Source organism: Pseudomonas sp. PB101, assembly GCF_009764265.1.
GTDB lineage: Bacteria > Pseudomonadota > Gammaproteobacteria > Pseudomonadales > Pseudomonadaceae > Aquipseudomonas.
In genome coordinates this window covers 1-55,205 of record NZ_RWIR01000096.1, presented here as the reverse complement: position 1 = coordinate 55,205, position 55,205 = coordinate 1, and the positions used below count along the sequence as shown (strand labels likewise).

At 61.3% G+C, this 55,205-nt stretch carries 56 protein-coding genes (1 of these 56 running past the window's edge); 31 read left to right on the top strand and 25 right to left on the bottom strand.

Features of this window, described 5'->3' with window-relative positions; genetic code table 11:
- Both EI969_RS30100 and sutA read left to right on the top strand, forming a co-directional pair.
- On the top strand, positions 1-104 hold the 3' portion of the coding sequence (locus EI969_RS30100; RefSeq protein ID WP_150724915.1) for a secondary thiamine-phosphate synthase enzyme YjbQ. Its footprint begins 322 nt before the window's first position; the window shows 104 of its 426 coding nt (coding positions 323-426); the start codon falls outside the window, past its left edge; the stop codon is at positions 102-104.
- 101 nt (positions 105-205) lie between these two features.
- A complete protein-coding gene (sutA, locus tag EI969_RS30095) occupies positions 206-529 on the top strand; it encodes a transcriptional regulator SutA (RefSeq protein ID WP_008050867.1) in 324 nt (107 codons plus the stop codon).
- Between the two features lie 171 nt (positions 530-700).
- Here sutA and EI969_RS30090 read toward each other — a convergent pair whose 3' ends face one another.
- From EI969_RS30090 to EI969_RS30065, 6 genes are read right to left on the bottom strand one after another with little or no spacing between them, the layout of a single operon-like run.
- Positions 701-1,417, bottom strand: a complete 717-nt coding sequence (locus EI969_RS30090; RefSeq protein WP_160390884.1) for an HAD family hydrolase — start codon at positions 1,415-1,417, stop codon at positions 701-703.
- Positions 1,414-2,313: a tyrosine recombinase XerC gene (xerC, locus tag EI969_RS30085; protein WP_160390883.1), complete on the bottom strand. Its 900-nt coding sequence runs from the start codon at positions 2,311-2,313 to the stop codon at positions 1,414-1,416. Before xerC ends, EI969_RS30090 begins: the two co-directional genes overlap by 4 nt.
- A gap of 2 nt (positions 2,314-2,315) precedes the next feature.
- Positions 2,316-3,041, bottom strand: coding sequence for a DUF484 family protein (locus EI969_RS30080; protein WP_007980809.1), 726 nt, complete (start codon positions 3,039-3,041; stop codon positions 2,316-2,318).
- Positions 3,042-3,054: 13 nt separating this feature from the next.
- Positions 3,055-3,885, bottom strand: a complete 831-nt coding sequence (dapF, locus tag EI969_RS30075) for a diaminopimelate epimerase (RefSeq protein ID WP_160390882.1) — start codon at positions 3,883-3,885, stop codon at positions 3,055-3,057.
- A 4-nt stretch (positions 3,886-3,889) separates the two neighbouring features.
- On the bottom strand, positions 3,890-5,137 hold the full coding sequence (gene lysA / locus EI969_RS30070; RefSeq protein ID WP_160390881.1) for a diaminopimelate decarboxylase: 1,248 nt from the start codon (positions 5,135-5,137) through the stop codon (positions 3,890-3,892).
- A 12-nt stretch (positions 5,138-5,149) separates the two neighbouring features.
- Positions 5,150-5,326: a lipoprotein gene (locus EI969_RS30065; protein WP_007980804.1), complete on the bottom strand. Its 177-nt coding sequence runs from the start codon at positions 5,324-5,326 to the stop codon at positions 5,150-5,152.
- Positions 5,327-5,641: 315 nt separating this feature from the next.
- Between EI969_RS30065 and cyaY the strand changes: the two genes are divergently transcribed.
- The 3 genes from cyaY to rnk all read left to right on the top strand — a co-directional run bounded on the left by cyaY (position 5,642) and on the right by rnk (position 6,761).
- A complete protein-coding gene (cyaY, locus tag EI969_RS30060; protein ID WP_007980802.1) occupies positions 5,642-5,974 on the top strand; it encodes an iron donor protein CyaY in 333 nt (110 codons plus the stop codon).
- Positions 5,975-5,978: 4 nt separating this feature from the next.
- A complete protein-coding gene (locus EI969_RS30055; protein ID WP_160390880.1) occupies positions 5,979-6,197 on the top strand; it encodes a DUF1289 domain-containing protein in 219 nt (72 codons plus the stop codon).
- 153 nt (positions 6,198-6,350) lie between these two features.
- A complete protein-coding gene (gene rnk / locus EI969_RS30050) occupies positions 6,351-6,761 on the top strand; it encodes a nucleoside diphosphate kinase regulator (protein WP_007980800.1) in 411 nt (136 codons plus the stop codon).
- 7 nt (positions 6,762-6,768) lie between these two features.
- On the opposite strand, the gene EI969_RS30045 is transcribed toward rnk, so the two are convergent.
- The 3 genes from EI969_RS30045 to EI969_RS30035 all read right to left on the bottom strand — a co-directional run bounded on the left by EI969_RS30045 (position 6,769) and on the right by EI969_RS30035 (position 10,544).
- A complete protein-coding gene (locus EI969_RS30045; RefSeq protein WP_160390879.1) occupies positions 6,769-9,612 on the bottom strand; it encodes a class I adenylate cyclase in 2,844 nt (947 codons plus the stop codon).
- A 193-nt stretch (positions 9,613-9,805) separates the two neighbouring features.
- A complete protein-coding gene (locus EI969_RS30040; protein ID WP_057712785.1) occupies positions 9,806-10,051 on the bottom strand; it encodes a TIGR02647 family protein in 246 nt (81 codons plus the stop codon).
- A gap of 208 nt (positions 10,052-10,259) precedes the next feature.
- Positions 10,260-10,544: a hypothetical protein gene (locus tag EI969_RS30035; protein WP_046039010.1), complete on the bottom strand. Its 285-nt coding sequence runs from the start codon at positions 10,542-10,544 to the stop codon at positions 10,260-10,262.
- A gap of 124 nt (positions 10,545-10,668) precedes the next feature.
- On the opposite strand from EI969_RS30035, the gene EI969_RS30030 reads away from it, so the two are divergent.
- Positions 10,669-11,328: a glutathione S-transferase family protein gene (locus tag EI969_RS30030; RefSeq protein WP_160390878.1), complete on the top strand. Its 660-nt coding sequence runs from the start codon at positions 10,669-10,671 to the stop codon at positions 11,326-11,328.
- Between the two features lie 101 nt (positions 11,329-11,429).
- Here the strand turns inward: EI969_RS30030 and argH are convergent, their stop codons facing one another.
- The gene (argH, locus tag EI969_RS30025) at positions 11,430-12,824 is read right to left on the bottom strand and encodes an argininosuccinate lyase (RefSeq protein WP_007992239.1); all 1,395 of its coding nucleotides are present in this window, start codon (positions 12,822-12,824) and stop codon (positions 11,430-11,432) included.
- Positions 12,825-13,284: 460 nt separating this feature from the next.
- On the opposite strand from argH, the gene EI969_RS30020 reads away from it, so the two are divergent.
- From EI969_RS30020 to rsd, 7 genes are all read left to right on the top strand, one after another.
- Positions 13,285-14,031, top strand: a complete 747-nt coding sequence (locus tag EI969_RS30020) for a LytTR family DNA-binding domain-containing protein (RefSeq protein WP_150716249.1) — start codon at positions 13,285-13,287, stop codon at positions 14,029-14,031.
- Between the two features lie 138 nt (positions 14,032-14,169).
- Entirely contained in the window at positions 14,170-15,111 is a 942-nt protein-coding gene (gene hemC, locus EI969_RS30015) for a hydroxymethylbilane synthase (protein ID WP_160390877.1), read from the top strand.
- A complete protein-coding gene (locus tag EI969_RS30010) occupies positions 15,108-15,875 on the top strand; it encodes a uroporphyrinogen-III synthase (protein ID WP_160390876.1) in 768 nt (255 codons plus the stop codon). The genes hemC and EI969_RS30010 overlap by 4 nt, the downstream gene beginning before the upstream one ends.
- Before the next feature lie 16 nt (positions 15,876-15,891).
- Positions 15,892-17,058 carry a uroporphyrinogen-III C-methyltransferase gene (locus EI969_RS30005; protein ID WP_160390875.1) on the top strand — a complete coding sequence of 389 codons (1,167 nt, stop codon included), beginning with the start codon at positions 15,892-15,894 and terminating at the stop codon, positions 17,056-17,058.
- Positions 17,055-18,293, top strand: a complete 1,239-nt coding sequence (locus EI969_RS30000; RefSeq protein WP_160390874.1) for a heme biosynthesis protein HemY — start codon at positions 17,055-17,057, stop codon at positions 18,291-18,293. The genes EI969_RS30005 and EI969_RS30000 overlap by 4 nt, the downstream gene beginning before the upstream one ends.
- Positions 18,294-18,556: 263 nt before the next feature.
- Positions 18,557-19,108, top strand: coding sequence for a disulfide bond formation protein B (locus tag EI969_RS29995; RefSeq protein ID WP_160390873.1), 552 nt, complete (start codon positions 18,557-18,559; stop codon positions 19,106-19,108).
- Positions 19,109-19,285: 177 nt separating this feature from the next.
- Positions 19,286-19,744 carry a sigma D regulator gene (gene rsd / locus EI969_RS29990; RefSeq protein WP_160390872.1) on the top strand — a complete coding sequence of 153 codons (459 nt, stop codon included), beginning with the start codon at positions 19,286-19,288 and terminating at the stop codon, positions 19,742-19,744.
- 60 nt (positions 19,745-19,804) lie between these two features.
- On the opposite strand, the gene EI969_RS29985 is transcribed toward rsd, so the two are convergent.
- On the bottom strand, positions 19,805-20,470 hold the full coding sequence (locus tag EI969_RS29985) for an FKBP-type peptidyl-prolyl cis-trans isomerase (protein ID WP_160390871.1): 666 nt from the start codon (positions 20,468-20,470) through the stop codon (positions 19,805-19,807).
- 192 nt (positions 20,471-20,662) lie between these two features.
- On the opposite strand from EI969_RS29985, the gene EI969_RS29980 reads away from it, so the two are divergent.
- Complete coding sequence (locus tag EI969_RS29980; RefSeq protein WP_160390870.1) at positions 20,663-21,868, top strand: AlgP family protein; 1,206 nt, start codon at positions 20,663-20,665, stop codon at positions 21,866-21,868.
- Here the strand turns inward: EI969_RS29980 and EI969_RS29975 are convergent.
- Positions 21,865-22,329: a TIGR02444 family protein gene (locus EI969_RS29975; protein WP_160390869.1), complete on the bottom strand. Its 465-nt coding sequence runs from the start codon at positions 22,327-22,329 to the stop codon at positions 21,865-21,867. The genes EI969_RS29980 and EI969_RS29975 overlap by 4 nt on opposite strands.
- 50 nt (positions 22,330-22,379) lie before the next feature.
- Between EI969_RS29975 and EI969_RS29970 the strand changes: the two genes are divergently transcribed.
- From EI969_RS29970 to rhtB, 3 genes are all read left to right on the top strand, one after another.
- Entirely contained in the window at positions 22,380-24,290 is a 1,911-nt protein-coding gene (locus tag EI969_RS29970) for an ATP-binding cassette domain-containing protein (protein ID WP_160390868.1), read from the top strand.
- On the top strand, positions 24,290-24,871 hold the full coding sequence (locus EI969_RS29965) for a mechanosensitive ion channel family protein (protein ID WP_160390867.1): 582 nt from the start codon (positions 24,290-24,292) through the stop codon (positions 24,869-24,871). Before EI969_RS29970 ends, EI969_RS29965 begins: the two co-directional genes overlap by 1 nt.
- Before the next feature lie 97 nt (positions 24,872-24,968).
- On the top strand, positions 24,969-25,601 hold the full coding sequence (gene rhtB, locus EI969_RS29960) for a homoserine/homoserine lactone efflux protein (protein WP_150716261.1): 633 nt from the start codon (positions 24,969-24,971) through the stop codon (positions 25,599-25,601).
- A gap of 61 nt (positions 25,602-25,662) precedes the next feature.
- Here the strand turns inward: rhtB and EI969_RS29955 are convergent, their stop codons facing one another.
- From EI969_RS29955 to EI969_RS29940, 4 genes are read right to left on the bottom strand one after another with little or no spacing between them, the layout of a single operon-like run.
- Entirely contained in the window at positions 25,663-26,406 is a 744-nt protein-coding gene (locus EI969_RS29955; RefSeq protein ID WP_160390866.1) for a penicillin-binding protein activator LpoB, read from the bottom strand.
- Positions 26,407-26,409: 3 nt separating this feature from the next.
- Positions 26,410-26,997, bottom strand: coding sequence for a penicillin-binding protein activator LpoB (gene lpoB / locus EI969_RS29950; protein WP_150716263.1), 588 nt, complete (start codon positions 26,995-26,997; stop codon positions 26,410-26,412).
- Positions 26,998-27,033: 36 nt separating this feature from the next.
- Complete coding sequence (locus tag EI969_RS29945; protein ID WP_150716264.1) at positions 27,034-27,405, bottom strand: YcfL family protein; 372 nt, start codon at positions 27,403-27,405, stop codon at positions 27,034-27,036.
- 15 nt (positions 27,406-27,420) lie between these two features.
- Positions 27,421-28,818 carry a COG3014 family protein gene (locus tag EI969_RS29940; RefSeq protein ID WP_160390865.1) on the bottom strand — a complete coding sequence of 466 codons (1,398 nt, stop codon included), beginning with the start codon at positions 28,816-28,818 and terminating at the stop codon, positions 27,421-27,423.
- Positions 28,819-29,141: 323 nt separating this feature from the next.
- On the opposite strand from EI969_RS29940, the gene EI969_RS29935 reads away from it, so the two are divergent.
- Positions 29,142-31,040: a cytochrome c/FTR1 family iron permease gene (locus EI969_RS29935; RefSeq protein WP_160390864.1), complete on the top strand. Its 1,899-nt coding sequence runs from the start codon at positions 29,142-29,144 to the stop codon at positions 31,038-31,040.
- Positions 31,041-31,139: 99 nt separating this feature from the next.
- The gene (locus tag EI969_RS29930) at positions 31,140-31,595 is read left to right on the top strand and encodes a YaiI/YqxD family protein (RefSeq protein WP_160390863.1); all 456 of its coding nucleotides are present in this window, start codon (positions 31,140-31,142) and stop codon (positions 31,593-31,595) included.
- A gap of 119 nt (positions 31,596-31,714) precedes the next feature.
- Here the strand turns inward: EI969_RS29930 and elbB are convergent, their stop codons facing one another.
- Complete coding sequence (gene elbB, locus EI969_RS29925) at positions 31,715-32,383, bottom strand: isoprenoid biosynthesis glyoxalase ElbB (RefSeq protein ID WP_160390862.1); 669 nt, start codon at positions 32,381-32,383, stop codon at positions 31,715-31,717.
- Between the two features lie 115 nt (positions 32,384-32,498).
- Between elbB and EI969_RS29920 the strand changes: the two genes are divergently transcribed.
- Positions 32,499-33,734, top strand: a complete 1,236-nt coding sequence (locus EI969_RS29920) for a sterol desaturase family protein (protein WP_160390861.1) — start codon at positions 32,499-32,501, stop codon at positions 33,732-33,734.
- On the opposite strand, the gene EI969_RS29915 is transcribed toward EI969_RS29920, so the two are convergent.
- The gene (locus EI969_RS29915; protein ID WP_160390860.1) at positions 33,715-34,341 is read right to left on the bottom strand and encodes a DedA family protein; all 627 of its coding nucleotides are present in this window, start codon (positions 34,339-34,341) and stop codon (positions 33,715-33,717) included. The two genes, EI969_RS29920 and EI969_RS29915, sit on opposite strands and share 20 nt — an antisense overlap.
- Positions 34,342-34,548: 207 nt before the next feature.
- Between EI969_RS29915 and hemB the strand changes: the two genes are divergently transcribed.
- Together hemB and ppk1 are read left to right on the top strand one after the other, a co-directional pair.
- Positions 34,549-35,562: a porphobilinogen synthase gene (gene hemB, locus EI969_RS29910; protein WP_160390859.1), complete on the top strand. Its 1,014-nt coding sequence runs from the start codon at positions 34,549-34,551 to the stop codon at positions 35,560-35,562.
- A gap of 18 nt (positions 35,563-35,580) precedes the next feature.
- A complete protein-coding gene (gene ppk1 / locus EI969_RS29905) occupies positions 35,581-37,803 on the top strand; it encodes a polyphosphate kinase 1 (RefSeq protein ID WP_160390858.1) in 2,223 nt (740 codons plus the stop codon).
- Positions 37,804-37,970: 167 nt separating this feature from the next.
- On the opposite strand, the gene ppx is transcribed toward ppk1, so the two are convergent.
- The 5 genes from ppx to EI969_RS29880 form a co-directional block, all read right to left on the bottom strand.
- On the bottom strand, positions 37,971-39,473 hold the full coding sequence (gene ppx / locus EI969_RS29900; protein ID WP_160390857.1) for an exopolyphosphatase: 1,503 nt from the start codon (positions 39,471-39,473) through the stop codon (positions 37,971-37,973).
- 201 nt (positions 39,474-39,674) lie between these two features.
- Complete coding sequence (locus tag EI969_RS29895; RefSeq protein ID WP_160390856.1) at positions 39,675-40,412, bottom strand: amino acid ABC transporter ATP-binding protein; 738 nt, start codon at positions 40,410-40,412, stop codon at positions 39,675-39,677.
- Positions 40,399-41,049: an amino acid ABC transporter permease gene (locus EI969_RS29890; protein ID WP_160390855.1), complete on the bottom strand. Its 651-nt coding sequence runs from the start codon at positions 41,047-41,049 to the stop codon at positions 40,399-40,401. Before EI969_RS29890 ends, EI969_RS29895 begins: the two co-directional genes overlap by 14 nt.
- Positions 41,046-41,714 carry an amino acid ABC transporter permease gene (locus EI969_RS29885; RefSeq protein WP_160390854.1) on the bottom strand — a complete coding sequence of 223 codons (669 nt, stop codon included), beginning with the start codon at positions 41,712-41,714 and terminating at the stop codon, positions 41,046-41,048. The genes EI969_RS29890 and EI969_RS29885 overlap by 4 nt, the downstream gene beginning before the upstream one ends.
- A 22-nt stretch (positions 41,715-41,736) precedes the next feature.
- Positions 41,737-42,522 carry a transporter substrate-binding domain-containing protein gene (locus tag EI969_RS29880; RefSeq protein ID WP_160390853.1) on the bottom strand — a complete coding sequence of 262 codons (786 nt, stop codon included), beginning with the start codon at positions 42,520-42,522 and terminating at the stop codon, positions 41,737-41,739.
- 256 nt (positions 42,523-42,778) lie between these two features.
- Here EI969_RS29880 and EI969_RS29875 point away from each other — a divergent pair, with 256 nt between their 5' ends.
- The 7 genes from EI969_RS29875 to EI969_RS29845 all read left to right on the top strand — a co-directional run bounded on the left by EI969_RS29875 (position 42,779) and on the right by EI969_RS29845 (position 51,118).
- Positions 42,779-43,486: a FadR/GntR family transcriptional regulator gene (locus EI969_RS29875; RefSeq protein WP_160390852.1), complete on the top strand. Its 708-nt coding sequence runs from the start codon at positions 42,779-42,781 to the stop codon at positions 43,484-43,486.
- Positions 43,487-43,607: 121 nt separating this feature from the next.
- On the top strand, positions 43,608-43,937 hold the full coding sequence (gene trxA, locus EI969_RS29870) for a thioredoxin TrxA (protein ID WP_003206727.1): 330 nt from the start codon (positions 43,608-43,610) through the stop codon (positions 43,935-43,937).
- 247 nt (positions 43,938-44,184) lie between these two features.
- A complete protein-coding gene (gene rho, locus EI969_RS29865) occupies positions 44,185-45,444 on the top strand; it encodes a transcription termination factor Rho (protein ID WP_046039047.1) in 1,260 nt (419 codons plus the stop codon).
- Between the two features lie 195 nt (positions 45,445-45,639).
- Complete coding sequence (locus tag EI969_RS29860; protein WP_160390851.1) at positions 45,640-47,637, top strand: acyltransferase family protein; 1,998 nt, start codon at positions 45,640-45,642, stop codon at positions 47,635-47,637.
- A 69-nt stretch (positions 47,638-47,706) separates the two neighbouring features.
- Positions 47,707-49,173 carry a 4-hydroxy-3-polyprenylbenzoate decarboxylase gene (gene ubiD, locus EI969_RS29855; protein ID WP_160390850.1) on the top strand — a complete coding sequence of 489 codons (1,467 nt, stop codon included), beginning with the start codon at positions 47,707-47,709 and terminating at the stop codon, positions 49,171-49,173.
- Positions 49,173-50,141, top strand: a complete 969-nt coding sequence (locus EI969_RS29850; protein WP_160390849.1) for a CDP-6-deoxy-delta-3,4-glucoseen reductase — start codon at positions 49,173-49,175, stop codon at positions 50,139-50,141. Before ubiD ends, EI969_RS29850 begins: the two co-directional genes overlap by 1 nt.
- Before the next feature lie 308 nt (positions 50,142-50,449).
- A complete protein-coding gene (locus EI969_RS29845) occupies positions 50,450-51,118 on the top strand; it encodes a gamma-glutamylcyclotransferase (RefSeq protein WP_053163718.1) in 669 nt (222 codons plus the stop codon).
- On the opposite strand, the gene glpT is transcribed toward EI969_RS29845, so the two are convergent.
- Positions 51,094-52,443 carry a glycerol-3-phosphate transporter gene (glpT, locus tag EI969_RS29840; RefSeq protein ID WP_160390848.1) on the bottom strand — a complete coding sequence of 450 codons (1,350 nt, stop codon included), beginning with the start codon at positions 52,441-52,443 and terminating at the stop codon, positions 51,094-51,096. The two genes, EI969_RS29845 and glpT, sit on opposite strands and share 25 nt — an antisense overlap.
- A gap of 330 nt (positions 52,444-52,773) precedes the next feature.
- Between glpT and EI969_RS29835 the strand changes: the two genes are divergently transcribed.
- Complete coding sequence (locus EI969_RS29835) at positions 52,774-53,391, top strand: energy transducer TonB (RefSeq protein WP_160390894.1); 618 nt, start codon at positions 52,774-52,776, stop codon at positions 53,389-53,391.
- 51 nt (positions 53,392-53,442) lie between these two features.
- On the opposite strand, the gene EI969_RS29830 is transcribed toward EI969_RS29835, so the two are convergent.
- On the bottom strand, positions 53,443-54,420 hold the full coding sequence (locus tag EI969_RS29830; protein WP_160390847.1) for an NADPH:quinone oxidoreductase family protein: 978 nt from the start codon (positions 54,418-54,420) through the stop codon (positions 53,443-53,445).
- Between the two features lie 150 nt (positions 54,421-54,570).
- On the opposite strand from EI969_RS29830, the gene EI969_RS29825 reads away from it, so the two are divergent.
- Entirely contained in the window at positions 54,571-54,981 is a 411-nt protein-coding gene (locus EI969_RS29825) for a flagellar basal body-associated protein FliL (protein ID WP_150716287.1), read from the top strand.
- The last annotated feature ends 224 nt before the right edge of the window (positions 54,982-55,205 follow it).

The following is a 55,205-nucleotide window of genomic DNA, read 5'->3' as shown; positions in this document are numbered from 1 at the left end:
GCCGGCTGGCGTTGGGGACCTGGCAAGGCGTTTATCTGGGCGAGCACCGTGATCATGGCGGTGCCCGTAAAGTCCTCGCCACCGTGCACGGTGAAGAGGCATAGCCGCTGGTCAGCAGCGGCTGTTGATTTTTTTCCGGCAGCCTTCGACAGAGGGCAAAGCTGGGCTATAACTAATCTGCTTTTCGCAAGTCATGAGGTAGAACATGAGCGACGATGATCTGGAAAACGACGACCTCGAAGTAGGCGACGACGACGAAACCGAAGAAGGTCTGGAAGCAGCGGCGGAAGACGTCGCTGAAGACGACGGCGGTGATGCGCCGGTTCCGACCGCCAAAGGCAAGGCCAAGGCAGCGGTATCGGTCGATGAGCTGCCGAGTGTCGAAGCCAAGAACAAGGAACGCGATGCTCTCGCGCGGGCCATGGAGGAGTTTTTGGCGAAGGGTGGCAAGGTGCAGGAAGTGGAGGCCAATGTGGTCGCCGATCCTCCCAAGAAGCCTGACAACAAGTATGGCAGCCGGCCTATCTGAGCCTGTTGCCCGCTTGCTGAAAAAGCCCGCCGTCGCTGCGGGCTTTTTCATGCCTGAAACAAAACCCTCAGGCCTGACGCAATCTCTGTAGGAGCCGGCTTGCTGGCGATGGCGACAAGTCAGCCAACATTATTGTTGAATGATAAAACGCATTCGCCAGCAAGCCGGCTCCTACAGATTCGATGTTGCGCCGCTATTCCACCGCGCCAACAACGCCGGCAACTCGGTCAGGCTGCGGATCTCGGCATCCGGCAAGCGCTCCGCTTCCCAGGTCTTGCCCGCCGGGTTGAACCAGATTGCACGCAGCCCCGCCTGCTGTGCCCCGGCAATGTCGTCGCCCGGATGATCGCCGATGTGCACCGCGGTTTCGGCGGTTGCACCACCCCGTTGCAACGCCTCATGAAACAGTCGTGCATCGGGTTTGGCGATGCCGATGTCTTCGGCGCACAACGCAAACTTGAAGTAATCCGCCAGCCCCAGCCGCCGCACGTCAGCGTTGCCGTTGGTGACTACGCCCAGGGCGTAATGGTTGGCCAGCGCTTCCAGGGTCGGTTGCACCTCCGGGAAGATTTCCAGCTGATGTCGGGCATGCAGAAACACTTCGAAGCTCTGGTCGGCCAGGTCTGACGCTTGTGCGTGGGGGTAACCGGCTTCTTCCAGAGCCTGGAACAACACGCGCCGGCGCAGGGCGCTGATGCGGTGCTTGAGGTTCGGCTCGATGCTCAGGATGCGTTCGCGGATGGCCCACAAATGTTCTACCGGCACAGCCCCCAGATTGGGCGCGTGCTCGGTCAGCCATGCACGCAAAACGGCTTCGGCGCTGACGATGACGGGGGCGGTGTCCCACAGGGTGTCGTCGAGGTCGAAGGTGATCAACTGAATGCTCATGAATCGTCGCCTTTCATGCGTTTGGCCCGTGGGTGGGCGCTGTCGTAGACCGTGGCCAGGTGCTGGAAGTCCAGGTGGGTGTAGATCTGCGTGGTCTTGATGTCCGAGTGCCCGAGCAACTCCTGCACCGCGCGCAGATCCTGGGAGGATTCCAGCAAATGGCTGGCAAAGGAGTGCCGCAGCATGTGCGGGTGGAGGTTTTGCCCCAGTTCGCGCTCGCCGGCAGCCTTGACCCGCACCTGGATCGCTCGCGGTCCGAGACGTCGACCCTGTTGGCTGACAAACACCGCATCGTCCGCCGGGTTGGCCATGGCTCGCAGTGGCAGCCACTGCTCCAGCGCTTCGCGGGCTTTTTTTCCTACCGGCAGCACGCGGGTCTTGCTGCCTTTGCCGAGCACCTGGACCATGCCGTCGGCGAGGTCGAGCTGATCGAGATTGAGCCCCGTCAGCTCCGATAGCCGCAGTCCGGAGGAGTAGAACAATTCCAGAATCGCCTGGTCTCGACGTGCCAGAAAGTCGTCTTCAACGCCGCCCTCTAATAGTTGCAGGGCGCGGTCGGTGTCCAGGGTTTTCGGCAGGCGACGTTCACCTTTCGGCGGCGCCAGGCCATTGGCCGGATCGTGGTCGCACAGGCCTTCGCGGTTCAGGTAGTGATAAAGCCCGCGAACGGCGGACAGCAATCGCGCCAGACTGCGCGATGACTGACCCTGGGCATGCAGGCGGGCAATCAGGCTGCGCAGGCGCTGGATGTCCAGCGCCGCCCAGCTGCCGATGTTCTGTTTGATGCACCAGCCCAGTACTTTATCGAGGTCGCGGCGGTAGGCCGACAGCGTGTGCGGCGACACCTGTCGCTCACTGCGCAGGTGTTCGCAGTAAGCGTCCAGTTGCCGTTCCATGTTCAGCGTACCGAGCGCAGGGAGTTGTTGACCCGTGGCAGCACGCGGCCCATGACTTCGGCGATGTAGCTCAGGAACAGGGTGCCCACCGAGCTTTTGTAGTGCTGAGGGTCGCGGCTGGCGATGGCCAGGATGCCGTGAATGCCCTGATGGCTGATGGCAACGACTGCGGTGGAGCCGATCTGCTTGCGCTGCTCCTCGCCGAACAGGAAGTCCAGTTCATGCTCACGCAGGCTGCCGCTGACGCTTTTGTCTTCCGAGAGCAAGCCGCCGATGGCCACCTGTGCCTCGGCGTGAGTGGCCCAGCGGCCGACCGGCATGGCGTTGTCACCCAGCAGGATAAGGCTGACGAAGGGTACCTGGAACTCCTGGCGCAGGCTGTCTTCGACGCACATCACCACGTCTTCCAGGCTGGCGGCATCCATCAGCGCCAGGATCAGGCGACGGGTCTTTTCGAACAGCCGGTCGTTGTCCCGGGCCACGTCCATCAAGTGAGAAAGACGGTGGCGCAACTCGATGTTGCGGTCGCGCAGGATGGTCATCTGACGCTCCACCAGCGACACGGTGTCGCCGCGCCGATGGGGAATACGCAGGGACGGCAGCAGTTCTTCGTGCTCGACGAAAAAGTCCGGGTGAGCCTCCAGGTACGCGGCAACAGCCGCCGCCTCCAGGCTTTCGGACGGTGATTCGTCAGCTTGTCGTGCGGGTACCTGAGGCTTGTCGGTCATGGGTTTCGCTCACTCAAAGACGCACTTGTCCTTCGTATACACGCACTGCCGGGCCGGTCATCATCACCGGGTGGCCAGGGCCTGCCCATTCGATGGACAAGCGCCCGCCAGGCAGGTCGATCAATAGGGGCGAATCCATCCACCCCTGGCTGATCGCGGCCACTGCGGCGGCACAGGCGCCGGTTCCGCAAGCCTGGGTTTCCCCGGCTCCACGCTCCCAGACGCGCAATTGCGCGCGGCTCCGGTCGATGACCTGGAGAAAGCCGACATTGACCCGTGCCGGGAAGCGCGGGTGATGTTCGATTTTCGGGCCCAGTTCATGCACCGGCGCATTGTTGATGTCGCTGACCCGCAGCACGGCATGGGGGTTGCCCATGGACACGGCGGCCAGATCGACCGGGGTGCCGTCGACGTCGACCTGATAACTGGTGGCCTGCTCTGGCGCCTGGAATGGAATATCCGCTGGCACCAGGCGCGGGGCGCCCATGTTGACGCCGATCTGGCCGTCGTTACGCACGTCGAGCTCGATGATGCCGCTTTTGGTTTCGACGCGGATCAGGCGTTTTGCGGTCAGGCGCTTGTCGAGCACAAAACGGGCGAAGCAGCGTGCACCATTGCCGCACTGCTCCACTTCGGAACCGTCGGAGTTGAAGATCCGGTAGCGGAAGTCCACGTCCGGGTTGCTCGGCGCTTCGACGATCAGCAACTGGTCGAAACCGATGCCGGTATGCCGGTCGCCCCATTGCTTGGCATGCTTGGGCAGGATGTGCGCGTGCTGGCTGACCAGGTCGAGGACCATGAAGTCATTGCCCAGGCCGTGCATCTTGGTAAAACGCAGCAGCATGGTTTTACTCCGGCAGCAGGCTTTCGCCAGCAAACAACTCGGCTACCGTTTCACGGCGACGCACTTCAAATGCCTGATCACCGTCCACCAACACTTCGGCGGTACGACCGCGGGTGTTGTAGTTGGAACTCATGACAAACCCGTAGGCACCGGCCGAATGCACGGCCAGCAGGTCGCCTTCTTCCAGCGCCAGCTGACGATCCTTGGCCAGGAAATCGCCGGTCTCGCAGATCGGGCCGACGATGTCGTAGGCGCGGGCCGCGGATTGGCGCGGGCGCACGGCCGTGACGTCCATCCAGGCCTGGTACAGCGCCGGGCGGATCAGATCGTTCATGGCGGCGTCGACGATGGCGAAGTCTTTGTGCTCGGTGTGCTTGAGGTATTCGACCTGCGTCAGCAGTACGCCGGCGTTGGCCACGATGAAGCGGCCCGGCTCGAACACCAGCGCCAGGTCACGACCGTCGAGACGCTCGCGCACGGCCTTGATGTAGTCGGCAGCCAGTGGCGGCTCCTCGTCCTTGTAACGCACGCCCAGTCCGCCACCGAGATCGATGTGGCGCAGGTAGATGCCGCAATCGCCGAGGCGGTCGATCAGGCCCAGCAGGCGGTCGAGGGCGTCAATGAACGGTGGAAGGGTGGTCAGTTGCGAACCGATGTGGCAATCGACGCCGACCACTTCCAGGTTCGGCAGCTGCGCGGCGCGCACGTAAACGTCTTCGGCGTCGGCGATGGCGATGCCGAACTTGTTCTCTTTGAGACCGGTAGAAATGTACGGGTGGGTGCCGGCATCGACGTCCGGGTTCACACGCAGCGAAATCGGCGCGCGAACGCCCAGTTCGGCGGCGACTACTTGCAGGCGTTCCAGCTCGTCGGTGGATTCGACGTTGAAGCAGTGCACGCCGACTTCCAGGGCGCGACGCATGTCGTCACGGGTCTTGCCGACACCGGAGAACACGATCTTGTCGGCGCTGCCGCCAGCGGCCAGTACACGTTCCAGCTCGCCACGGGAGACGATGTCGAAACCGGCGCCCAGACGCGCCAGGACATTCAGTACGCCCAGGTTGGAGTTGGCCTTGACCGCGAAGCACACCAGGTGCGGCGTGCCGGCCAGTGCATCGGCGTAAGCCAGGTACTGGGCTTCGATGTGTGCACGGGAGTAAACGTAGGTGGGTGTACCAAAGCGCTCGGCGATGGCAGACAGGGCAACACCTTCCGCGAACAGTTCACCGTCACGGTAGTTAAAAGCGTCCATGAGGTTCCCTTATTATTGGTAGACGTCGTGCTTGTGTGCTTTGGAGGCAGGCTGTTGCTGCGACGACTTGGCTTGCTCGACAGGGTCCTGGTCTTCATCGGGCAGGTACAGCGGGCCTTTTTGACCGCAGGCCGACACAAGGCAGGCAACCGCGAGGAGCGCAGCAAGGGAAGAGATCAGGCGCTTCATGGCGAAATCCTTGAAAATGCATTAATTGCGCCAGAGTATACCGGCCACCCGGCAGCTTGCCTATGCAACGGACCGCCCGTCCGGCGGGGGTTGGCCGCAAGCACATCGAACCCTGTGGGAGCGGGCTTGCCCGCGATAGCGGTGGTTCAGTCGACAATGATGTTGAATGTGCCGGCCCCATCGCGGGCAAGCCCACACAGTTGCAGTGCCAGGCCTGTTGATTACGGTCCTTGGTCGTTATCCTTTGCAATCGACGGGGCTCGGTCGTATCTTGCGGCGCTTGAGCCTGATCAGACACTTTTTGAGGTTGCCGTAATGAGTTTGTCCGAAGCGCGTTTCCACGACCTGGTCGATGCCACCCAGCAAACCCTGGAGGACATCTTTGACGACAGCGACCTGGACATCGACCTCGAAAGCTCGGCCGGTGTGCTGACCGTCAAGTTCGAGAACGGCAGCCAGTTGATCTTCAGTCGCCAGGAACCGCTGCGTCAGCTGTGGCTGGCGGCGGTGTCCGGTGGTTTCCACTTCGACTACGACGAAGAAAGCGAGCGCTGGATGTGCGACAAGAGTGAAGAGCAACTGGGTGAAATGCTTGAGCGCATCGTCCAGCAACAGGCCGGTGTCGAACTGGATTTCGAAGGTCTGTAAGTCTGTGACTCAACCCGTTCCGGTCCGTGCGCCAAAGCCGCTATACAGCAATGTCAGCCCCGCAGTGCCGTCGCCGTGCAGCGGTGTATGCCGGCTGGACGAGCAGAAAGTCTGCCTGGGCTGCTTTCGCCATGTCGAAGACATCCGCGAATGGCGCTCGGCCGATGATCAGCGCCGACGGGTGATTTGCGCCGAGGCTGCTCACCGCAAATCCTTGGCATAAAGGCCGCGCGGAAGCTGTATCGCCCAGCTTGTATATTTTTTGAGCTGTGATAGTGTCCGGAAACGCCTCAACCCATCGAGGTTTATGAAAACCCCGCCTTTTTCTGGCGGGGTTTTGCTTTTTTCGTGCAGAAGAAAGGAGTCTGCCCAGATCATGACCGCACCTTCCATCACCCTTACCCGTCTGGACGTCCAGCGCCTGGAGCGCCTGATCGACAGCCTGGACGACACGTTGCCGGGCGTTATCGCGTTGCAAACCGAGCTGGATCGCGCCGATACAGTGGTCGGTCACGATGAAGTGCCGGCGGATGTCGTGACCATGAATTCCCGCGTGCATTGCCGCGAAGAAGGCAGTGGCAAGGACTACCACCTGACCCTGGTGTACCCCAAGGATGCGAATGCCGACGAAGGCAAGGTCTCGATCCTGGCACCGGTGGGCAGCGCGTTGCTCGGCCTGAAGGTTGGCCAGCATATCGACTGGCCGGCTCCGGGCGGCAAGACCCTGAAACTGACGCTGCTGGAAGTCGAATCGCAGCCGGCCAATGGCGGCGCGTTCCCCGAGTGACATCCCTTCAGACCTGATCGAGCGCCTCGTTCAATGCCTGCTCCAGGTCAGCTTTGTAACGCAGATACAGATGGGTCGAACTCTGCCCTTCACCGAGCAGGCCTGACAGGTCGAGATCGGTGATGTAGCAGCGATAGCGTTCGGTTTCCCGGCGCTGCCCGACGATTTCCCGGGCGACCACGCTGAACAGCTGGTCGCCATGCTCCAACTCGGAAAACTCCCGTTGATTGCAATACAACGTGACCTGCACCTGACCCGGTGCGGCTTTGCCGACGATCGCCTGCACGTCGTAGAACGGTTTGTTCACCGGTGTCTGCGGTACCGGTCGGGCCTCGATGCGACGCGCCCGGCCAGGACCTGACGGCAGCAACTGGCTATACAGGATGTCGAGGTTCAAGGGATGGGCTGCGTCCATCGGCAACAGGGCATCGCGACGGTACTGAATCGATTGCAGGAAGCGCTGCAGCGGCACCAGCAGGCTTTGCTCGTCGTGCCAGGGCAGGCGTTGCTGCCACAGGGCATTGAACTCATCGAGCACGTACAGATCAGCCTGATTCTCGTTGACCCGATAGAACACTTGAATGCAGTCCGGCTGGCCCGTCGGCAGAAACAGCGCAAGGTCGTGCTCTTGCAATGCATTGGGGTCCAGGTGAAGCGGGCTGTAGCTGGCCATTTCCTCGCCCAGGTAATCGATCAGCGCCGGCAAGTTGGCCAGCGCGATGTGCTGGACCTGGCCCGGCACCAGCTCGAGCACGTGGTAGTGCTGCTGGACCTGGATCAGGTAGCGGTGATTGAGCCGGCTCAGCAGCAGGTTCTGCGCGGTATCGAGGATGTCTTCCACGCGCTGGGCGATGAACTGCGCGCGGTTGTGGCAGAAACAGCGCACCCGCAGCTTCGGCTGTTGCGGTCCGGCCGGCAGGTTGTTGAGATAGTCGCGGATGCAGTCGAGCAGAGCGTGGGGGCCGTCATAGCGAGCGACCAGCACTTCGTTCCAGCTATTGAGCGTGACCTGGTCCAGGGTCAGCACCAGATTTTCCCGGACGCCGGCGTAGCTCAGGGAGTCGGTGCGCTCGGTGGTCATGAGGATGTTCAGGTCACGATGGTGCTTGAGCGGATCGATGCCGACATTCACCAGGATCAGCACTTCACTCGGAACGCTGGCGCGCAACAGAGGCTCTTCGGCGACGGTGGGCAAGGGCAGGGCAATGGTCTGTTGCAGGCTGCCGAGCAGGTTGAACAGCTCGAATTCGCTCAAGTCGCTGGTGCCGGGGTGCAAGGCCAGGCGGGTACTGCTGTCGATCACGCCATTGCGGTGGCACCAGGTCAGCAGTTCCAGCAAGTGACGGCTGCGTTTGATCGGCGCGAAATGCTCCCACTCCAGCGCCGTCAGGCTGCCGTTATACAAACCCCATTGGCCTTGCCCCGGTTCTTTCTTGTTCGGCGCGTGCACCAGCGTCAGGGTGTCTTCGGCCAGGTCCGGGGCGATGCCGGGGTTGATGAACTCGACTTTGCCGGCCTTGCGCTCGAAGGCGGCGTACAGCCGACGGCCGAGGACGCTCAGGTCACGCTTGTTGATGCGGCTGACGGTTTGTTCGTGACGGGCAAACTGTGTGAGAAAGCGGTAGCTGTAGTTCAGCTCGTTGACCAGTGCCCGCCGCTCGGAGCTGACCTGACGGACCTTCCACTGGCTGCGGCTGTCGAGCAGGGCCAGTTGGCGCTGGTCCCAGTGCCATTCGTGGGCCAGGCGCTCAAGCAATGAACGTTGCCAGCTCTGTGTGCGACTGTTGCCGGTCAGTTTGCGATTGACCTTCAGGTACAGCGCGCGGCGCACCAGTTCCAGGCGTTCCGGTTCGTTGCGGGCGACCAGGTATTCCTCGATGCGCCGGTACACCACGACGTACGGGTCCAACTCGTCGAGGTCGAGGCGGTTGGCGAACACCGCCTGCTTGAAGCGCAGGCTCAGGCAATGGACCCTGGGGTGTTCGCTGGCGTAAACCTCGGTCAGCAACAGCTTGAGCACCGACTTGTAGGGCGACTCGATGCCCTTGAACAGCTGCCAGAGCCCGGCTCCGATGAATTCTCCGGGCGGAATGAAGGCCAGGTTGCCGAGGTCGAGGGTTTCGTCGGCGCGGATGAAGCGTTTGGAAATCAGGGTATGGGTGTAGCGGTCGTAGCTCGCTTCCTCGTAGACCGGCACCAGCCACCAGATCGGCGTGCGCCCGGCGAGCCAGATCGCGGTGCGGTAAAACTCGTCCAGCAACAGGTAGTGCTGGGTGGTGCCGCAATCTTCCGAGCTCAGTTGGGTGTCGCGTTCGCCACGGACGAAACGGCTCGGGTCGATCAGGAAAAAATGCGCCTCGGCACCCTGGCTGGCAGCCCAGGTTTCCAGCAGCTGGCATTTTTTGCGCAGTTCGGCGAGCTCGTTCTCGGTCAGGTCCGGTCCATGGCACACCCACACATCCATGTCGCTCTGGTCGGCCTGGGCCAGGGTGCCGAGGCTGCCCATCAGGAACAGTCCGTGAATCGGCCGGGGTGGGTTGCTGCCGTGGCGCGGTTTGTAGGAAAACGAACGGGTCAGGCGCTGGGCTTCAGCGAGTACATTGGCATCCGGCTCGAAATTCGACAGCCCCGCCGGCGTACTGCCGGAAACGTAGCCGGGCAACAGCGGATGATTGACGTGGAAAAACAGCGGCAGCAAGGTCAGGACTCCTTGCTGGCGGGTCGACAAGCCTTCCATGGCGCGAGCCATGCGTCCTTCGTTGAGTTTCAGAAAGCGTGCGCGCAGCTGGCTGAGTACCTTGCGGTCGATTCCTTCGTCCAGATCAGGGCGGATTTCATGGGTGCGCGTCATGTCAGCTCAAACCGGCTCGCAGGGCTCGGACGTGGGGCTCTTCGGATGAGGGGCAGTTTAGCGCCTTGAGGCGAGGACTTTTAAGCTGAATTTGTTTTTCTGGCGTCAGGTTTCCAACGGCTGGAGACAGGCATCAGGGTATGTGCCCGCGGAAATCCCTGGATCGGGGTCTCCGTGGGCGACACGGCAGAATTCAGGCTGTTACTTCGGCGTTAAGAATGGTCAGCACGGTTTGCACATTTTGCGCGGCGTCACGACCCAGGCTGGTCAGGTAACCGCCATCAGGCTGGTCGGTCAGTTCTTTTTCAAAGAGACGTTTGGCGGCGGCAATGTGTTTCGGGGCAGCGGTCTGATGAATTTTCAGACCTTCCTGGGAACTGTCCAGGTTGAAGAGTGCGAGGACTTCCAGTTCGGCAACCAACTCAGGGGTAAGCGACATAAGGACTCCAGACTTTCTAGGAATTGGACGACAGCGTCCCTAAGGTGAACCCGCTTGCGCGGCATGTCCAGTGCTCGCGACAGGGTTTTTTACCTCTGTAGGAGCGAGCCTGCTCGCGAAGGTCGTCAACGATAACGCTGGAAACCTGATGCCCCGCGGCGCTCTCGGGTTTTTCGCGAGCAGGCTCGCTCCTACAGGGGGCGTGGGCTTATTGCTTTTCCGGCGGCAACTCGGGCAATGCGCGCAGTGCGGCTTCATACCATTCGGTATTGAACGCGCGGTCTTCTTCGAGGATCGCGTCGATTTCTACCGCCAAAACGTGGGCCATCAGGTTGAGGATTTCTTCGCGCTCGTAACCCACCAGCGTCAGCTTGTTGAACGTCGCCTTGGCCGCTGGCGGGTTGTCGCTTTCGATCTGGTTTTCGATGGCCTGGATCAGGGTACTTTCGGCGAACTCTTCTTCGTCGTTGTCGATATCGGTTGGCTCGCTCATGGCAGGCTCCTCAGGGAAAGGCGGCCAGTTTACCTGCATTCAGCGGCGTGATGCTGCTGGCAAGAATCCCGGCGGCGTTCTATAAACAGGCACTGCCCACCCCGCACGGCCTGGAGGCTTTGTGATGATCAAGCTTTATGGATTCTCCGTCAGTAACTACTACAACATGGTCAAGCTGGCGCTGCTGGAAAAAGGGCTGCCCTTCGAAGAGGTACCGTTTTACGCCGGCAGCAGCCCCGAGGCACTGGCGATCAGCCCTCGCGGAAAAGTCCCGGTCCTGCAGGTAGAGCAGGGTTTCATCAATGAAACCAGCGTCATCCTCGAATACATCGAGCAAAGCCAGAGCGGCACGCCATTGCTGCCGAGCGATCCGTTCGAGCGCGCGCAGGTGCTGGCACTGGCCAAGGAAATCGAGCTGTACATCGAATTGCCAGGGCGCGCCAGTTACGGCGAAGCGTTCTTTGGCGTGACCGTGCCGGATGCAATCAAGGAGAAGACCAAGGCCGAACTGTTGCTGGGGATAGCGGCGCTGGGCCGGCACGGCAAATTCAGTCCTTACGTGGCTGGCGACAGCCTGAGCGTGGCGGACCTGTATTTCCTGTACAGCGTGCCGTTGGCGTGTGGGGTCGCGAAGAAACTCTTTGGCATTGATCTGCTGGCCGAGCTGCCGGCGGCCAAGGCCTTGCTGGCGCTGTTGGAGCAAAACCCGAACGTGCAGCGAATTGCGGCGGACAAGGAAGCAGCGATGCCGGCGTTCATGGCGATGATCGCGGCCAAGAAGTAGTTCTGTGGGGTTTTGAAGTCAGTCATCGCGGGCAAGCCCGCTCCCACAGAGTTCGATGTGTAAACACGATCAATGTGGGAGCGAGCCTGCTCGCGAAGCTTTTAGCGGCTGGCGAGCAACGCCTGGCCGCGCACCACGGCAGCCTTCACCTGAGCCGGTGCGGTGCCGCCGATGTGGTTGCGGGCATTGACCGAACCTTCGAGGGTCAGTACGGCGAACACGTCCTGATCGATCTGGTCGCTGAACTTGCGCAGTTCTTCCAGGCTCATTTCCGCCAGGTCCTTGCCGCTGTCCACGCCGTACTTCACGGCATGACCGACGATTTCGTGGCAATCACGGAATGGCAGGCCGCGACGCACCAGGTAGTCGGCCAGGTCGGTGGCGGTGGAGAAGCCGCGCAGGGCCGCTTCGCGCATCATTGCGTGCTTGGGCTTGATCGCCGGCACCATGTCGGCGAAGGCCCGCAGCGAGTCGCGCAGGGTGTCGGCGGCGTCGAACAGCGGTTCCTTGTCTTCCTGGTTGTCCTTGTTGTAGGCCAGGGGCTGGCCTTTCATCAGGGTCAACAGGCCCATCAGCGCACCGAATACGCGACCGGTTTTGCCACGCACCAGCTCCGGCACGTCCGGGTTTTTCTTTTGCGGCATGATCGAGCTGCCGGTGCAGAAGCGGTCTGGCAGGTCGATGAACTGGAATTGCGCGCTGGTCCACAGCACCAGCTCTTCGGAGAAGCGCGACAGGTGCATCATCGCGATGCTGGCCGCCGAGCAGAATTCGATGGCGAAATCGCGATCGGAGACGTTATCCAGCGAATTGCCGCCAACCGCGTCGAAACCCAGCAGTTGGGCGGTGTATTCACGATCGATTGGGTACGTGGTGCCGGCCAGTGCAGCGCTGCCCAGCGGCATGCGGTTGGTGCGCTTGCGGCAGTCGACCAGGCGCTCGTAGTCGCGGCTGAGCATTTCGAACCAGGCCAGCATGTGGTGCCCGAAGGTCACCGGCTGGGCGGTCTGCAGGTGGGTGAAGCCCGGCATGATGCTGGCGGCTTCGCGCTCGGCCTGTTCCAGCAGGCCTTTTTGCAAGCGAGTGATTTCGGCCAGGATCAGGTCGATTTCGTCACGCAACCACAGGCGGATGTCGGTGGCGACCTGGTCGTTGCGGCTGCGGCCGGTGTGCAGTTTTTTACCGGTCACGCCGATGCGGTCGGTCAGCCGTGCCTCGATGTTCATGTGCACGTCTTCGAGGTCGATGCGCCAGTCGAACTGGCCGGCCTCGATTTCACCCTGGATGGTCTTCAGGCCATCGATGATGCTGTCGCGCTCGGCATCGGTCAGTACGCCGACCTTGGCCAGCATGGTGGCGTGGGCGATCGAACCCATGATGTCGTGGCGATACAGGCGCTGGTCGAAGGTGACGGAGGCGGTGAAGCGGGCGACGAAGGCGTCGACGGGTTCACTGAAGCGGCCGCCCCAGGACTGATTGGTCTTGTCAGTGCTCATGAATTCGCTCGTATCGGCTTGAAGAAAGAAGGCGTGGAACGCTGGCGCGGATAATAACAGGGTTGCCAACCCTGTCGCTGACACTGGTCGATACGTTTTTTGGAGGGAGCAGAGCCCGGGCCCGTGCAAGGCATGCGCATTTTTGCCGAACGATATTTTCCGATTGAGCTGTATCGTCCCGGCAACCGTCTACAGTTGGACAGTAGGATCAGCGCACTTCTCGCTTCAGCCGCTGACTATAAGAAGAGGGGGTGTTCATATTGCGTATCAGCAAACCCTGTGGCGATGTGTCGCCAATGCGGGCCTGGGCCGCCAATCGCCCGGCAAATGAAAATTTAGCCGCCGGACCAGCGGCACTTTTTGGCGCTCGGACTAGTCTTAGCGTGGATCGCGGTGACGGACGTCACTTCACCTGTCTACGCTATCCTTGTGCGAGACTCACGCAGGAATCCAGCGCAATATGAATGTCCTGATCGTTGATGACGAACCCTTGGCCCGCGAGCGCCTGAGCCGAATGGTTGGCGAACTCGAGGGATACACTGTCCTGGAGCCTAGTGCCACGAATGGCGAAGAGGCGTTGGCACTGATCGACAGTCACAAACCGGATATCGTGTTGCTTGATATCCGCATGCCCGGCCTGGATGGCCTGCAAGTGGCTGCGCGGTTATGTGAACGCGAAACTCCGCCCGCCGTGGTGTTCTGCACCGGGCCCGATGAATTTGCCGTGGAAGCCTTACAGTCCAGCGCCGTAGGCTATCTGGTGAAACCTGTGAGAACTGAACAATTACATGACGCATTAAAGAGAGCCGAGCGCCCCAATCGTGCCCAGCTCGGCGCCCTGACCCGCCCTGCCGCCGAAAGCGGCAGCGGCCCGCGCAGCCATATCAGCGCCCGAACCCGCAAAGGGATCGAGCTGATTCCGCTGGATCAGGTGGTGTACTTCATTGCCGACCACAAATACGTGACCTTGCGCCACGAGAGCGGTGAAGTGCTGCTCGATGAGCCGCTCAAGGCCCTCGAGGACGAATTCGGTGACCGTTTTGTGCGTATCCATCGCAATGCACTGGTCGCCCGCGAGCGTATCGAGCGATTGCAACGCACACCCCTGGGACATTTTCAGTTGTTCCTCAAGGGCCTCAACGGTGATGCGCTGATCGTCAGCCGGCGCCATGTGGCTGGCGTGCGCAAGATGATGCAACAGCTTTAAAAAGCTGTGCACAGGCTGATTTCACACCCGATTGCCGGAGATCCGGGGCCAGGGAGGCCGAGTAGTATCTGATACAAGTCAAAGTGGATTTGGCTGAGCTGTTATTATCCGTCATATCTATTCAGTACGGATTGATCCATGTCCTCTCGCGAAATCCGCATCGCCACCCGCAAAAGCGCACTCGCCCTGTGGCAGGCCGAATACGTCAAAGCCCGCCTTGAAGCCGCTCATCCGGGCCTGCTGGTGAGCCTCGTCCCCATGGTCAGTCGTGGTGACAAGCTGCTTGACTCACCACTGTCGAAAATCGGCGGCAAGGGCCTGTTCGTCAAGGAACTTGAAACCGCGCTATTGGAAAATGAAGCCGACATCGCCGTGCACTCCATGAAGGACGTGCCGATGGACTTCCCCGAAGGCCTCGGCCTGTTCTGCATCTGTGAACGGGAAGATCCGCGCGATGCCTTCGTTTCCAACACCTATGCCAGCCTGGATGAGTTGCCCCGGGGCAGCATCGTCGGCACCTCCAGCCTGCGCCGCCAGGCACAATTGCTGACCCGTCGCCCGGACCTGGAAATCCGCTTCCTGCGCGGCAACGTCAACACCCGCCTGGCCAAGCTCGATGCCGGTGAATACGACGCCATCATCCTCGCCGCCGCCGGCCTGATCCGGCTTGGCTTTGAAGATCGCATCACATCGGCCATCAGTGTCGACGACAGCCTTCCGGCCGGCGGACAGGGTGCGGTGGGAATCGAATGCCGCAGCGTCGACAGTGAAATTCATGCACTGCTGGCGCCCCTGCATCACCAGGACACCGCCACCCGCGTGATCGCCGAACGTGCCCTGAACAAGCACCTCAATGGCGGTTGCCAGGTGCCGATCGCCTGCTTCGCCGTGCTGGAAGGTGAGCAGCTCTGGTTGCGCGGACTGGTGGGTGACCCGGCCGGTGGCCTGCTGCTCAGCGCCCAGGCCCGCGCCCCTCGCGGCGATGCCGAGGCGCTCGGCGTACGAGTGGCCGAAGACCTGCTCAGCCAGGGTGCCGACGACATCCTCAAGGCGGTCTATGGCGAGGCTGGCCACGAGTGACCGGCTGGCGCTTGCTGCTGACGCGTCCCGCCGAAGAGGCGGCGGCGCTAAGCAGTCTTTTGGCCGAGCAGGGGATATTCAGTAACAGTCTGCCGCTTTTGGACATCGTGCCCATTGCGGCCACTGACACAATGCGCCAGGTGATTCAGACGCTGGACCAATTCTGCGCCGTCATCGTGGTCAGCAAGCCGGCAGCCCGCATCGGCGTCGAACTGCTCGAGCGGTTTTGGCCTGCGCTGCCCGCCGTGCAGTGGTTCAGCGTCGGCGCGGCGACAGCGCAGATCCTTGAGGATCACGGATTGAACGTGAGCTTCCCGGCAGAAGGCGATGACAGTGAAGCCTTGCTCGAGCTTTCCCGACTGCGCGAGGCTATCGCCCAACCCGGCTCGCGAGTGTTGATCCTGCGCGGAGAGGGCGGGCGCGAGTTGCTGGCTGAGCGTTTGCGTGAGCTTGGTGCTAGTGTCGAGTATCTGGAACTGTACCGCCGGGCCTTGCCGATTTACCCGCCGGCGGCACTGCCGCAACGGATCCAGGCGGAACGCCTGAACGGACTGGTGGTCAGCAGTGGACAAGGTTTTGAGCACCTGCATCAATTGGCCGGCGATGCCTGGCCGCAGTTGGCGCGGCTGCCGTTGTTTGTACCGAGCCCCAGGGTTGCCGAGCTGGCACGTGCCGCCGGGGCCAAAACAGTTGTGGATTGTCGCGGCGCCAGTGCCGCGGCCTTGCTGACGGCGTTACGGGAGCAACCCGTACCCGTTTTCTAATGCAAAGGATGGATACGTGAGCGAAACAGCCTTGCCTAAAGATGAATCGCGACCGGTGCTTGATGCACCTATCGATGCTCCTGTTGATGGAATGCCGCAGCCGCCACCACCAGCTGCCGAGCAGCGTCGAGGCAATGGCCTGGCTATCGTCGCGCTGTTGCTGGGTGCGGCCGGTGTCGCGGTAGGCGGTTGGGGTGTCTGGCAGGTGCGTCACCTGCAGGCCAATAATCAGCAGCAGTTGAGTCAGGTCCAGGCGTTGAATGACCAGGCGCAGAGCCTCAAGCTCAATGAGGAACGCCTGAGCGCACGCCTGGCCCAGTTGCCTGCCGCCGATGAGCTGGAGGCACGCAGTCGCCTGGTGATTCAGCTGCAAGGTGATCAGCAGCGTTTGAACCAGCGTCTGGAAACCGTACTCGGCGCCAGCCGCAAGGACTGGCGCCTGGCCGAGGCCGAGCATCTGCTGCGGCTGGCCAGCCTGCGGCTGTCTGCCTTGCAGGACATCAGCAGCGCCCAGGCATTGGTCCAGGGCGCCGACGAGATACTGCGCGAGCAGAACGATCCGGGCTCCTTTGCCGCACGCGAGCAGGTGGCCAAGACCCTGATCGCCTTGCGCAGTACCGAACAACCGGATCGTACCGGGCTGTTCCTGCGTCTGGGCGCACTGCGCGATCAAGTTACCAGCCTCACCGAGCTGGCCCCGGAGTACAAGGACAGTGGCGACTCGTTGCTGGGCCTGACCGCCGATGGCGACGGTGCCAGTCGCTGGGCGCAATGGTGGGATCAGATTTCGCGCTACATCCGTATCGATTTCAATGCCGACAAAAACGTTCGCCCTTTGCTCGCCGGTCAGAGCCTGAGTCAGGTACGCCTGGCCCTGAGCCTGGCGCTGGAGCAGGCACAATGGGCCGCACTCAACGGTCAGGCCGCGGTTTACTCGCAGGTGCTGGACGAGGCGCGGGACATCCTCAAGGGCAACTTCAACCCGGACAACGCACAGAGCAAAGTCATGCTTGAGCAGGTGGCCGAGTTGAGCAAGCAACCGGTCACCGTGGTCACGCCGGATATGACCGGCACCCTGAGCGCCGTGCAGGGGTACCTGGAGCGGCGCAACGTCAACGCCGAGGACTCGGTCAAGCCAATGGCCAGGCCTGCCGCGAACACCGCGCCGGAGGCCACGCCATGAAACGCCTCTATGTGGTCGTGTTCCTCGTGATCGCCGCTACCGCTGCGCTGGGACTGGCGATTGCCGAACATTCCGGGTATGTGCTGATTGCCTACAAGACCTTCCGCTATGAGTCGAGCCTGTGGGCTACGTTGGCGCTGGTGGCTGTGCTGTGGCTGGTGATCTGGGGCATCAAGACACTGGTCGAATTGGTGATGGCGTCCAGTGGTGTGGTCAACCCGTGGTCCACGCGCAACCGCAGCCGTCGCGTGCAGGTGGCGATCGAGCACGGTCAGCTGGATCTGGCCGAGGGTCGCTGGGCCAGCGCGCAGCGTCATTTGCATCGGGCTGCCGAGGCCGAGCGCCAGCCGTTGCTTTATTACCTCGGTGCGGCACGTGCCGCAAACGAACTGGGCAATTACGAAGAAAGCGACAACTTGCTGGAGCGCGCCCTGGAGCGTCAACCTCAGGCCGAATTGGCGATCGCCTTGAACCACGCCCAGTTGCAGACCGACCGCGGTGATACCGACGGCGCCCTCGCCACCCTGCAAGCCATGCATGAACGCCATCCCCGCAACGCACAGACCTTGCGTCAGTTGCAGCGCCTGCTTGCGCAGCGTGGTGACTGGTCGGCATTGATTCGCCTGCTGCCGGAACTGCGCAAGGACAAAGTCCTGCCGGTGACCGAACTCGCCGAACTGGAGCGTCGGGCCTGGGGGGCGAACCTGTCCCTGGCGGCGCAACGGGAAGAGGACGGCACGGTCGGGCAGCAATCGCTGGAGCGTGCCTGGCAACAATTGACCTCGGCACAACGCCAGGAGCCGCAACTGATACTCGCCTATGCCGAGCAACTGCGGCAATTGGGGGCTCAGGTCCAGGCCGAGGAAGTCCTGCGCACCGCACTCAAGCGCAACTACGACAGTCATTTGGCACGTCTCTACGGACTGGTGCGCGGCAGTGATCCGACCCGCCAGTTGCAGGCCGCCGAAGGCTGGCTCAAGGAACATCCGGCCGATCCGGGCCTGCTGTTGACCCTGGGGCGTCTGTGCCTGCAAAACAGTTTGTGGGGCAAGGCGCGGGACTATCTGGAAAGCAGCCTGCGTGTACAACGCAATCCGGAAGCCTGTGCGGAGCTGGCCCGGTTGCTGGCGCAAATGGGCGATACCGAGCGCAGCAACCAGCTGTTTCAGGAAGGCCTGGGGTTGTTGGATGAGCGCTTGCTCGCCGCCCCTCTGCCAGTGCCGGTCAGCGCTTGACCGATCCGCTGGCGCCAGGCTCCGGCGTCTGAGTGGTGAGCTGCGGCGAGCAAGCAAATGTCCTCGCCGCAGCGCGATTTTTTACTGAAACTCGGTCATCAAGTCTCGTCGCAGGCAAAGTCCTACAGAGGACTACTTTTTATCCTCTCGCCTGCGTCGGTATTTCCCTACGCTTCTGCTGAAGTCTCCGCGGGCGCTTGCCTTGAAAGGCCGTCGCGCTTTCCTCTACCGTAATGGTCTGTCACTACTTTTACGGAAAAGCCATGTCTTTGGCCTGCTCACGCTCCTTGTTCTTCATGGCTTTCATCGCGGGTGCCCTGGCGTTGGGCGTTTCCTACTACCTGGAATATGCGCTCGGCCTGCGGCCTTGCGGCTTGTGCCAGGTGCAGCGTTTTTGTCTGGCGCTGCTGACCGTTGTCTGCCTGATGGCTTCCGTCCATGGTCCGGGTCGCACAGGCACCGTTCTGTATTGGCTGCTCTGTCTTGGTTGCAGCCTGGCTGGCACTGTCGCGGCGTGGCGGCAGGTTCTGTTGCAAAGCCTGCCAATGGAGCACGCGGCGGTGTGTTCGACCCACCTGGCGGATCTGTTCGCCGGTTCTGCGTGGTTATCCGTCCTGCAGCAATTGTTCAAGGGCGGTGGCGAATGTGTGGAGGTTTCCTGGAGTCTGTTCGATCTGAGCCTCACCGAGTGGAGCCTGCTGTACTTCGTCGCGATGATGATTCTGGCGGTTTACCAGCCGTTGCGACTGGTCTGGATCAGCTATCAGCGACCACTCAGCGGCGAGTCGTCGCACCGGGCCTTTGCGGGCGATTAAACACTTGTATGAACTTTATCGCCTGCGTACCTTGAAGCCAGTGTCGTGCGGGCATAATCTGGCCCGCACGTGTCATTGGAATTATGTTGCTCGATGACGCTCTGCCTGACCGCCCACCGACGTTACAAGAGGCGAGCGGGCATAGAGCAGCTGACCCACAAGGGAAGAGAGATCACCATGCTCGAAAGTTGTCAGAATGCTCAGGAACGCTGGGGTGGAGTGCACCTGCTGATCGATCGCTGGTTGCAGGAGCGCAAAGAACTGATCGATGCATACGACAAGCTCGGTGCCGATCCTGAGGCACTGTCCACGAATCGCAAGCCTTTGCAGGAATTCTGCGGCGTGCTGGTCGATTATGTATCGGCCGGACACTTCGAGATCTACGAGCAACTGACGGGGGAGGCCAAGGCCTTCAACGACAAGCGTGGCCTGGAGCTCGCCGAGACCATCTACCCGCGCATCGATGTCATCACTGAAAAGCTGCTGGCGTTCAATGACCTTTGCGACGAAGGCAAATGCGTTGCGGAGAAGTTCAAGGAGCTGGGTGGCCTGTTGCACGAACGCTTCGAACTGGAAGATTGCCTGATCGAAGTGCTGCACACCGCGCACAAGGAAGCCGATCCGGTTCAGGCCTGAATCGCTTCCCGCAAGACCCTTAAACGGCGTGCCACGGCACGCCGTTTTTCATTTCCGCTGTCAGCTGGTTGCGCCACGCAGTTCAACTTCGAACACCAGCGGCGTGAACGGTGCGATCACGTCGCCCGCACCGTCGGCGCCATAGGCCTGGGCCGATGGAATCACCAGTCGCCACTTCGCCCCGACCGGCATGTTTTGCAATGCGCTGCGCCATCCGGCGATCACGCTGTCGAGACTGAACCATTGTGGCTGGCTGTTCTGATCGAACACCGTCCCGTCGGGCAAACGACCGATGTACAACACCTGCACCTTGCCGTTGGGTCCTGCCTTGGCGCCAGCGCCCGGTGTCAATTCGGTCAGCAGCACGCCGTCAGCCAGTTCGCGCACACCGGGCCTGGCTTTCTCGGTGGCGAGAAAACGTTGTTCCTTTTCCAGCGCCATTTCGCTTTGCGGCTCGGCCGGCTGCATGGCAATCCGTGCCTCGTGTTCGGTCAATATCTGCTCGATCTGTTCGTCCTTCAGCGCCAGCGGTTTGCCCTGGTAGGCGTGCTGCAATCCTTCGACCAGTGCCTGGAGTTGCAGGTCGGGAGCCTCCAGGCGCAAGCGTTCGCCAAGGCTGGCACCCAGGCTGTAAGCGAGATCACGGGCTTCATTTTCCTGTGTTTTTTCGGCGGCCTGGGCCACCGAAAAAAACACGCACAGCGATAAAAAAAGGTAGCGCGACATGGGCACTCTCCGACCTGAATTGCGGGCGATTATGCCAGTGAGAATGCGCACAACGGTGAACTGCTTTCGCGTCGACGCAGAAGTTTTTCAGTCCTTTGCAACACAACGCTTTCGATAGTGTCAACATGCCCTAGCGGCGGTTGCAGCAGAGGTCTAGTATGAGCCGCACTCACTTCAGCCAGGAGGTAAACCATGTCGGCCACCAAGAAGCCAGTAAGCACTCCGTTGCACCTGCTCCAACAACTCTCGGGCAGCCTGCTCGAGCATCTGGAAACCGCTTGTTCCGAAGCCTTGGCTGATGCTGAAAAACTGCTCGCCAAACTGGAAAAGCAGCGCGGAAAAGCGCAAGAAAAACTGCACAAGTCCCGCACCAAATTGCAGGACGCTGCGTCGGCCGGAAAAGCCAAGGCGCAAGCCAAGGCCAAGGGCGCAGTCGCCGACCTTGAAGAGCTGCTCGATGCCCTGAAGGATCGTCAATCGGAAACCCGCGGCTACATTCTGCAACTCAAGCGCGATGCCCAGGAGAGCCTGAAACTGGCCCAGGGCGTCGGTCGTGTTCAAGAGGCTGTCGGCAAGGCGTTGTCCCTGCGTGCGGCCAAGCCTGCTGCGGCTCCTGCGAAGAAAGCCGCTGCCAAACCGGCTGCTGCAAAAGCACCGGCCAAGCCTGCTGCTGCAAAAACTGCTGCTGCCAAACCAGCAGCGAAAACTGCCGCAGCCAAACCTGCTGCAAAACCGGCTGCGAGAAAACCGGCTGCTGCCAGCGCCGCAAAACCAGCTGCTAAAACCACGGCTGCCAAACCTGCCGCTGCCCGACCTGCCGCTGCAAAAACCGCCGCTGCCAAACCGGCAGTGGCCAAAACCACTGCCGCTAAACCGGCTGCAAAACCGGCTGCTAAACCAGCAGCAAAACCGGCAGCTAAATCGGCCGCTAAACCAGCAGCAAAACCTGCCGCCCGAACCGCTGCGGCGAAACCTGCCGCCAAGCCGGCTGCAAAACCCGTCGCTGCAAAACCAGCAGCCAAGCCAGCGGCAAAACCCGCCGCAAAAGCGGCTGCCAAACCCGCGGCTAAACCTGCTGCAAAACCAGCCGCAAAACCGGCTGCAGCGAAACCAGCCGCTGCCGCCAAACCAGCCGCCAAGCCCGCCGCTGCGAAGCCCGCCGCTGCGAAGCCAGCTGCCGCCAAACCGGCTGCCGCAAAACCTGCTGCAAAACCAGCCGCCAAGCCCGCAGTGAAAAAGCCGGTTGCGGCCAAGCCAGCCACTGCACCGGTTGCCAAGCCAGCCAACCCGGCTCCGGCAGCAACGTCTGCTTTGGCAGCAGCCACCTCGACAGCCACGCCAGCGCCAACGCCGGCCGCCGCATCGATCGCAGCAACCACCCCGACCAGCGCTTCCTAAGTGCCGGTTACCGCGACGCGCAGCTGATGCAGCGCGTCGCGGTGCAGGTGGGCGGCACCCGCCGTCGCACCTTCCAGCCAGGCCGCCAGATCGGTCTCGGCACCTTGCGGCCAACTCTGCGCCGCTCTCTCGAGCCGCAACAACAGATGCCGCTCGGCTTCCAGCTCCAGTGCCTTCACTTGTTCACGCATGTTGTGCAAATCGGCGTCTGCCGTGGCAGCGGCCTTCCATTGCGTACGCAAGGCGCGTAACGGCCGCACGACATCGCTGTCCCACGCAAAGGCCACACTGCGCAGTTGCTGCAAACGCTGCTCATCGCAGGCCACGCCTCGTTGTCCCAGCCATGCACTGCACAGCAACAGGCACACATTGACCCCCGCCGCCTGCAATTGCAGGCATGCCTGCTCAATGCCAGGGCGGGCGTAGGTGTTCAGGGAAAAGCTCCACAGGTCAGAGGACATAGTGCTACTCGCGCCAGTTGCGAGCGAAGCTGGTAGACTCCGCCGCCATTATGATTCGACTTCAGAACCTGACTTTACAGCGTGGCCCGCAACGTCTGCTAGAAGACGCCGAGCTGACCCTGCACGCCGGCCACAAAGCCGGCCTCATCGGTGCCAACGGCGCCGGCAAATCGAGCCTGTTCGCCTTGCTTCGGGGCGAGCTGCACCCGGACTCGGGTGACTGCTTCCTGCCGGCCGACTGGCGTATCGCCCACATGCGCCAGGAGGTCGACACGCTCGAACGCATGGCGGTCGACTACGTGCTCGATGGCGACCTGCGCCTGCGTCAGGTGCAACGCGACCTGGCGGCAGCCGAAGCGGCCCATGACGGTGCCGCACAGGCCCGCCTGCACTCGGAACTCGACAGCGCCGACGGCTACACCGCCGACGCCCGGGCGCGCAAGTTGCTGGCCGGCCTTGGGTTCACCAACGAGCAGATGGATCGCCCGGTCGGGGATTTCTCCGGTGGCTGGCGGATGCGCCTGAACCTGGCGCAGGCCCTGATGTGCCCATCGGACCTGTTGCTGCTCGACGAACCGACCAACCACCTGGACCTCGACGCCATCATCTGGCTTGAGGAATGGCTCAAGAGCTATCCCGGCACCTTGATGCTGATTTCCCACGACCGCGATTTCCTCGATGCCGTGGTCGACCACGTGGCCCACGTCGATCAGCGCAAAATCACCCTGTATCGCGGTGGCTACAGCGCTTTCGAGCGCGCCCGTGCCGAACGCCTGGCCCAGCAACAGCAGGCGTACGAGAAGCAGCAGGTGCAACGTGCGCACATGGAAAGCTACATCGCCCGCTTCAAGGCCCAGGCCACCAAGGCCCGTCAGGCCCAGAGCCGGATCAAGGCCCTGGAGCGGATGGAAGAGCTGACCGCTGCCCACGTCGATTCGCCGTTCGACTTTGTCTTCCGTGAATCGCAGAAAATCTCCAGCCCGCTGATCGACCTGTCCGATGCCCGCTTGGGTTACGGTGACAAAACCGTGCTGGAGAAGGTCAAGCTGCAACTGACCCCGGGCGCGCGAATCGGTCTGCTCGGCCCGAACGGTGCCGGTAAATCGACCCTGATCAAGAACCTTGCCGGTGAGCTTTCGCCATTGGCCGGCCGCTTGACCCGTGGCGAGAACACCGTGGTCGGCTACTTCGCCCAGCATCAGCTCGACTCTCTGGATTCCAAGGCCAGTCCGTTGCTGCACCTGCAGCGTCTGGCACCGACCGAGCGCGAGCAGACCCTGCGTGACTTCCTCGGCGGTTTCGACTTCCGTGGCGCGCGGATCGACGAGCCGGTGCTGAATTTCTCCGGTGGCGAGAAGGCGCGCCTGGCGTTGGCCCTGATTGCCTGGGACCGGCCGAACCTGTTGCTGCTCGACGAACCGACCAACCACCTGGACCTGGAAATGCGCCTGGCGCTGACCATGGCCCTGCAGGAATTCAGCGGTGCGGTACTGGTGGTCTCCCACGACCGTCACTTGCTCAAAAGCACCACCGACAATTTCTATCTGGTGGCGGACGGCAAGGTCGAAGAGTTCGACGGCGATCTGGAGGACTACACCCGCTGGCTGGTGGAGTATCGCCAGCGCAACGCCCCGGTCAGCACGACACCGGTGAACCCGGACAAGACCGACAAGAAAGCCCAGCGTCAGGCCGCAGCGGCGTTGCGTCAGCAACTGGCGCCGCACAAGCGCGAGGCCGACAAGCTCGAAGCCGAACTGGGCAAGCTCCACGAAAAGCTGGCGAAGATCGATGCCAGTCTCGGTGACAGCGACATCTACGAACCGGCGCGCAAGAATGAATTGCGTGATCTGCTGGCCGAGCAGGCCAAGCTGAAAGTACGTGAGGCGGAACTGGAAGAGGCGTGGATGGAAGCCCTGGAGTTGCTGGAAAGCATGCAGGCGGAGCTGGAGGCGCTGTCCTGATGGATGCCTTCAAGTTGCCGTTGCCGGCGGTGTGGGCCGAGCCGATCTGGCTCGGCGTGCAAATCCTGCTGATCCTGCTGGCCGGCTACTTCGCCCAGCGTTTCGTCGCCAAGGGCCTGACCCGTCTCGGTGAGCGTTACCCGTTTCCGCCGCAACTGATGATGCCGCTGCGGGGCGGTTTGCGCTGGCTGATCATGGGCAGCGCGCTGATTTTCGTGCTGGAGCGACTCGGTGTGTCGGCCACGGTGCTCTGGACCGCGCTATCCGGTTTCGTCGCGGTCGCGGCGGTGGCGTTTTTCGCCATGTGGAGCGTGCTCTCGAACCTGCTGTGCGCGATCCTGATCTTTACCGTCGGCCCGTTTCGCCTGGGCGACGTGGTCGAGTTGGTGGACACCACCGACAAACCTGGCGTCAAAGGCCGGGTGGTGGCGATCAATCTCCTTTACACCACGCTGGTCGAGGCCGAAGAGCTCGGCACGGGCAGCGCCATGGTGCAGGTGCCCAACAGCTTGTTCTTCCAGCGTTCGGTACGGCGCTGGCGCGGGACGGATGTGTTTCCTTCCAGCGGGTTTGAGAAGTAAGCCGGCGGTTAGCTGATTCCTGCAAAAAAATCGGTAGTCATCCATCCAAACCCGCATTAGCTTAGACGTCTGTCACGAGTCTGAGTCGAGGTGTGCAATGGAGCTTCAAACATGGCTGGCGTTTTTTGCCGCCTGCTGGGTGATCAGCCTGTCCCCCGGTGCCGGCGCCATTGCGTCGATGTCCAGCGGCCTGCAGTACGGTTTCTGGCGCGGCTACTGGAACGCCCTGGGCCTGCAACTGGGCCTGGCGGTGCAGATTGCGATTGTCGGCGCCGGGGTTGGCGCGATTCTCACGGCATCGGCCAGCGCCTTCTACGCGATCAAATGGTTCGGCGTGGCCTATCTGGTCTACCTCGCTATCAAACAATGGCGCGCGCTGCCCAGCGACATGAGCGATGACGCCGCCGTACGCCAGATCGGCAAGCCGATGGCTCTGGTGTTCCGTGGCTTCCTGGTGAACATCAGCAACCCCAAGGCCCTGGTGTTCATGCTCGCGGTGTTGCCACAGTTCATCGACCCGCATGCGCCGCTGCTGATCCAGTACGTGATCATCGGCGTGACCATGATCTGCGTCGACCTGATCGTCATGGCCGGCTACACCGGGTTGGCCTCCAGGGTGCTGCGCCTGTTGCGCACGCCCAAACAACAGAAACGCATGAATCGCACCTTTGCCGGGCTGTTCATTGGCGCGGCGGCGTTCATGGCGACACTGCGCAAAGCCGCGGTCTGATTGCGCCAGGCACAAAAAAGGCGACCTTTTCAGGTCGCCTTTTGCATTGTCGGCCGGCCGGTCAGCGCAGAATCACGGGCGCCGAGTCCGCTGGCAGGTTGTTGCGCAACGGCGCTTGCCTTGGTGCTTCGTCACCACCTTCGCCAAGCTGCTGGCTCATTTGTGCAGCCACGTCCTCACCCAGTGCCTTGGACACCTCGCGTACCACCCGCGGGCGGTTCAGCGAAACCTTGATGTCCCGGCCATTCACCAGCTTGGTGTCCTGGCCTTCGCCCATCGCCGTGAAGGCCGAGGTGATCTCGAAGGTGCGGGTATTGATCAGGCTGAAGTCCGCGACCAGGGTCAGCCCCAGCACCGCGGAATGGCTGTCCGTATTGGCCAGCTCAGTCACGTCGCGGGTGAAGTCGATGTCCGACACGGTGCCGAACAGCACGTAATCGGCACCCTTGAAATTGCCGGCCTTGATCCGCCTGATCACATCAAAGACGTCACCCTTGGACGACGACGTGTAAGGCGTGCCCTGCACCAGCTGGAACATGCCGGTACGCAGGATTTCACCCTTGATGTCACCGGTGAACTTGCGCAGCTCACCCTGCTCGATGTAACTGCTGGTGGCTTCGATTTCGTTGTAGCTCGGCGATCCGCTGGCGCTGTAGGGACTCGCCTGGAAATTGCTTTGTGCGGAGACGATGTGGATGTACTGCTCCACACGTTCCTGATACGCCAGATCCGTCACCGCCACTTTTGGCGCCGCCTGCGCGCCGAACGCGCAAGCGAGGGCCATCATGCCAATCCATGCGCGCATCGATCAGCGCTCCGTGGTCTTGCGGATCTCTTTTTCGTCCATCCATTCGGCCAGACCGCTTTCGACGTCGATCAGTTGCAGGCTGAATTTGTAGAAGACGTCCTTGTAGTCGCTGCTGCGCTTGACGATCGAGCTGATCGAACCTTCAAGGCGGTACTTGGCGGCGATCATGTTGCCGGTCTTGGCCACGGTGTTCTTCTTGTACAGGCCGCTCTGGTTCTGCAGCTTGAGTTGGTCGACCTGGCTCTGCATCTGGGTGTTGTCGCTGGAGAAGCGGGCAGTGCCGGTCTTCATCAACTGGGTCTTGATGCTGGTGGTGATTTCGCGGGTGTCGATGTACTCGCTGGTCTTGTTCTTCACATCGTAGACCTGCACCACCGGCCGACCCTGGAGGATGCCGGACTGGGCCAGGGAGCGGGTCATGGATTCGGCGATCATCTGCAGGTCGGTGGAACCGAACTCGTTGGTCACGGTTTCAACCGCTTTGGTGTCGCCGTAGCCGATGTTCTTGCTGCCCAGGGTCGGCGAGGTGTTGGCGCAACCGCTGGCCAGCAGGGCGATGACGGCGATGAAGGAAAAGCGTGCAAACATGGGAGTGCTCTCTGGAAACTGGAATAGGGGTATGGCTTAAGGCGTCTTGATTTCCAGACGGAAATCCACGGCCTTGGCGGTCGGTGCGATGGCCTGGATGAAGCTGGTCTGTTCGCCGTACATCATCTGGCTCTTCCAGGTTTCTTCTTCGGCGATGGGGAAGCCTTCAGGGCCGAGCCAGGCAAAGCGGTAGTAGAAGGTCTTGTTGTTGAAGCTGGTGTTGCTCAGTTGCGCGTTGACCGTCATGAAGCCGTTTTCACGCGCTACGCGCATGGCGCCGACCACGATGTTTTTCAGCTTGCCTTGAGCCACGACTTTGCTCGCGGCGCTGCCCGGCTCCGGTGGCGGCGGGGTGGCGCAACCGGCCAGCAGGGCCAGGCCGAGGGCCGCGATGAATTTGAAACGCATGCTAAGACTCCGTTCTCAAGGTTGGGTGAGGCTGGCCACGGTGGCCGGGCTGATGCTCGGGTTCACGCGAGCGACCGGGCCGGCGGCGAACACTTGGTTGCCCACGGCGCGCAGGCTGATGACCTGGTAGCGCTGATCGACAGTGACCTTGACCACCGTGGCGCCGACGATGTTTGGCAGGGTGATCTGGTGCTCGCCCTTTTTCAGGCGCAGGCGTACCACCTGGGTGTTGTCCGGCAGGGTCCGCCAGGTCCGGGTATCGGCACCTTCAAGCACGGCGGAGGTGATGCCCACGGCCAGGCCCGCCAGAGGGTTGGTTTCATTGAGCTGCTTCTGCATCACGCCACGGCTCACCGCTCGAACGGTGGTGCGCACGATGATGCCCGGCATGTCATCGCGCAGGGCGCGGCGGGACATGGCGGTGGTGCTGTTGAGTTGAGTCAGGCTCAGTTGCTGGCCGTCCACGCCGATCTGCGTCAGCGCGGCAGTCGAGGTATCAGGCTTGATGATCGGGAACGACAGTGGCGTGATCACCACGTTGCCGCTGATCGGCAGGGGCAGGGGCACGCGGATGGAATCCCGGGCAGGTGCCAGGCCGCTTTGCACGACGATCAGGATGTCGCTGTCCACGTCCTTGCCGTTCGCCTTGTCGAGGTTGACCAGTGCCTGTTCCAGCAGTGGCGTATTCGGGCGCAGTTCCGCCGCCTTGCGATAGCCTGGCGCAGCCAGGTCTTTTTCGCCCAGGGCTTCATAGACGAAACCGGCCAGATAGTGACTGAACGCGCTCTGGTAACTGTTTTTCAGGCCGACCACTTCCGGTGCGTCAAGGCTGGCGACCGGATAACCCTGCAAATCCTTGTATTGAGTGGTGACGCCTTCCTTCTCGGCCTCTTCCTCACTCTTGAGGTATTCCTTGTCGCGCAGATCGGCAATCACCGCTTCACGCTCGTGGGTTTTCTTGATCGCCGTGCGCGCGCCGTCGAAATCGTTGGTGGCCAACAGGTTGAGGGCCATCTGTGTGGTCAGCATGACTTTTTCGTAGTCGTAGCCTTCGTAGCGACGCACTTTGTCATTCACCACCAGGCTGCCGAACTGGGCGAGGTATTTGGCCGTGTCGAGCTTGACCGAATCCTCCCACGCTCCCACCACCTGGTCGGCGCTGCTCCAGGCACTCTGGCTGCCGCTGAGATCGCCTTTGGCGCGCAGCAACTCGCCTTTTTCGAAGTAATAGAGCAGGTCTTTGTCGGTGCCCGTGTTGTTCTTTTCCAGCAGGGTCAACGCGGCGTCGACATTGCCGGTAGCCAGTTGCTGGTTGGTCTGGGCCAGTTCGGAGTCGTAGTTGCGAAAGGCGGAGCAGCCGGAAAGCAGCGTGATGGTGCTCAGCGCAAGCACGGTGAGGGCGCGGGATGCCATATGGATACTTCTTCCCTGAATAGGCAGCCGCAGTTGCTGGTCGGGCTGTGGGGACCTATCGGCAGAAACGGATGCTTGCCGATTCCTTATTAAAAAAGGAGCCTTGATGCCAAATCGCGATAACGAAGGCGCGGCATTATAGGCAAGGATGGTGGCATTGTAATGGCTTTTTAATTGCTAATTTTTCAGAAGTGCCATCACTGGGGATAGCCAAGTCACTGAAACAAAAAGGCTCGAAACACATCGAGAGCGCAACAAAGCTTGAGTGAAAGTCATCGGGAAGGAACAATATGTTACTTCGTGTTTCCAAATGAGATTCATTCATGATTGCGCCGTCCCGTTACCTGGCCTGGTTGTTAGCGCCGGTCCTTGCCTTGTGCAGCTTCAACCTGCTGGCCGCTACGGTGGAAGGCGCCCCGCAAGCCCTGCATTTGCTCGACTATATCGGCGCGGATTATCCGCAGGCGGTGCAGGCGGGCCAGGTCGTCAACGAGGCCGAATACCGCGAACAGGTTGAATTCGTCCAGGCCGTGCAGGCCTTGGTCGCCGCCATGCCGGTCAAGCCGGAAAAGGCCGGGCTGGAGCAGGGCCTTGGCGCACTGCATGACGCGATTGCCGCACGTCAGGACGGCGCTGATGTCGCCCGTCAGGCGCGGCAGCTCGGTGCGAAGCTGGCGGTAGCCTATGAAGTCAGCCAAGCCCCGATCATTACCCCGGACCCGGCTCGTGGCGCGCCGTTGTACGCCCAGCATTGTTCGGTGTGTCACGGTGATGCGGGAGCGGGCGATGGCCCGGCGGGTGTCGGCCTGACGCCGCCACCGGCCAATCTGCGTGACAGCGCGCGACTGGATCACCTGAGCCTCTATGCGATCTACAGCACCTTGGGCCTGGGCGTGGAAGGCACCGACATGCCGGCCTTCGCCGATCAGCTGGACGAGCGCCAGCGTTGGGACCTGGCCACTTATATAGCCAGCTTCAGCGCCGACCCGGCGACCGCCAGCGGAGACAGGCTCTACAACCTTGCCGATCTGGCCCGCCGGACTCCGGCCGAAGTGCAGGCCGCCGACGGCGCGCCAGCCGCCGCGACCTTCCGCGCGCAACGCGCGCAGCCGCCGCAGGTCAAGCGGGGCCCCGCACAGCTGCTCGACTACACCGCAGCCACGCTGGACAAGAGCATCGCGGCGTATCGCGCCGGTGAACATGATCAGGCTTATGACTTATCGGTAGCGGCCTACCTGGAAGGCTTCGAACTGGTCGAAAGCTCCCTGGACAACGTCGACGCCAACGTGCGCAAGGACACCGAAAAATCGCTGATGGCTTATCGTCAGTCGCTGCAGGATGGTCTGTCGATCGAGCAAGTGGAGCAGCGTCTGGAAGCGGCCAAGGACAAACTGAAGACCTCTGCCGGCTTGCTCGGCAGCGATGGCCTGAGTTGGTCCCTGAGCTACATTTCCGGCCTGCTGATTCTGCTGCGCGAAGGCCTGGAAGCGATTCTGGTGCTGGCGGCGATCCTCGCCTTCCTGCGTAACACCGGTCAGCAATCGGCAGTGCGCAGTGTCAATGCCGGCTGGGGCCTGGCGCTGTTGGCCGGCTTGGGCACCTGGGCGCTGGCGGCCTATGTGATCGATGTCAGCGGTTCCCAGCGTGAACTGCTGGAAGGCGCGACGGCACTGTTTGCCAGCGTCATGGTGTTGTGGCTGGGCGTGTGGATGCATGACCGTCGCCACGCGGCGGCCTGGCAGGATTACATCAAGACCAGCCTGGTGGGTGGCGGTGGGCGTTTCGGCTTTGCGACCCTGGCGTTTTTCTCGGTGTATCGCGAATTGTTCGAAGTGATTCTGTTCTACGAAACCCTGTGGTTGCAGGCAGGTCCAGCGGGGCACAACGCCGTGTTGGCCGGCGGGGCCACGGCGCTGGTGCTGTTGATCGGTTTGGCCTGGGTGATTTTGCGCGGTTCGGCGAAACTGCCGCTGGCGCTGTTCTTCAGCATCAACGCCGGCCTGTTGTGCGCATTGTCGGTGGTGTTCGCCGGGCATGGTGTGAAGGCACTGCAGGAAGCCGGGATCTTTGGCACGCGGCCGGTGCCGTTCTTTGACTTTGACTGGCTGGGGATTCACTCGGATGCCTATTCGCTGAGTGCTCAGGCCGTGGCGATCATTGCGATTGTCGTGCTGTATGGTCGCAGTCGGGTGGTTGAGAAGCGGCGGTTGCAGGTTTCATAAAGAACAGCATTCGCTGCGCTCATATCGCGGGCAAGCCCGCTCCCACAGGGTTTGGCGTTAATCTGTGGGGGCGGGTGCTTTTCAACAGAGGAATATGCAATGCGTGTGTGGATCGATGCCGACGCCTGTCCGCGGGCAGCCAAGGATCTGGTGGTCAAGTTCGCCCTCAAGCGCCAGTTCGAAGTGGTGCTGGTGGCCGGACAGCCGCAGATCAAGCCAGGCCTGGCGCTGGTCAAGCTGATCGTGGTGCCGAGCGGCCCGGATGCGGCCGATGACTACCTGGTGGAACACGCGGTCCCCGGTGAACTGGTGATCTGCAGCGATGTGCCGTTGGCCGATCGCCTGGTGAAGAAGGGCGTGGCAGCGCTCGATCCACGGGGCAAGGAGTTTGATGCGCAGAACATGGGCGATCGCCTGGCGGTGCGCAACCTGTTCACCGATTTGCGCGAACAGGGGCAAATCGGCGGGGGGCCGGCGCCGTTCGGCGACCGTGAGAAGCAGGCGTTTGCCAATGCGTTGGACCGGATTCTCACTCGCCTGGCCCGCAATTCTTAAGACCAGTGACGAACCCTGTGGGAGCGAGCTTGCTCGCGATAGCGGACTTACAGACAACCTCGATGTTGAATGTGCTGGCCCCATCGCGAGCAAGCTCGCTCCCACAGTTTTGAAGGGCGTCAGGCGTCGTTTTCGTGGGTTAGCTCAAGCACCCGGTCTACCAGCTTGTTGATCCCCGTCGCCACTTCACTGATGCTCTGCGCCAGCATGTAAGCCGGGGTGCTCACCAGTTTGCGTGCCTTGTCCTCGACGATGTCACTGACCGCGCAATCGGTATGGGTCGCGCCCATCTTGTTCATTGCGGCTGCGGTGTCGGTGTCATTGCCAATGGTGCAGGTGACGCCAGGGCCGTAGATCTTGGCCGCCAGGGCCGGGGAAATGCACATCAATCCCACCGGCTTGCCGGCCTCGGCAAAGGCTTCGGTCAGTGCCAGGACATCCGGCTGAACCGTGCAGCCGGCGCCTTCGATGGCGAAGTTGGACAGGTTCTTGGCCGAGCCGAAGCCGCCGGGCACGATCAGCGCATCGAAGTCATCGACGTTCGCGTCACGGATGTCCTGGATGTTGCCCCGGGCAATCCGCGCCGATTCCACCAGCACATTGCGCGATTCGGGCATTTCTTCGCCGGTCAGGTGGTTGATCACATGCAACTGGGCGATGTTCGGTGCGAAACACTGTACCTGCGCGCCGCGCTGATCCAGGCGAAGCAGGGTGATGACGCTCTCGTGAAGCTCGGCGCCGTCGTACACGCCACAACCGGAAAGGATCACTGCAACTTTTTTGCTCATGGGCTTTTCTCCAGATTCATGGCGTTAAATGTCCACTAATTTGTCACTCGTTGCCATAGGGTTAATTCACGGTTACACATAGCATCAGTTCTCAAGATTCGGGCCAGGGCGCGTCATGGACCTCATTCTGTATGCGGTGCCGTTCTTCTTTGTGCTGATCGCCCTCGAACTGCTGGTCGACCGTTGGCGCGGGGTGAGCAATTATCGGGTGGCGGACGCGATCAACAGCATCAGCACCGGCGTGCTGTCGACCACCACGGGGTTGCTGACCAAAGGCGTGGGACTGCTGAGCTACGCGTTTGCCCTCAAACACCTGGCATTGTTCGAACTGTCTGCCGACAGCGTCTGGACCTGGGTGTTTGCCTTTGTCTTCTACGATTTCTGCTACTACTGGCTGCACCGCATGGGGCACGAGCGCAACATTCTCTGGGCCGCGCATTCGGTGCATCACCAGAGCGAGGATTACAACCTGTCCACGGCGCTGCGCCAGACCAGCACCGGATTTCTGTTGAGCTGGATCTTCTATCTGCCGATGGCCGTGTTCGGCGTACCGCTGTTGGTGTTCCTCAGTGTCGCGGCGTTGAATCTGCTGTACCAGTTCTGGGTGCACACGCGACACATTCCCAAGCTTGGCTGGTTCGAATGGTTTTTTGTCACGCCATCCAATCATCGGGCTCACCATGCGCAGAACACTCTCTACATGGATCGCAACTACGGCGGTGTGTTCATTATCTGGGACCGTCTGTTTGGCTCGTTCCAGGAAGAAGACGACAACGAGCCAGTGATTTTCGGCGTGACCGCGCCACTGGCGAGCTGGAATCCCGTGTGGGCGAACCTGCAGTTCTACGCGCAGTTGTGGGCGGATGCGCGGCGTGCCGCAAGCCCCTGGGATAAATTGCGGATCTGGTTCATGCGCACCGGCTGGCGCCCGGCGGACGTGGCGGCGAAATATCCGCTGAACAAGCCGGACCTGACCCGGTTCCGCAAATTCGAAGTGCCGCTGGACGGGCGTCTACAGTTCTACGTCCTGTTGCAGTTCTGCGTCTACATCGCGCTGGGCAGCTACTTGATGAATCTTCAAGCGAATCTGTCAGTCACCGCCCTGTTGCTGGGCTGGGGAGCGGTGGCATTCGGTCTGTTCGTGCTGGGCGTGGCCCTGGAGAATCGCCCGTGGGCGTTGACGCTGGAGCTGGTACGGCTGGCGTCGAATCTGCCATTGGCATGGCTGGCCCCGATGGTGGGGCTGTGGCCGGTCAGCGCGGCGGGCTGGATCGGCCTGCTCAGTTACAGCCTGTTGAGCGTTGTCGGTCTGTACTGTTGTCGAAACCGTGTCACTCGGCTGGCGTCGTAGGGCCTTCGGTTTTGGTCTTCTTCAGGGCTTGTTCGTCGGCGTAGACCTGTCTGGCCAGGCGGGCGTTCTTGAAACGCCGACGCAGCCACAGCACCAGTCCCAGCACCAGCAGGGCGCCAAGCACCCATAGCTCGTACTTCTTCACACTGCCGAGCATGCCTTCGAGCACCGCGCCGAAATGGTAGGCGGCAGCGGCGAGGGCGGTGGCCCAGATGGCCGCGCCAATGCCGTTGAGCAACAAGTAGCGTCCCGGCGGATAGCCCGACAGCCCGATGGCCACCGGCATGACCGTGCGCAGACCGTAGACGAAGCGGAAGCTCAATACCCAGATGTCCGGATGCTTGCGAATGTGTTCCAGCGCCCGGTCACCCATCATCTGCCAGCGTGGCTTGCGTGCCAGCAGCTTGCGGCCGTGCTTGCGTCCCAGGAAATACCACAGTTGGTCGCCGGCATAGCTGCCGAAGAAGGCCACGACCACCACCAGGTTGATGTCCATGTATCCACGAAACGCGAGGAAGCCCGCGAGCACCAGGATGGTTTCGCCTTCGAAGAACGTGCCTAGAAAAAGGGCAAAGTAGCCGAAGTCATGCAGAAATTGTTGGAGCATTGTCTGGGTGCTGGCGAAATGAACGCGCAGCCTAACCCTTCGGACACATTCAGGAAAGTGTCCAAATGTGTCTCGACGTGAACATTTCCTACAACGACAATGGAATGCGGCTACGTGTCACAGCGTGCACATAACTGTAATACGTTCGTCATAATGGCCGCTTATAACTGTCACGCTCGCCCGTCTGCGCGGGCTCAGGAGTCTGCCGTGAGCTTTACCCCCGCCAATCGTTTATTCCCTGCAACCCGCCTGCGTCGCAACCGTCGTGACGACTTCTCGCGTCGTCTGGTCCGTGAAAACGTGCTGACCGTCGACGACCTGATCTTGCCGGTGTTCGTGCTGGACGGTGAAAACCGTCGCGAAGCGGTGGCTTCGATGCCGGGCGTTGAACGCCTGACCATCGACCTGCTGCTGGAAGAAGCGGCCAAGTGGGTCGAACTGGGGATTCCGGCGCTGGCCCTGTTCCCGGTGACGCCGGCGCAACTCAAATCCCTGGACGCCGCCGAGGCGTGGAACCCTGAAGGCATCGCACAGCGCGCCACCCGTGCCTTGCGCGCGCAGTTCCCCGAGCTTGGCGTGATCACCGACGTCGCCCTGGACCCGTTCACCACCCACGGGCAGGACGGCATCCTTGATGAAGAAGGCTACGTGCAGAACGACATCACCGTCGACGCACTGGTCAGGCAGGCCCTGTCCCACGCCGAAGCCGGCGCTCAGGTGGTGGCGCCGTCGGACATGATGGACGGTCGCATCCAGGCGATCCGCGAAGCCCTCGAAGTGGCTGGCCACGTCAATGTGCGGATCATGGCCTACTCGGCCAAGTACGCCAGCGCCTATTACGGGCCGTTCCGCGATGCGGTCGGTTCGGCGCTGAACCTGGGCAAGGCCAACAAGGCCTCCTATCAGATGGACCCGGCCAACAGCAACGAAGCCCTGCACGAAGTGGCGGCGGACTTGTCAGAAGGTGCAGACATGGTCATGGTCAAGCCAGGCATGCCGTACCTGGACATCCTGTGCCGGGTAAAAGAAGAATTCAAAGTGCCGACGTTTGTCTATCAAGTCAGCGGCGAGTACGCCATGCACATGGCGGCGATCCAGAATGGCTGGTTGAGCGAAGGGGTTATTCTCGAATCCCTGACCGCTTTCAAACGTGCAGGCGCTGATGGCATCCTGACGTACTTTGCCGTTCGTGCCGCTCAATTGTTACGAGAGCAGAAATAGCCCTCCCAGGAACATGTGATGAATACCGAAGGACTCACTGAAGTTGCCGTACAAGACGCTCAACCCGTGGTAGAGCAAATCGCCGAGACCCCGCCGGAGCTGGAGCCTGCTGCTCCCGCAGTGGTCGCCGAAGCCGTTGCGGCGGCACCGGCCATTGCCATTCCGGGCCTGGATGACAGCAGTCTGTACATCCATCGCGAGCTGTCGCAACTGCAGTTCAACATCCGCGTGCTGGAACAGGCGCTGGATGTGTCCTATCCGTTGCTGGAGCGGCTGAAGTTTCTGCTGATCTTCTCCAGCAACCTGGACGAGTTCTTCGAGATTCGCGTTGCCGGCCTGAAGAAGCAGATCACCTTCGCCCGTGAACAGGCGGGCGCCGATGGCCTGCAACCGCATCAGGCACTGGCGCGCATCAGCGAACTGGTGCACGGTCACGTCGACCGCCAGTACGCGATCCTCAACGACATTCTGTTGCCGGAGCTGGAGAAACATCAGGTCCGCTTCATCCGTCGCCGCCACTGGACGACCAAGCTCAAAACCTGGGTCCGCCGCTATTTCCGTGACGAGATCGCGCCGATCATCACCCCGATCGGCCTCGACCCGACTCACCCGTTCCCGTTGCTGGTGAACAAGAGCCTGAACTTCATCGTCGAGCTCGAAGGCATCGACGCCTTCGGTCGTGATTCCGGTCTGGCGATCATCCCGGCGCCACGCCTGCTGCCGCGTATCATCAAGGTGCCGGAAGAAGTCGGCGGCGCAGGCGACAACTATGTGTTCCTGTCGTCGATGATTCACGCCCACGCCGATGACTTGTTCCAGGGCATGAAGGTCAAGGGCTGCTACCAGTTCCGCCTGACCCGTAACGCCGACCTGGCGCTGGACTCCGAAGACGTCGAAGACCTGGCCCGCGCCTTGCGCGGCGAACTGTTCTCCCGTCGCTACGGTGACGCAGTGCGCCTGGAAGTGGCCGATACCTGCCCGAAACACTTGTCCGACTACCTGCTCAAGCAGTTCAACCTGAGCGAGACCGAGTTGTATCAGGTCAATGGCCCGGTGAACCTGACGCGTCTGTTCAGCATCACTGGCCTGGACAGCCAGCGCGAGCTGCAATACCTGCCGTTCACCCCGCAGATCCCGAAACTGCTGCAGAACAGCGAGAATATTTTCAGCGTGATCAGCAAGCAGGACATCCTGCTGCTGCACCCGTTCGAGTCGTTCACGCCGGTGGTCGACCTGCTGCGCCAGGCCGCCAAGGACCCGCACGTGCTGGCGGTGCGCCAGACCCTGTACCGCTCCGGCGCCAACTCGGAAATCGTCGATGCGCTGGTGGATGCGGCGCGTAACGGCAAGGAGGTCACCGCGGTGATCGAATTGCGCGCGCGCTTCGACGAAGAGTCCAACCTGCAACTGGCCAGCCGGCTGCAAGCGGCCGGTGCGGTGGTGATCTACGGCGTGGTCGGCTTCAAGACCCACGCCAAGATGATGCTGATCCTGCGCCGCGAGGCCGGTGAAATCGTGCGTTACGCGCACCTCGGCACGGGTAACTACCACGCCGGCAACGCCCGCCTGTACACCGACTACAGCCTGCTGACTTCCGACGATGCCTTGTGCGAAGACGTCGGCAAACTGTTCAGCCAGTTGATCGGCATGGGTAAAACGCTGCGCATGAAGAAATTGCTGCACGCGCCGTTCACCCTGAAAAAGGGCATGCTCGACATGATTGCCCGCGAAACCCAGTTCGCCCTCGACGGCAAACCGGCGCACATCATCGCCAAGTTCAACTCGCTGACCGACCCGAAGATCATTCGCGCGCTGTACAAGGCCAGCCAGTCTGGCGTGCGCATCGACCTGGTGGTGCGCGGCATGTGCTGCCTGCGACCGGGCATCGCCGGGGTTTCCCACAACATCCACGTGCGCTCGATCATCGGCCGCTTCCTGGAACACACCCGGGTCTTCTACTTCCTCAATGGCGGCGACGAGCAGATGTTCCTGTCCAGCGCCGACTGGATGGAACGCAACCTCGACAAGCGCGTCGAGACTTGTTTCCCGGTGGAAGGCAAGAAGCTGATCATGCGGGTCAAGAAAGAGCTGGAGCTGTATCTGACCGATAACACCCACAGCTGGAGCCTGCAGTCGGACGGTCGTTACATCCGTAACACACCAACCGGCAACCAGAACCCGCGCAGCGCCCAGGCGACGTTGCTGGAGCGGTTGGGTAGTCCGATTCTGGCGGTTCGCTAGCGCCAGTAACCTGTGGGAGCGAGCCTGCTCGCGAAGGCGGCCTGACAGTCAACATTGATGTTGGCGCTGACGGCCTCTTCGCGAGCAGGCTCGCTCCCACATAGGGCTGTGTCGCTTGTTGAATCTCGAACACAAAAAAGGCCTTCCGAAGAAGGCCTTTTTCAATTTCAGCGAGCGGTCAACACGATGTCGACCCGGGTCAGCCATTGCGCTTCGATTTCGAAGTCGGCCTGGGTCAGCTGGTTTTCATCCAGCCAGTTCTCCGGGAACACCACTTCCAGGTGGTTGCCATTGGCGTTCAGTTCCACCTGGGGCATTTGCTGGGTGCCACGGATGTGGTGGAACAGGATCGCGAAGCGCAGCAGCACGCACAGGCGAATCAGCTTGATGCCGTCGTCGCCGAAGTCGGCGAACTTGTCCTTGGGGATGTTGCGTCGGTGGCCGCGCACCAGCAGCGCGAGCATCAACTGGTCTTCGCGGGAGAACCCGGCGAGGTCCGAGTGCTCGATCAGGTAGGCGCCGTGCTTGTGGTACTGGTAGTGAGCGATGTCCAGGCCCACTTCATGGACCTTGGCCGCCCAACCGAGCAGTTCGCGCCAGACACCGTCTTCCAGATCCCAGTCCTCGGCCACCTGGTCGAACGCATGCAGTGCCTTGCGCTCGACCCGTGCCGCCTGTTCCTGATCGACGTGGTAGCGCTCCATCAGCGAGGTGAGGGTGCGTTCACGTACGTCTTCGTGATGATGGCGACCCAGCAGGTCATAGAGCACGCCTTCGCGCAGGGCGCCCTCGCAGTGATCCATGCGTTGCAGTTCGAGGGAGTCGAAGATCGCCTCGAGGATCGCGAGGCCGGCCGGGAAAATCGCCCGGCGATCGGGCTTGATCCCCTCAAAATCGATTTTCTCGACGTCGCCCAGCTTGATCAGTTTGCGCTTCAGCCAGGCCAGGCCTTCGGCATTGACCTCGCCGGTGCCGTGGCCGCCAGCCTTCAGTGCCAGACCGATGGCGCGGATGGTGCCCGAGGAGCCGATGGCTTCATCCCAGGTCAGGCGGTGCAGGGCATGTTCGATGCTCATGATCTCCAGCCGCGCCGCGGTGTACGCCTGGGCGTAGCGGGCCGGGGTGATCTTGCCGTCCTTGAAATAGCGCTGGGTGTAGCTGACGCAGCCCATCTGCAGGCTTTCGCGCAGCAGCGGTTCGAAACGCTGGCCAATGATGAATTCGGTACTGCCGCCGCCGATGTCGGCCACCAGGCGCTTGCCGGGGGTGTCGGCGAGGGTGTGGGACACGCCGAGGTAGATCAGGCGCGCTTCTTCACGGCCGGAGATGACTTCCACCGGGTGGCCGAGAATTTCTTCGGCGCGCCGGATGAATTCGGCGCGGTTACGGGCTTCACGCAAGGCGTTGGTGCCGACGATGCGCACGGCGCCAGAGGGCATACCGTTGATCAGTTGGGCGAAGCGCTTGAGGCAGTCGAGCCCTCGCTGCATCGATTCTTCGTTGAGATGGCGATCTTCGTCGATGCCGGCGGCCAGTTGAACCTTCTCCCCGAGACGCTCGAGAATGCGGATCTCACCGTTCTGGGCCTTGGCCACGACCATGTGAAAACTGTTCGAGCCCAGGTCGATTGCGGCGATCAGGGACAGATTCTTGGCTTGGGATTGCGGCATGGTCTGGGGTCTCGGTCGATAACCTCGACATCGTGCCACGATCAAAGGCTGCCGCCAACGCGTAGGTGACCGCTTCGCGGTCAATCGCGAGCAAGCTCGCTCCCACAGGTGTTTGCGTCGGACACACAATCCTGTTCCAACATGGAACCCTGTGGGAGCGGGCTTGCCCGCGAAGGCGGCCTGACAGGCGCTGAAGGACTGTCAGGCCACCGCCTCAACCGTCCCAATGAAATTCGCCAGCTCCGCCGTCTGCGGCCTGGCAAACAACTCCTTCGGGTCGCCCACTTCATGCACCTTGCCCTGGTGCATGAACACCAGCTTGTCCCCAACCTCCCGCGCAAAGCGCATTTCATGGGTGACCATGATCAGCGTCATGCCTTCCCTGGCCAGTTGCCGGACCACGCTCAGCACTTCGTTGACCAGCTCCGGGTCCAGGGCCGAGGTGATTTCATCGCACAGCAGCACTTTCGGTGACATCGCCAGGGCACGGGCAATCGCCACCCGCTGCTGCTGGCCGCCGGACAGTCGATCCGGGAAAGCATCGAACTTTTCCCCCAGCCCGACTCGTTCCAGCATCTGTCGCGCCAGTTCGGCGGCCTGTGTCTTGGACACTTTCTGCACCACTTGCGGCGCGAGCATGACGTTCTCGCCCACGGTCAGGTGCGGGAACAGGTTGAACTGCTGGAACACCATGCCGACTTTCTGCCGCAGGCTGCGCAGATCGGAGCGAGCGGCGTCGAGGTATTCGCCATCGACTTCGATTACGCCGTCGTTGATCGATTCCAGACCGTTGAGGGTGCGCAGCAAGGTCGACTTGCCCGAGCCGCTGCGGCCGATGATCGCCACCACCTGGCCCTCCTCGACGCTCAGGTCGATGCCTTTGAGCACATGGTGATCGCCGTAGTATTTATGCAGGGCGGAAATTCTAAGCAGAGGCATGCAGTCTCCTTTCCAGGTAGCGCGCGCTGAGGGACAGCGGATAACAGAGCAGGAAATAGCCGAGAGCGACGAGGCCATAGACCATGAAGGGTTCGAAGGTGGCGTTGGCGAGCATGCCGCCGGTCTTGGTCAGCTCGGTGAAGCCGATGATCGAGGTGACGGCGGTGCCTTTGACCACCTGCACCGAGAAGCCCACGGTCGGGGCCACGGCGATGCGCAGGGCTTGCGGCAGGATCACATGGCGCAGTTGTTCCAGCGGGTTCAGCGCCAGGCTTGCCGAGGCTTCCCACTGACCGTTGGGGATCGAGTCGACGCAACCACGCCAGATCTCCGCCAGGTAGGCGCTGGTGAACAGCGTCAGCGCGATCGCGGCCGCCATCCACGGCGAAATATCCAGCCCGGCCAGGGCCACGCCGAAAAACACCAGGAACAGCTGCATCAACAGCGGCGTTCCCTGGAACAGCTCGATGTAGGTGCGGGCGAAGCTGCGCGGCAGGGACTTGTCCGAGATGCGCATGACCATGATCAACAAGCCGATCAGCCCGCCGCCAATGAACGCCACCAGCGACAGCGCCAGCGTCCATTGCAGGCCGGTGAGCAGGTTGCGCACGATGTCCCAGAAAGTGAAATCACTCATCGGCTGCTCCTTGCAATGAAGCGTTGCCCTATCCAGTTCAGTAACTGGCGGATCAGAAGCGCCATGCACAGGTAGAGCAGCGTGGTCAGGGCGTAGGTTTCAAAGGCACGGAAGTTGCGCGATTGAATGAAGTTGGCGGCGAAACTCAGCTCCTCCGTTGCGATCTGCGAGCACACCGCCGAGCCGAGCATGACGATGATGATCTGGCTGCTCAGGGCCGGCCAGACCTTGCCCAGCGCCGGCAGCAGCACCACATGGCGGAACGCTTCGAAGCGTGTCATCGCCAGTGCCGCCGCTGCTTCCAGCTGACCCCGGGGGATCGCCTGGATGCCGGCGCGGATGATCTCGGTCGAATAAGCGCCGAGGTTGATCACCATCGCCAACACGGCGGCCTGCCATTCGGAGATCTGCACGCCCAGGGACGGCAAGCCGAAGAAGATGAAAAACAGCTGCACCAGGAAGGGCGTGTTGCGGATCAACTCGACGTAGACCGCGAAAATCCCCGCGAAAGGCCGGATGTTCCAGGCCCGCACCAGCGCCCCGACGATGCCCAACCCCACGCCAAGCACCGCGCCGATGGCCGTCAGCTCAAGCGTGAACAGCGCACCGCGCAGCAACAGGTCGGTGTTGTTGACCACCGGCAGGAAATCGAACTTATAAGCCATAAAGCGTCTCCAGCGTGCCGAATCAGAGATCGGCCGGCAGCGGTTCTTTCAACCAGGTCAGGGCGTTTTTCTCCAGCGCACCGTCGCTTTTGGCGGTGACGAGGATCTGGTTGACCTTGTCCAGCAGCGCCGGCTCGTTCTTGTTCACGCCCACATAGACCGGCGAATCCTTGAGCTTCACTTTCAGCGCCGGCACGCGTTTCGGACTTTTCTCGCTGATCGCCACCATCACCACGTTGCCGCTGGCGATCAGGTCGACTTGCCCGGCCAGGTACGCGGCGATGGTCGAGTTGTTGTCTTCGAAGCGCTTGATGGTCACGCCTTCGGGGGCGACCTTGGTCAGCTCGATGTCTTCGATGGCGCCGCGGGTGACGCTGATGGTCTTGCCCTTGAGATCGTCCAGGGTCTTGATGTCGGCGTCCGGAGGGCCGAACACGGCGAGGTAGAACGGCGCGTAGGCGCGGGAGAAGTCGATGACCTTCTCGCGCTCCGGGTTCTTGCCGAGGCTGGAGATCACCAGGTCGACCTTGCCGGTGGTGAGGAACGGGATGCGATTGGTGCTGTTGACCGGGGTCAGTTCGAGTTTGACCTTGAGCTGGTCGGCCAGCAGTTTCGCGGTGTCGATGTCGAGGCCACGGGGCTTCATGTCCGGGCCGACCGAGCCGAAGGGAGGGAAGTCCTGGGGCACGGCGACCTTGAGCACGCCGCGCTTGACCACATCCTCCAGACCGTCGGCGTGGGCGGGTGCCTGGCTCAGCATCAGGCTGGCAAACAGGGCTGCGAGGAGGGCGCTGTAACGCTGGGTCATGGCAAATCTCCGAATCGGCGAGAAGTGATTTCTGCCGATCGACAGAGCATGGGCCATGCCAACATAGGGGGTTTGGGGCGCCAGAGCGCGGTTTTGCTGGCGTTGCACGGTCTTACTGGTCTGAACAGTCAGGTTGTGTTTCGCACCCTGATGGCGCAGTCGGGAAAATCGCCGAACCCCCATGGGGCACGACTTGCCGGGCGTCGCGAATAGCTTTACAACTGAGCGCTCATTGGCCTGGTTCGTCTGGAAAACCATGAACTCGATCTCCCGCGCCGTGCCTGAAGTGGCGCTGCAAGCCATCCGCAAACTGATCACCGAACAGGGCTTCGGGCCGGGGGATGCCTTGCCCTCGCAACGGGACTTGGCGCTGCAACTGGGCGTAAGCCGTGCTTCCTTGCGCGAAGCGTTATCGTCCCTGAGTGCGCTGGGCGTCATCAGTATCCAGCCAGGCAAAGGCGTGTTCGTGCAGGCGCCGGTGGAGCTGCCGCGAGGCGATGCGGCGCCGGGCTGGCCGTTCGCGGCCCAGGCTTCGCCGCTGGATATCTTCCAGTTGCGTTATGCGCTGGAGGGGTTTGCCGCAGGGTTGGCGGCCGTGACCTTGAGCACCGATGAACTCGATGCACTGGAAGACAATGTCGCTGCCATGCGCAACGAACTGAAGTCCGGCGACTTCGAAGCCGCGGCGCGGCTGGACTTTGAATTCCACCGGCGCATCCTGCTGGCCAGCGGCAATCAGGCGATGCTGAGCATCCTCACTGCCAGCGCCGAGATCTTCCTGGAGAGCCAGAAGCTACCGTTCATCCGGGCCGAGCGGGCCATGGAAACCTGGCAGGAGCACCGCAAGATCCTTCGCGCCCTGGCTCGCCGAGCCTCTGGCGCTGCGCAGAAAGCCATGCACGAGCATGTGCGCAACGCGGCGTTGCGAACCGGAATCGCCTTCGTCGCTCCCGCCACGACCTGACCTGGGCTATACCCAAACTCATGGACCACCATAGCGAGACTCAATCATCTGCACCTTCCTGAACGAGGGAAGGGCAGCTATGATGGGCCACGTTTTTTTGCTTACAACCCTGGAGAATTCCATGAGCAGCGATCTTATCAAACACGTTAGCGACGCTAGCTTCGAGGCCGACGTACTCAAGGCTGAAGGCGCTGTACTGGTCGACTACTGGGCTGAGTGGTGCGGCCCTTGCAAAATGATCGCTCCTGTTCTGGACGAAATTGCCGAGACCTACAAAGGCAAGCTGACCGTTGCCAAACTGAACATCGACGAAAACCAGGAAACCCCGGCCAAGCATGGCGTGCGCGGTATCCCGACCCTGATGCTGTTCAAGAACGGCAACGTTGAAGCGACCAAGGTCGGCGCCCTGTCGAAGTCGCAACTGGCTGCTTTCCTCGACGCCAACATCTAAGCGTCGCTGCAAAGTGTCCTGAAAAAGCCCCGCAAATAGCGGGGCTTTTTGCGTATTCAGGGCTAGACGCTCCTAAACTCAGGTGGTACATTCGGCCCCGCACTGGTTTCTCCATTGCCCCCTGCTAGCCGTCGCCGACGCACTCCTTTTCGAATAAGTACGCGATCCTGTCGCCTTCTCTGCGGCGCGGCCTCATTAAGCCAAAAGCTTAATTTCCCCCCTCCATAAATGATTACGTCATTCCTATATGAATCTGACTGAACTCAAGCAAAAGCCGATTACCGAACTGCTCGAATTGGCCGAACAGATGGGCATAGAAAATATGGCCCGTTCGCGCAAGCAGGACGTGATTTTCTCCCTGCTCAAGAAGCACGCGAAAAGCGGTGAGGAAATCTCCGGTGATGGCGTGCTGGAGATTCTCCAGGACGGCTTCGGCTTCCTGCGCTCCGCTGACGCTTCCTATCTCGCCGGCCCAGACGATATCTACGTCTCGCCGAGCCAGATCCGTCGTTTCAACTTGCGCACCGGTGACACCATCGTTGGCAAGATCCGCCCTCCGAAGGAAGGCGAGCGTTATTTCGCGCTGCTCAAGGTCGACACGATCAACTACGATCGTCCCGAGAACGCGAAAAACAAGATTCTCTTCGAGAACCTGACCCCGCTGTTCCCGACAGTGCGCATGAAGATGGAGGCCGGCAACGGTTCCACCGAAGACTTGACCGGTCGTGTCATCGACCTGTGCGCCCCGATCGGTAAAGGCCAGCGCGGTCTGATCGTTGCACCGCCGAAAGCCGGCAAGACGATCATGCTGCAGAACATTGCCGCGAACATCGCGCGTAACAATCCTGAAGTTCATCTGATCGTGCTGCTGATCGACGAGCGTCCGGAAGAAGTGACCGAAATGCAGCGCACCGTGCGCGGCGAAGTGGTTGCCTCGACGTTCGACGAGCCGCCAACCCGCCACGTGCAGGTTGCCGAAATGGTGATCGAGAAGGCCAAGCGCCTGGTCGAACACAAGAAAGACGTGGTGATCCTGCTCGACTCCATCACCCGTCTGGCCCGTGCCTACAACACCGTGATCCCGAGCTCCGGCAAGGTACTGACCGGTGGTGTCGATGCCCACGCCCTGGAGAAACCGAAACGTTTCTTCGGCGCCGCGCGGAACATCGAAGAAGGCGGCTCGCTGACCATCATCGCCACCGCGCTGGTTGAAACCGGCTCGAAGATGGACGAAGTGATCTACGAGGAATTCAAAGGCACCGGCAACATGGAACTGCCTCTGGATCGTCGCATCGCTGAAAAGCGCGTGTTCCCGGCCATCAACATCAACCGTTCCGGCACCCGCCGCGAAGAGTTGCTGACCGCCGACGACGAGCTGCAGCGCATGTGGATTCTGCGCAAGCTGCTGCACCCGATGGATGAAGTTGCAGCCATCGAGTTCCTGGTCGACAAGTTGAAAACGACCAAGACCAACGACGAATTCTTCCTGTCGATGAAGCGCAAGTAACATCGTCCGGTGAGTTCAAGAGAATGGCGTCCCAGCGGGGCGCCATTTTTTTGCCCGTATTTTTGTCCGGGCCGTGGGAGGTTTTGCAGCGGCCAGGGTCAGTAAGTTGGCAATTCAGGAAGCAGCGTTTGTAGTGGTCGCCGCGTCGACGCTGCGGCTGCGCAAATAATAATGATCTGACTGGCTTAACGATTTATGAGCACACTGGTTTACCGAAGGGATATCGACGGCTTGCGCGCAGTGGCGGTGATCGCCGTCGTGCTGTTTCATTTTGGCGTCCCGGGCTTTACCGGCGGCTTTGTCGGCGTGGACGTGTTTTTCGTGATTTCCGGTTACCTGATCACGTCGATCATCTGGAATCAGCGCCAGGCCGGGCAATTCAGCTTCGTTGATTTCTGGGCCCGGCGGGCGCGGCGGATTCTGCCTGCGTTGTTCGCGATGATCATCGCGGTGCTGGCGGTCGGCTGGTTCTTGCTGGCACCGAAGGATTACGAGGAGCTGGGACGCTCGGTGCGTTACCAGGTGATGTTCGTGTCGAACATCCTGTTCATGCGCCAGGACGGCTATTTCGACGTCGCCTCCGATCTCAAGCCACTGCTGCACACCTGGTCGCTGGCGGTGGAGGAGCAGTTCTACATCGTCTTCCCGTTGCTGCTGACACTGCTGTCGAGTCGCCTGAAACACTGGCGCCTTGCGCTGTTCGGCGTATTGCTGCTGTCCTTTGGCTTGAGCGTGTGGGCCGTCGCCCATCATCCGGAAAAGGCTTTTTTCCTGCTGCCGATGCGTGCGTGGGAGCTGTTGGCCGGTGCGATGCTGGCGGTGGCGCCCAAGTCTGCATGGCGCCTCAAGCCTGTGGCGGCGCAGTGGCTGAGCCTGCTGGGCATGGTGCTGATCCTGTTGGCGGTGTTCGGTTATGACAAGGCCACGCCATTCCCGGGTGTCGCGGCGTTGCTGCCGGTGCTGGGTGTGGTACTGCTGATTCTGGCCAACGGTTATCGTGACACCTGGGTTGGTCATTTTTTGAGCAGTCGGATAATGGTCGGGCTCGGGCTGATCTCTTATTCCTGGTACCTGTGGCACTGGCCGGTGTTCGTATTCTCCAGCTATGCCAGTGTCGGTGAGTCGAGTGCTGTCGAAAGTGCCGGGTTGATCTTGCTGACGCTGTTGCTCGGTTATCTGTCGTGGAAATTCGTCGAGACCCCGTTTCGTGAGCGTCGCCTGCTCGCCGGGCGGCGGCAGATTCTGCTGGCCGGTGCCTGCGGTGTCCTGGTGCTCGGGCTCGCCGGGCAGACCTTGCGCTGGACCGATGGCTTGCCTTGGCGGTTGTCTGACCAGGCGCTGCAGTATGCCAAGGCTCGGGAATGGCGGCCGGAGCTGATGGCCTGCCTGGCCGATGACAAGACGCCGGATGACAGGTTGTTCTGCCGCTATGGCGCGCAAAACCACTCGACCCGGGCGCTGGTCTGGGGCGATAGCCACGCCACGGCATTGATTCCGGTGTTCGACGACGGCGCCAAGGCCCATGACGTCAGCGTGATGCTCGCCAGTTCTCCCGGTTGTCTGCCTGTCGAAGGTCTGGAGCACGATGCGCGTTGTGCGCGGTTCAATCGGCGCGTCGAGCAGGCCATCAATCCGCAAGCCGTCAGCGATGTGGTCTTGGTCGCGCGCTGGAGCCTTTACCTCTACGGCGACGTCAAGGGTGATCTGGGCCATGCCCTGAAAAGTGCAGACGGGCATTACGACCGCGCCGGCGCCGAACAACGTCTGGCCGATGGCTTGCGTGCACGCGTCGCGCAATTGCGTGCCGGCGGCCATCAGGTCTGGCTGGTGAAGGAGGCGCCATTGCAGGCCTTCAGTCCACCGTATCGCCTCACGCGCCTGGCAATGCTGGATCGCCCGGTCGACGATGTCGGACTGGCGCTCGCAGAACATCACAAACGCCAGGCATTCATCAGTCAATTGTTCGCACAGCTGGCGCAAGACCCGGCGGTACATGTGGTTGACCCGGCCCCAAGGCTGTGTGATGCGAGTGGCTTGTGCCGCGCCGAACGCGGCGGTTACTCGCTGTACACCGATGACAATCACCTCTCGGAAGTCGGTGCGCGCTGGGTGGCGCCTATCCTCGAGCCGCTGTTTGACAACCTGAAAGCCAGGGAAAATCAGGTGAAAGGCCAGGTGAATGCATCCCGATAAGCAGCGATAAGCTGCCAGCGGCCGGCAGAGCAGGTAGGATGTACGCCTATTTTTCGGGTGCCAACATCAATGAAATTCAAGGATCTTCGGGATTTCGTGCAGCAGCTTGAGCAGCGCGGAGAGTTGAAACGCATCCAGATCCCCGTCTCTCCAGTGCTGGAGATGACCGAGGTGTGTGATCGCACGCTGCGGGCCAAAGGTCCGGCGCTGTTGTTCGAAAAGCCCACAGGCTATGACATCCCGGTGCTCGGCAACCTGTTCGGCACCCCCGAGCGGGTCGCCATGGGCATGGGCGCCGAATCGGTCAGCGAACTGCGCGAGATCGGCAAGCTGCTGGCATTCCTCAAGGAGCCCGAGCCGCCGAAGGGTCTGAAGGACGCCTGGTCCAAGCTGCCGATCTTCCGCAAGATCATTGCGATGGCGCCGAAAGTCGTCAAGGACGCGGTGTGCCAGGAAGTGGTCATCGAAGGCGACGACGTCGACCTGGCCATGTTGCCGGTACAGACCTGCTGGCCGGGCGATGTCGGTCCGTTGATCACCTGGGGCCTGACCGTCACCAAAGGCCCGAACAAGGATCGCCAGAACCTCGGCATCTATCGTCAGCAAGTGATCGGCCGCAACAAGGTCATCATGCGCTGGCTGAGCCACCGTGGCGGCGCGCTGGATTTTCGCGAGTGGTGCGAGAAGCATCCTGGCCAGCCGTTCCCGGTATCGGTCGCGCTGGGCGCTGACCCGGCGACCATCCTCGGCGCCGTGACCCCGGTACCCGACAGCCTTTCCGAATACGCCTTCGCCGGCCTGCTGCGCGGTAACCGCACCGAGCTGGTGAAGTGCCGCGGCAACGACCTGCAAGTGCCGGCGACCGCCGAAATCATCCTCGAAGGCGTGATTCATCCGGGCGAGATGGCCGATGAAGGCCCGTACGGCGACCACACCGGTTACTACAACGAAGTCGACAGCTTCCCGGTGTTCACCGTCGAGCGCATCACCCACCGGATCAAGCCGATCTACCACAGCACCTACACCGGCCGTCCACCGGATGAGCCGGCGATCCTCGGCGTGGCGTTGAACGAAGTGTTCGTGCCGATCCTGCAGAAGCAGTTCCCGGAGATCACCGATTTCTACCTGCCGCCAGAAGGTTGCTCGTACCGCATGGCCGTCGTGACCATGAAGAAGTCGTACCCGGGGCATGCCAAGCGGGTAATGCTGGGTGTCTGGTCGTTTTTGCGACAGTTCATGTACACCAAGTTCGTTATTGTCACCGACGACGATATCAACGCCCGGGACTGGAACGACGTGATCTGGGCCATCACCACGCGCATGGACCCCAAGCGCGACACGGTGATGATCGATAACACGCCGATCGACTACCTCGACTTCGCCTCGCCGGTGTCCGGCCTGGGTTCGAAAATGGGCCTCGATGCCACGCATAAGTGGCCGGGCGAAACCACCCGCGAGTGGGGCCGGGTCATCGTCAAGGACGATGCCGTGACACAGCGGATCGATGCCATCTGGAATCAGTTAGGAATAGATTGATGCGTGTAACCTTGCAGCCTTCCGGAGCAGTGCTCGAGATATTGCCCGGCGAGCGGATTCTCGATGGCGCACGACGTCTGGGCTACGAATGCCCGCAAAGTTGCCGCAACGGCAATTGCCACGTGTGCGCGGCGCTGCTGGTGGAAGGGCGGGTCGAGCAGGCCGGCGATGTGCGCGACCATGGCGAGTTCTACACTTGCATAGCGGAGCCGCTGGAAGACTGCATCGTGTTGTGGGATGGCGTGCTCGCGCTGGGAGAACTGCCGGTGCGTCGCGTGTCGTGTCAGGTCATTGAATGCAAGGACGTGGGCGGCGACACCTGGCGCGTGCGTCTGCGGGCTCCGGCCGGCAAACCACCGCGTTATCACGCCGGTCAGTACCTGATGATCGAGCGCGAGAACGGCGAAAAATCCGCCTTCTCCCTCGCCTCGGCCCCGCATGCGGTGCGCGACCTGGAAATCCACGTACTGGCGCGCGAACCCAGTGCGCTGAGCCTGATCGAACAGCTCCAGCGCAACAGCATGGTGCGGGTCGAGCTGCCGTTTGGCGATACCCACCTGGAAGAGTTGCCGGACGGCCCTCTCGTGCTGATCGCCGCCGGTACCGGCATGGGCCAGGTCCACGGCCTGATCGAACATTGCCGGGCCTCGGGCTTCAAACACCCGGTGCATCTGTATTGGGGCGTGCGTCGTCCCGAGGATTTTTACCAGATCGAGCATTGGGATGAATGGCTGAAGCTGCCCAACCTGTTCTTGCACAAGGTCGTCAGCGATCAATGCGGCTGGGAAGGACGTTGCGGCATGTTGCACGAAGCGGTCTGTGAAGACTTCCCGGACCTCAAGCCGCTGCACGTATACGCCAGCGGCTCTCCGGCCATGGTCTACGGCACGCTGGACGCGCTGGTGGAAGCGGGAATGGACGCCCATCAGATGCGCGCCGACGTATTTGCGTATGCGCCGCGATCTTGATCCGCGATCTTGATCCGCGCTCCTAATGCCGCGCCCCCTGTAGGAGAGAGCCTGCTCGCGATGGCCCCAAGAGCGCCGCGGGCAGCCTGACTCCCCGCGTCATCGTTAACCACCATCGTGAGCAAGCTCGCTCCTACAGGTTATAACCCCATATATAGCGTTTCGGTATTTATAAACTTATATAAATCTCGGTAAGTTATAACTGCGCCATGGCATTTAAATTGCCTTAAAACTTATGTGCCTTATTGTTACAGCGGTGCGTTCTATTAAGTAATTCTTCACCCGCGGGGAGCTGAACGCTATTCGCCATGAGCGCCATTGAATCTGCTTTTTTGAATCTGGCTTACCCTCCGCGGCTCGACTTGGGGCCGCAGCTCACTCACGAACAATTACTCGGCTCGATGCAGTCGACCATGGCGCGCCACAAGGGTGGGCCGGTCTGGCTGTTTGCGTATGGTTCGCTGATCTGGCGCCCTGAATGCACGGCGGTTGAGCGGGTTCGCGGCCGGGTGCATGGCTATCATCGCGGGCTGTACCTGTGGTCCCACGAACATCGCGGCACGCCGGAAATGCCCGGCCTGGTGTTTGGCCTGGATCGCGGTGGTTCTTGCAGCGGTTTCGCCTATCGCCTGCCCGAAGAGCAACTCGAAGCCTCGCTGTACGCACTTTGGCAGCGCGAGATGCCATTTCCTTCCTACCGCCCGCACTGGCTCAACTGCCGTCTCGAAGATGGCAGCCAGGTTCAGGCATTGGGATTCGTTCTGGAGCGACATCTGCCCAGCTATGCCGGCAACCTGCCGGACCATGTGCTGAGCCATGTGTTCGAAAACGCCTGCGGGCGCTACGGCACCACTCGCGATTATGTCGAGCAAACCGCGCACGCCCTGCGCAGCCACGCCATGCCAGACCGGAATCTGGAGGCGCGGCTCAAGCGTTGTAAGTCAAAAGCCGATCAAGCGAGCGCTTCGCGGCCCTGACTGGCGACTTGTTTGTGCCCTAGCGTCGGGGCCAGAAAGGCCATCGCCAGCAGGCAGGCGCCGACCAGCAGCACGAAACCGCCGTCCCAACCGAAATGGTCCACGGTGTAGCCCATCGCTGCGCTGGCCGCGACCGAACCGCCCAGGTAACCGAACAGACCGGTAAAGCCCGCCGCCGTACCGGCCGCTTTCTTCGGTGCCAGCTCCAGCGCCTGCAGGCCGATCAGCATCACCGGGCCGTAGATCAGGAAGCCAATGGAAAGCAGTGCGATCATGTCGACCATCGGATTGCCGGCCGGGTTGAGCCAGTAAACCAGCGTCGCGACCGTCACCAGTGCCATGAACACCATGCCGGTCAGGCCACGGTTGCCACGGAAGATCTTGTCCGACATCCAGCCGCACAGCAGCGTGCCCGGAATGCCTGCCCACTCGTAGAAGAAATACGCCCACGAAGTTTTATCTACGGTGAAACCCTTGGCTTCCTTGAGGTAGGTCGGCGCCCAGTCGAGCACGCCATAGCGCAGCAGGTAGACAAAGACGTTGGCCATGGCGATGTACCAGAGCATTTTGTTACGCAGCACGTATTTGACGAAGATTTCCTTGGCGCTGAATTCTTCTTCGTGGCTGGCATCGTAGCCTTCCGGGTAGTCGTTCTTGTACTGCTCGATCGGCGGCAGGCCAACCGATTGCGGGGTGTCGCGCATGGTCACAAAGGCGAACACCGCTACCGCCAGCGCCACGGCTGCCGGTACGTAGAACGCGGCGTGCCAATCGTTGAACAGGCCCATGCCGATCAGGAACAACGGGCCGATCAGGCCGCCACCGACGTTGTGCGCCACGTTCCACACGGACACCACGCCGCCACGCTCCTTCTGCGACCACCAGTGCACCATGGTCCGGCCGCTCGGCGGCCATCCCATGCCCTGCGCCCAGCCGTTGATGAACAGCAGAATGAACATCATGGTCACGCTGGACGTCGCCCAGGGCGCGAAACCGAAAACGAACATCACCCCGGCCGACACCAGCAGGCCGAACGGCAGGAAGAAGCGCGGGTTGGAGCGGTCGGACACCAGGCCCATCAGAAACTTCGACAAGCCGTAGGCAATCGCGATGGCAGACATCGCCAAACCCAGCTGACCACGGGAGTAACCCTCGTCGATCAGGTACGGCATGGCCAGGGAGAAGTTCTTGCGCAGCAGGTAGTAACCCGCATAGCCAATGAAGATGCCGGCGAAAATCTGCCAGCGCAGGCGTCGGTAAGTGCTGTCTATTTTTTCTTCAGGCAATGGAGCCTGATGTGCGGCAGGACGAAAGAAAGCAAACATTCAAGAGCTCCAAATTTCTTGTTTTGACTGCGGATGCGAATGTTACAGTTTCGTTAACGAAAATAGCACCGGTTCTCATCGGCAAAACAGCGGAAATGTTGGATATCGCGTGTTCCTTTATGAACATGTCGCTCAGGTGTAAGTGAAGGGCGTTGTAGGAAGAGTTTCCCGCCAATGCTTTACGCGACTGAGTCCTCCTGAATAGGGCAATTCTTTGGGAAATCTCCTGCTTTGTTACCGGAAGCCGTGACCTTCAAGGCCGCGCCCTTGAGCTTTAACCTTGGTTGCACTGCCAGCTATGGCGTTTCAGGTGTGGGTGGGGAGAGAGGGATGCGCTGGTTTGTGTGTGTGGTGCTGCTGTTTGTAATGTCTGCTGCAAACGGCGCAAGTGAGGTATTCCTGATGCCGGAATACAACCCCAAGCCGATTTACCCGGTGGCGCTGCAACGGGCCGGAATCACCGGTAATGTCCGTGTCAGGTTCGTGGCACATGCCGATGGCTCGGTCAGCAAGGTGAGCATTTTGCAAAGCGATCATCCTGATTTCGCCGAGGCAGTCCGGGTCGCCGTTGCGCAGTGGCGATTCAAGCCATGGAGAGTCGAGGGTGACAAGCCTCAGGAGCAGGAAGTCATTGCACCGATGATATTTGGCTTCGATGTGTATCTGCCCCTGCATCTCAATCAGTGGCTCAAGGAATTGAGATGCCGCGATCTCAATGAGGCTCTAGCGCGTGCCCCTGAATACGCGTGGATCGATTCCGCCGCGTTCTATTACGTCAGGGCTTATCTGTCGAATGCGTTTTCAACGGCAACGTTGCCGACCGAGCGGCGTCTGTCATTGATTGCCGACATGAACAGAAAGGTGCCGATCATTATCAGGCAATGTTCCAACAACCCGGTTTCCAGGTATGTGAGGTTTTTGCCGGAAGACATCCGCAAGCTTCTGTAGGCATCAAAGCGCCTGGACCCCGTTAACAGGGGGCCGGGCCCTTTGCCGGATTCAGCGAACCTGCACCACCACTTTCCCGACCGCTTTGCGCTGGCCAAGATCATTGATGGCTTGCGCGGCATTGCCCAGCGGATACACCTGCGACACCAGCGGCTTCAATTTGCCTTCGGCAAACCAGCCAAACAACTGCTGGAAGTTTGCCGCGTTGTCCTGTGGCTGGCGTTGGGCGAAGGAGCCCCAGAACACGCCGAGCACCGCTGCGCCCTTGAGCAGCGCCAGGTTGACCGGCAGTTCGGGTATGCGCCCGCTGGCGAAGCCGACCACCAGCAGGCGGCCGTTCCAGGCGATGGCGCGGATGGCCTGGTCGAACAGGTCGCCGCCGACCGGGTCGTAGATCACGTCGGCGCCCTGGCCGTCGGTCAGGCGTTTGATTTCGTCCTTGAGGCTGGTTTCGCTGTAGTTGATCAGCTCATCGGCACCGGCGGCCTTGGCCACGGCGAGTTTTTCCGCGCTGCTGGCAGCGGCGATCACCCGGGCGCCCATGGCCTTGCCGATTTCCACCGCGGCCAGGCCGACACCGCCGGAGGCACCAAGCACCAGCAGGGTTTCGCCCGGTTGCAGGTTGCCGCGTTGCTTGAGCGCATGCATCGAGGTGCCGTAGGTCATGCTGAAGGCGGCGGCGGTGTTGAAGTCCATGGTCGGCGGGATCGGCAACACGTTGTAGCCCGGCACGGCGACCTGTTCGGCAAAGCTGCCCCAACCGGTCAGGGCCATGACCCGGTCACCGACTTTCAAATGGCTGACCTTTTCGCCCACGGCGCTGACCACGCCCGACGCCTCGCCACCCGGGGAGAACGGGAAGGGTGGCTTGAACTGGTATTTGCCCTCGATGATCAATGTGTCGGGGAAGTTGACTCCGGCGGCGTGTACCTCCAGCAGGATTTCATTTTTCTTCGCCACAGGGCTGGCGACCTCTTCAAGCACCAGCGATTCGGCAGGGCCGAAGGCTTTGCACAGCACGGCTTTCATCAGGGCTATTCCTTTGGGAGTGATGGCCGATAAGTGTAGGTGTGTGGGTCGACGGGTCAACGAGCATGCCCGCCCCTGATAGTCAGCCATAAGCTTGTGCTTGTGTGACGGGTCGTTATGCTAGGCCGCAAACCGGATAAGGAGCGAATTGTGAAAGCGTGGATCATGTTGTTGCTGGCCCTGTCTCTGCCTGTGGCAGCGGTGGCCGAAGAAGAAGCCAAAGAAGGTGCGGCACCGAAGGTCAACTACATCACCCTGAGCCCGCCGTTCGTGGGCAACTACGGGCTCGATGGCACGCCGAAACTGAAGGTCTACAAGGCTGATGTGGCGTTGCGGGTGACCGGTGACGAGGCCACCAAGGCGGTGAAGGCCAATGAACCCTTGATCCGCAATCAATTGGTCGCGCTGTTCGCCCAGCAGACCACCGAGACGATGAACAACGTCGAGGCCAAGGAAAAGCTGCGTCAGGAAGCCCTGAAGCAGACCCAGCAGGTGATGAACGACGAAACCGGCAAGCCGGTGGTTGAGGATCTGTTGTTCAACAACCTGATCATCCAGTAATGCTGGATCCTGTAGGAGCCGGCTTGCCGGCGATAGCGCCCTCAAAACCGCCATCGCCAGCAAGCCGGCTCCTACAAAGTGCAAGCCCTCAAGACCGCCATCGCTGGCAAGCCAGCTCCTATGTATGGACTCGCCCCCACTGTCTACCCGCTTTTGAAAAACCGCTGCCCCGTTGCATCTATGTATTAGGCCTATTCGTGGAAGCCGTCTTCGGCTTCTGGCCA

Excerpts from the sequence above, each read along its gene's own strand:
- sutA (WP_008050867.1), top strand. The coding sequence starts at position 206 with ATGAGCGACGATGATCTGGAAAACGACGACCTCGAAGTAGGCGACGAC.
- EI969_RS30090 (WP_160390884.1), bottom strand. The coding sequence starts at position 1,417 with ATGAGCATTCAGTTGATCACCTTCGACCTCGACGACACCCTGTGGGAC.
- xerC (WP_160390883.1), bottom strand. The coding sequence starts at position 2,313 with ATGGAACGGCAACTGGACGCTTACTGCGAACACCTGCGCAGTGAGCGA.
- EI969_RS30080 (WP_007980809.1), bottom strand. The coding sequence starts at position 3,041 with ATGACCGACAAGCCTCAGGTACCCGCACGACAAGCTGACGAATCACCG.
- dapF (WP_160390882.1), bottom strand. The coding sequence starts at position 3,885 with ATGCTGCTGCGTTTTACCAAGATGCACGGCCTGGGCAATGACTTCATG.
- lysA (WP_160390881.1), bottom strand. The coding sequence starts at position 5,137 with ATGGACGCTTTTAACTACCGTGACGGTGAACTGTTCGCGGAAGGTGTT.
- EI969_RS30065 (WP_007980804.1), bottom strand. The coding sequence starts at position 5,326 with ATGAAGCGCCTGATCTCTTCCCTTGCTGCGCTCCTCGCGGTTGCCTGC.
- cyaY (WP_007980802.1), top strand. The coding sequence starts at position 5,642 with ATGAGTTTGTCCGAAGCGCGTTTCCACGACCTGGTCGATGCCACCCAG.
- rnk (WP_007980800.1), top strand. The coding sequence starts at position 6,351 with ATGACCGCACCTTCCATCACCCTTACCCGTCTGGACGTCCAGCGCCTG.
- EI969_RS30045 (WP_160390879.1), bottom strand. The coding sequence starts at position 9,612 with ATGACGCGCACCCATGAAATCCGCCCTGATCTGGACGAAGGAATCGAC.
- EI969_RS30040 (WP_057712785.1), bottom strand. The coding sequence starts at position 10,051 with ATGTCGCTTACCCCTGAGTTGGTTGCCGAACTGGAAGTCCTCGCACTC.
- EI969_RS30035 (WP_046039010.1), bottom strand. The coding sequence starts at position 10,544 with ATGAGCGAGCCAACCGATATCGACAACGACGAAGAAGAGTTCGCCGAA.
- EI969_RS30030 (WP_160390878.1), top strand. The coding sequence starts at position 10,669 with ATGATCAAGCTTTATGGATTCTCCGTCAGTAACTACTACAACATGGTC.
- argH (WP_007992239.1), bottom strand. The coding sequence starts at position 12,824 with ATGAGCACTGACAAGACCAATCAGTCCTGGGGCGGCCGCTTCAGTGAA.
- EI969_RS30020 (WP_150716249.1), top strand. The coding sequence starts at position 13,285 with ATGAATGTCCTGATCGTTGATGACGAACCCTTGGCCCGCGAGCGCCTG.
- hemC (WP_160390877.1), top strand. The coding sequence starts at position 14,170 with ATGTCCTCTCGCGAAATCCGCATCGCCACCCGCAAAAGCGCACTCGCC.
- EI969_RS30000 (WP_160390874.1), top strand. The coding sequence starts at position 17,055 with ATGAAACGCCTCTATGTGGTCGTGTTCCTCGTGATCGCCGCTACCGCT.
- EI969_RS29995 (WP_160390873.1), top strand. The coding sequence starts at position 18,557 with ATGTCTTTGGCCTGCTCACGCTCCTTGTTCTTCATGGCTTTCATCGCG.
- rsd (WP_160390872.1), top strand. The coding sequence starts at position 19,286 with ATGCTCGAAAGTTGTCAGAATGCTCAGGAACGCTGGGGTGGAGTGCAC.
- EI969_RS29985 (WP_160390871.1), bottom strand. The coding sequence starts at position 20,470 with ATGTCGCGCTACCTTTTTTTATCGCTGTGCGTGTTTTTTTCGGTGGCC.
- EI969_RS29980 (WP_160390870.1), top strand. The coding sequence starts at position 20,663 with ATGTCGGCCACCAAGAAGCCAGTAAGCACTCCGTTGCACCTGCTCCAA.
- EI969_RS29975 (WP_160390869.1), bottom strand. The coding sequence starts at position 22,329 with ATGTCCTCTGACCTGTGGAGCTTTTCCCTGAACACCTACGCCCGCCCT.
- EI969_RS29970 (WP_160390868.1), top strand. The coding sequence starts at position 22,380 with ATGATTCGACTTCAGAACCTGACTTTACAGCGTGGCCCGCAACGTCTG.
- EI969_RS29965 (WP_160390867.1), top strand. The coding sequence starts at position 24,290 with ATGGATGCCTTCAAGTTGCCGTTGCCGGCGGTGTGGGCCGAGCCGATC.
- rhtB (WP_150716261.1), top strand. The coding sequence starts at position 24,969 with ATGGAGCTTCAAACATGGCTGGCGTTTTTTGCCGCCTGCTGGGTGATC.
- EI969_RS29955 (WP_160390866.1), bottom strand. The coding sequence starts at position 26,406 with ATGCGCGCATGGATTGGCATGATGGCCCTCGCTTGCGCGTTCGGCGCG.
- lpoB (WP_150716263.1), bottom strand. The coding sequence starts at position 26,997 with ATGTTTGCACGCTTTTCCTTCATCGCCGTCATCGCCCTGCTGGCCAGC.
- EI969_RS29945 (WP_150716264.1), bottom strand. The coding sequence starts at position 27,405 with ATGCGTTTCAAATTCATCGCGGCCCTCGGCCTGGCCCTGCTGGCCGGT.
- EI969_RS29940 (WP_160390865.1), bottom strand. The coding sequence starts at position 28,818 with ATGGCATCCCGCGCCCTCACCGTGCTTGCGCTGAGCACCATCACGCTG.
- EI969_RS29935 (WP_160390864.1), top strand. The coding sequence starts at position 29,142 with ATGATTGCGCCGTCCCGTTACCTGGCCTGGTTGTTAGCGCCGGTCCTT.
- EI969_RS29930 (WP_160390863.1), top strand. The coding sequence starts at position 31,140 with ATGCGTGTGTGGATCGATGCCGACGCCTGTCCGCGGGCAGCCAAGGAT.
- elbB (WP_160390862.1), bottom strand. The coding sequence starts at position 32,383 with ATGAGCAAAAAAGTTGCAGTGATCCTTTCCGGTTGTGGCGTGTACGAC.
- EI969_RS29920 (WP_160390861.1), top strand. The coding sequence starts at position 32,499 with ATGGACCTCATTCTGTATGCGGTGCCGTTCTTCTTTGTGCTGATCGCC.
- EI969_RS29915 (WP_160390860.1), bottom strand. The coding sequence starts at position 34,341 with ATGCTCCAACAATTTCTGCATGACTTCGGCTACTTTGCCCTTTTTCTA.
- ppk1 (WP_160390858.1), top strand. The coding sequence starts at position 35,581 with ATGAATACCGAAGGACTCACTGAAGTTGCCGTACAAGACGCTCAACCC.
- ppx (WP_160390857.1), bottom strand. The coding sequence starts at position 39,473 with ATGCCGCAATCCCAAGCCAAGAATCTGTCCCTGATCGCCGCAATCGAC.
- EI969_RS29895 (WP_160390856.1), bottom strand. The coding sequence starts at position 40,412 with ATGCCTCTGCTTAGAATTTCCGCCCTGCATAAATACTACGGCGATCAC.
- EI969_RS29890 (WP_160390855.1), bottom strand. The coding sequence starts at position 41,049 with ATGAGTGATTTCACTTTCTGGGACATCGTGCGCAACCTGCTCACCGGC.
- EI969_RS29885 (WP_160390854.1), bottom strand. The coding sequence starts at position 41,714 with ATGGCTTATAAGTTCGATTTCCTGCCGGTGGTCAACAACACCGACCTG.
- EI969_RS29880 (WP_160390853.1), bottom strand. The coding sequence starts at position 42,522 with ATGACCCAGCGTTACAGCGCCCTCCTCGCAGCCCTGTTTGCCAGCCTG.
- EI969_RS29875 (WP_160390852.1), top strand. The coding sequence starts at position 42,779 with ATGAACTCGATCTCCCGCGCCGTGCCTGAAGTGGCGCTGCAAGCCATC.
- trxA (WP_003206727.1), top strand. The coding sequence starts at position 43,608 with ATGAGCAGCGATCTTATCAAACACGTTAGCGACGCTAGCTTCGAGGCC.
- rho (WP_046039047.1), top strand. The coding sequence starts at position 44,185 with ATGAATCTGACTGAACTCAAGCAAAAGCCGATTACCGAACTGCTCGAA.
- EI969_RS29860 (WP_160390851.1), top strand. The coding sequence starts at position 45,640 with ATGAGCACACTGGTTTACCGAAGGGATATCGACGGCTTGCGCGCAGTG.
- ubiD (WP_160390850.1), top strand. The coding sequence starts at position 47,707 with ATGAAATTCAAGGATCTTCGGGATTTCGTGCAGCAGCTTGAGCAGCGC.
- EI969_RS29850 (WP_160390849.1), top strand. The coding sequence starts at position 49,173 with ATGCGTGTAACCTTGCAGCCTTCCGGAGCAGTGCTCGAGATATTGCCC.
- EI969_RS29845 (WP_053163718.1), top strand. The coding sequence starts at position 50,450 with ATGAGCGCCATTGAATCTGCTTTTTTGAATCTGGCTTACCCTCCGCGG.
- glpT (WP_160390848.1), bottom strand. The coding sequence starts at position 52,443 with ATGTTTGCTTTCTTTCGTCCTGCCGCACATCAGGCTCCATTGCCTGAA.
- EI969_RS29835 (WP_160390894.1), top strand. The coding sequence starts at position 52,774 with ATGCGCTGGTTTGTGTGTGTGGTGCTGCTGTTTGTAATGTCTGCTGCA.
- EI969_RS29830 (WP_160390847.1), bottom strand. The coding sequence starts at position 54,420 with ATGAAAGCCGTGCTGTGCAAAGCCTTCGGCCCTGCCGAATCGCTGGTG.